Genomic DNA, 42,617 nt, shown 5'->3' on the forward strand with positions numbered 1-42,617 from the left:
GGACATCTCCGGCCTGATCTCGTCCTCGAACATGGAGGTCGGCGAGGGCGTCAAGCTGGTGCGCCAGGCCGGCGACCAGCTCGACCAGATCCTCAGCCACTCCAGGAAGGTCGCCGCCACCATCGCCGACATCTCGGCGGCTTCCGGCGAACAGGCCAACGGCATCGACGAGATGAGCCAGGCCGTCGCCCATCTCGACGAGATGACCCAGGCCAATGCGGCGCTGGCCGAACAGAGCGCCGCCTCCGCCGCCTCCCTCTCCTCCCGCATCGGACAGCTCAACGACCTCGTCGCCGCGTTCAGGACCGGGCAGGACGGGGGCAACGGCGCCGGCAGACTGGCCGCGCCGGCGGCCAGCGAGCCCGAACGCCTGCGCAAGCTCGCCGAGGCCGCCTTCGTCCAGACCCGGGCACCGGCGGCCACGCCGCGCGCCCCGGCCCCGGCGCCGATCCCGCGCGCCCCGGCCAAGAAGGTCGCCAACGGCCATAACGACACCGGCTGGGAAGAGTTCTGAGCGGCGTAACCGCCCAACCCGAGATCGACCGGGGCCTGGACCGCGACGCGGTTCAGGCCCCGGTCATGTCGAGGCCAGCGCTGCGGAGGCGCGCGGCATCCCGCAACGGCGGCGCGCCGAAGAGACGACGGTACTCCCGGCTGAACTGCGACGGGCTCTCATAGCCCACGCGGAAGCCGGCGGAAGCGGCATCGAGCGCCGCGCCGAGGATCAGGCGCCGGGCTTCCTGCAGGCGCAGCTGCTTCTGATATTGCAGCGGGCTCATCGCCGTCACCGTTTTGAAGTGCTGATGCAATGCGGAGGGACTCATGCGGGCCTCCTGCGCCAGCGTCTCGACGCTGAAGGCCTTGTCATAGTTGCGCTTGATCCAGCCGATCGCGCGGTTGACCTGCTGCAGCCTGCTTTCGCTGGTGGCAATCTGGCGCAGGCGCCCGGCCTGCTCACCCGTCATCAGGCGATACAGGATTTCGCGCTCGGCCAAAGGTGCCAGCATGGCGATGTCGCGAGGCGTTTCCAGCAGCCGCACCAGCCTCAGCGCAGCATCCAGCAACTCCGACGCCACCGGGCTCAGCGTCAGGCCGGACCCCGCGCCGCCGGCATCTGTATCCGCGACGCCCGCCTCCAGCATGATCGCGCCGATCATGACGGGATCGAGATCGAGCCGGATGCAAAGGTAGGGCGCCTCGTCCGTAGCGTCGACGACCTGGCCGATGACCGGCAGGTCCACCGATACGACCAGGTACTGGCTGCGGTCATAATGATAGACCCGCTCCCCCAGAATCACCTGCTTGCGGCCTTGCACGACGATGCAAAGCGCCGGCTCATGCAAAGCGTGCAAGGGCTCCGTCGGCTGGCTGGAGCGGATCAACACCAGACGCGGGATCGCCGTCTGGTGAATGCCATCACTCGTGCAGAGCCGCCCAATCAGCGCCGCGAGTTCGCCGACCTGCTGCATGTCCCGCCTCCGCTGTTTCCCAGACATGGCACCGACCAGCGCCGTGCCTGGATTTTCATACAATGATCGGGGCCTCCGGAGCGATGCAAAATGGGCATCTCTGGAGAATCAGGCAATCCTTGCGCTGCATTGGTCTACCGCGCGAAACCCTCGCCGCGGCATTGCTTCTCCACGCCGAAGCGCCTGGCGCGACCGGCAGCCAAGAGCCAACCACAGGAGAGCATGATGTCTGGAATCAAGGGCAAGGTTGTCGCCATCACCGGGGCGAGCAGCGGCATCGGCGAAGCCACGGCGCGACTGCTGGCAGCGCGCGGCGCCCATGTCGTGATCGGCGCACGTCGAACGGACCGGCTCGAAGCGCTGGCCCGGGAGATCGCGGCCGCGGGTGGCTCGGTTCGGGTTAAGGCCGTCGACGTCGCCAGAGCCGATGATGTCGAGGATTTCCTCGGCTACACCGAAGCGCAGTTCGACCGCGTCGACGTGGTCGTCAACAATGCCGGGCTGATGCCGCTGTCGAGGCTCGACGCCGGCAAGATCGACGAATGGGACCGGATGATCGACGTCAACATCCGCGGCGTCCTGCACGGCATCAAGGCGGGCCTGCCGATCATGAAGCGGCAGGGCTCCGGCCAGTTCGTCAACATCTCCTCGATCGGCGGACATCAGGTCTATCCAACCGCCGCGGTCTATTGCGCGACGAAATTCGCCGTGCTCGCGATCTCCGAGGGCTTGCGCCAGGAGCATGAAGACATACGTGTCACTGTGATCTCGCCCGGCGTCACCCGGTCCGAGCTCGCCTCCACCATCACCGACCCCGGCGCCCAGGCTGCCATGGCCGAGTTCCGTCAGATCGCGATCGAGCCCGACGCGATCGCGCGCGCCATCGCCTTTTCGATCGAACAGCCCGGTGATGTGGACGTCAGCGAGATCATCGTGCGGCCAACCGCCAGCCCATATTGAACCTGCTGCCTGCGTCGCGCGACAGCTGGTTCACGAATGGTCGACCCCGGAAGGCCGGGGTCGATGACCGATGACAGATCAGGAGACCCGACCATGCCACTCGCACAGATGCTTCACTCCCTCGGCCATTTCGCCGCCAACCTGGTCCCCTCCAGCCGCCCCGTCCGCTCGCTGGAGATCGCGGCCTTCGACGAGGCCGATGCCTTCGAGCGCGCTGCGATCGGTCGCTGGGCGACCGATGACGGCGCGATCGTCATCGAGCTACGGCCGGACGGCCGCTACAACAAGGCCAAGCAGGCCCTGTCCGCCTGGCATCACGGCCGCTATCAGGTCGATCGCTCCCAGCTCTATTTCGAGAGCGACAGCGGTCATCTCGCCAAGGGAGAGATGCGCCGCGGCGTGCTCAGCATCGGCGAGATGCAGTTCCGCCGCGCGCGCAATGCGGCAGAGCTCAGTATCCAACCGTGAAACGGCGGCGGCTGTGGGCGGGCTTCTCCAGCTCGTCGACCAGCGCGACCGCATAGTCTTCGGCCGAGATCCTGCTCTCGCCCTTGCCATCGACGAGGAGCTGGTCGAGGCCAAGGCGGAACGTGCCGGTGCGCTCACCCGGCGCAATCACCGCCGAAGGCGACAGGAAGGTCCAATCCAGCGTCTTCTCCTGCTTCAGCAGGTCGAGATAGACGCCGCCCTTCCTGGCCTCGTCGAGATAGGCCGCCGGGAATTCGGGCGTGTCGAAAAGCTTCACGCCGGGCGCGACTTCGAGGCTGCCGGCGCCGCCGACGACGAGGTAGCGCTTGACGCCGGACTGCTTCACCGCCCCGAGCAGCGTCTCGGGATCGCTTGCCAGGTAATGCACCGAGCTGATCACCGCCTCATGGCCGGTGAGAACCGCCGCGAGCCCGCCCTTGTCGAAGATGTCGCCCTTGGCAGCCTTGACGCCGGGGAGTGCAGGCACCTTTTCCGGGTTGCGGACGATCGCCGTGGCGGCGTGGCCGCGCGAAGCGAGCTCGGCGAGGAGGCGCGAGCCGATGAAACCGGTGGCGCCGACGAGTGCGATGGCCATGACAGGAGTTCCTCTTTCTGGTAACCAATGGATACCAACGATCCAATGGAACCCAGATGGCTCACGCCGTGCCGCCCGTAAAGAAGGCACTTTCGCGAGACATGGTCACTCCAAGGAAACCGCCATGCTGCAACGACCCGACCCTTTCAGCGCCCAATGCCCGACACGACAGGTGCTCGACCGCATCGGCGACAAATGGGCCGTGCTGATCCTGATCATGCTCGACCGCGAGACACTGCGCTTCAACGAGCTGCGTCGGCGCATCGAGAGCATCTCGCAGAAAATGCTGTCGCAGACGCTGAAGAGCCTCGAACGCGACGGGCTGGTGCGGCGCGAGGTGTTCGCCACCGTGCCGGTAACGGTCGAGTATTCGCTGACCGAGCTCGGCCGCACGCTGGCTGCAACGGTCCAGGCTCTGACCGACTGGGCCGAGAGCCATATCGGCGCGGTGCAGGAGGCACAGCGGCGCTATGATCACGGAGAGACGCTCCTGCTCTGAACAAGCGGGTCAACCGTTGCCGGTCAGCGGCCGGGGGCTATCGAGGAACCCGCTCCAGATGTCCGGAAGTGGGCCGCCAGCGCTGATGGCATCGGCCTTGAAGGCATCGGGCGCGGTTTCCGCGAGAGCCTCCCAGGCGATCGGCATGGCGACGGAAGCGCCGGGGCGGGCCCGCGTCGAATAGGGCGCGATCGCAGTCGAACCCCGGCCATTGCGCAGATAGTCGATGAAGATCTTGCCCTTGCGGGCCTTCTTCGACAGCGTCGCCGTGTAGAGCGCCGGCTCCGACTGCGCCATCGCCTGGGCAAAGTCGCGCGCGAAGCCCTTGACCCGGTCCCAACCGGCCCGGGGCTTCAACGGCATCACCACATGATAGCCCTTGCCGCCGGAGGTCTTGAGCAGGCTCTTGAATCCGAGCTCACCAAGCCTGTCGCGCACGGCCAAAGCGGCATCGCGCACGCGGTCGAGCGATAAGCCGCTGTCCGGGTCGAGATCGAAAATCACCTGGTCGGGGGTTTCGACGGCGTCGATGGTCGCGCCCCAGAGATGGATCTCGACCGTCCCGAGCTGCACCAGCGCCGCGAGCCCGTCGAAGTCGCGGATGAAGAGGAGCTCCTCGCCATCCTCGTCCTTCCGCCGCTGCACGGCCTCGTGCATGCCCGGCATGGCGTGTTTCTGGAAGAAAGAATGCCCCTCGATGCCGTTGGGCGCCCGGACGAGGCTGAGCGGGCGGTCGACGACATGGGGGCGCATGAGGGGCCAGACGGTCGAGTAATAGTCGAGCAGCCCCTGCTTGGTCAGTCCGATATCCGGCCAGAGCGGCTTGTCGGGGCTGGAGAGCTTGACCGTCGTCTCGGCACGCGGCGCGGGTTTGGCCGCCTTTCGCTGTGTCTTCGCCCTGCGTGGCTTAGGGGCCGCGGGTACCTTCCTCTCTTCCTGGGGACTCTCGGCAACGACCTCCTCTGCCGGCTTGTCCTCGCGCAGGCCGAGATAGCTGGCATGGCGCAGCGTCCTCGACTGGGTCCAGGCGCGAAATTCGACCTCGGCGACTAGCTCGGGCTCGACCCAGACGACACCGCGCTCGCGCCCGGGCGCTCCGGCGAAGGGCGAGGTCTTGCGCCTGACCGCATCGAGACGCGCCTTGAGCGTCGCAGCGGATTTCCGGGTGAAGCCCGTGCCGACGCGACCTGCGGGCTTCAGCACGCCATCCTCATGATAGCCGGTGAGGATCGAGCCCAGCTCTCGGCCCGAGCCTTTGGACGGCACATAGCCGGCGATGACGAACTCCTGTCGCTGCGTGCATTTCGACTTGATCCAGTCGCGGCCCCGCCCGCTGCGATAGGGCGCGTCGGCACGCTTGGAGATGACGCCTTCGAGGCCCATGAGGCAGGCATGGCGCAGCATGGTCTGGCCGGGCTCGACGAAATGCTCGCTGTAGCGCAGCGGCCCCATGTCGCCTGCCGCCCGGAGCAGGTCCTCCAGCCTTTCCTTGCGGGCGAGCAGCGGATCGCCACGCAGGTCCCGGCCGTCGAGATAGAGTAGGTCGAAGGCGAAGTAGACCAGATGCTTCGTCGCGCCCTCCGACAGTGCCTGCTGAAGTGCGCCGAAGGAGGAAATCCCGTTCTCGCCAAGCGCGACGACCTCGCCATCGATCAGCGCCGTTTCACAAGGCAAGGCCGCCAAAGCCTCCGTCAGCCCGTCGCCGAAACGCTCGGTCCAGTCGAGTCCCGAACGTGTGAGGAGCGTGGCCTTGCCGTTCTCGATGCGCGCCTGCAGGCGATAGCCGTCGAACTTGACCTCATGCAGCCAGTCGTCACCTGCGGGCGGCTTGTCCTGGAGGGTCGCGAGGCAAGGTTCGACGAAGCGCGAGAACGTGTCGCTATCTGCTTTCCGCCGCCGCGCCGGCTTCGCCCTGGCAGGTCGGTCCGGCTTGCTGCGCGGCCGCTTCGTCTTCGCCCAGACTTTCGGCTTCGCCTCCTTGCCGTTGCCGACATCCTCGACGCTCAGTCCCGAAACGACCGAATTCGGCGTGGATTCGAGGATGTCGTCGTCACGACGCGCCGCCGCGTCGTCGACCTTGATGAGAAGCCAGTTGTCGCGCTTTTCGCCTCGTCGCGGCTTCAGCCGAACCAGATGCCATTGGCCGGCGAGCTTGTGGCCCTCCAGCATGAAGGAGAGATGGCCCTTCTCCAGACCGAAGGCCGGATCGCCCTCCGGCACCCAGCGCCCTTCATCCCAGATGATCACCGAGCCCGCGCCATACTGGCCCTCGGGAATGGTGCCCTCGAAGCTGCCATATTCGAGCGGGTGATCCTCGACATGGACGGCGAGGCGCTTGTCGTCGGGGTCCAGGCTCGGCCCGCGCGTCACCGCCCAGGACCAGAGCACGCCGTCGTGTTCGAGCCGCAGATCGTAGTGCAGGCGCCTCGCGGCGTGCTTGTGAACGACGAAGGCGCCGCCCTGTGGCTGCTTCCTGGCCTTGGAATCACGGCGGGTAGCCGCGCCTGCCGGCTCGCGGGTCCGGCTGAAATCACGCTTGGCGCGGTAGAGGTCGAGACCGGGCATTCAGGCCTCCCAGCTCAGGCGCTCTTTCTCGGCTTCGGCGCGGGCTTTTTCGGCGCTGACCCGGCTCTTGGTTTCGCTGCGCTCTTGCGTGCTGCGGCCTTGGTCGCCGGAGGCTCGCCGCCATCATCCCCGGCCAGGCTTTTCTTCAGCGCGTCGAACAGGTTGACGACGTTGGCGGGACGCTCGGCGGACTGAACGACGGGCGGCTTGCGGCCCTTCTGCTTGGCCTGGATCAGGGTGAGAAGGGCGGCCTCATAGCGATCCTCGAAGCCCGAGGGATCGAATGCCGCCTGCTTCTTGTCGATGATGTGCGTCGCGAGATCGATCAGCTCAGGGTCGATCTTCGGATTCGCCATGCCGCGGAAGGTCTCTTCAGGCTTCCGCACCGTCTTGTCGTAGCGCAGCGTCGTCAGTAGCAGGCCCTTGTCGAAGGGCTCGATCATCACCGGCCGCTCGCGGCGATAGAGCACGATGCGGGCGATGCCGGCCTTCTTCTGGCGCGCCATGGCCTCGCGGATGACGGCGAAGGCCTCTTCCGAGACGTCATCCGCCGGGGTGACGTAGTAGGGTGTATCGAAATAGATCTGCGGGATGTCCGATCGATCGACGAACTGCTCGATCGAAAGCGTGTGCGACGAATCGATCTGGACCGCGTCAATCTCGTCCTCCTCGACGAGCAGGTATTCGTCGTCGCCGATCTCGTAACCCTTGACCTCGTCCTCATCAGCGACCGGCTTGCCGGTGACACCATCGACATATTGACGCCTGACCGTGTTGCCGGTCTTGCGATTGATGACGCGGAAGGAAACCTTCTCGCTATGGTCGGTCGCACCCGTCAGCTCTATCGCGCAGGACACCAGCGAGAGCTTGAGGTAGCCCTTCCAGGCGGGGCGGGGGGCCATCAGGCCGCCCTCGCGGGAGGCGTCCAGCGACGCGAGCCAAGTCTGTCCGCCTGAGCGAGATCCTCGTGCGACAGTGCCGGGACCGGATCCTCCAGAATGGCCAGCAGAACCTCACGGTCGAGCTGGCCGTTCCGGATAACCCCTGCAAGCGCCTCCCGGGTCTCGCGTTCCGCCCGCAGCTGTGCCGCCAGCGCGACGATGAGGCGATCCTTGTCCGACATACGCATGACGCAACACCTGCGATCCGACCCGTGAGGGCAGAACGGATATCGTGCCGAGAGGTTCCGCCGAGGCCGCTGGTCTTTCCGCCGATTTCGTGTATACCCCCGCCATCCGGCCTCAAAAACCGGCTGCGCGACCCCTCCCCGATGAGGCGGATCGCGGGCTTCGGACCCTGCTGGACGACATCCCGGCTATGGCCCGCCAGATCAACCCCAATACGAGGATCATACGATGTCGATCACTGCCGAGCGCAAGACCGCGCTCCTGAAAGAGTATGCCACCAAGCCGAACGACACCGGTTCGCCGGAAGTCCAGGTCGCGATCCTGACGGAGCGCATCAACAACCTGACCGGCCACTTCAAGTCCCACACCAAGGACAACCACTCGCGTCGCGGCCTCCTCAAGATGGTCTCGCAGCGCCGTTCGCTGCTCGACTACCTGAAGAGCAAGAGCGAGCCGCGCTATCGGACGCTGATCGAGAAGCTCGGCATCCGCCGCTGATCGACGCCTGACGCTAACGCCCGGTGCGACCTCGCTCCGGGCGCTTCGATTAAGGGACCTGCCGCAATGGTGCGGCATCGATCCCGCTACAACGCGGCGGCCGCATGGGCGGCCCGCCGCATGACCCGCCGGGCGCTTTCTTCGCCCATGGCAGGATCGCCAAGCGCTCGGGCGCGACTTCGCAGAACCGAGCGTTTCGCCGTCTTGTCCATGGGCCTGGGGCACCGGACGGGTCGCATCCGATCCGAAAGATAATCTCATGTTCGATGTACAGACCGAAGAACTGATCTGGGGCGGGCGCAAGCTCGTGCTCGAAACCGGCAAGATCGCCCGCCAGGCCGACGCCGCCGTGCTCGCCACCTATGGCGAGACCGTCGTGCTCGCGACCGTCGTCTCGGCCAAGTCGCCCAAGCCCGGGATCGATTTCTTCCCGCTGACCGTCAACTACCAGGAGAAGACCTTCGCGGCCGGCCGCATCCCCGGCGGCTATTTCAAGCGCGAAGGCCGCCCGAGCGAGAAGGAGACGCTGGTCTCGCGCCTGATCGACCGGCCGATCCGCCCGCTCTTCGTCGAGGGCTACCGCAATGAGACGCAGGTCGTCTGCACCGTGCTCCAGCACGATCTCGAGAATGATCCCGACATCGTCTCGATGGTCGCGACCTCGGCGGCGCTGACGCTCTCCGGCGTGCCCTTCATGGGCCCGGTCGGCGCAGCCCGCGTCGGCTATATCGACGGCGCCTACAAGCTCAATCCGCTGATCGAAGAGGTCAAGGAATCGGCGCTCGACCTCGTCGTCGCCGGCACCCAGGACGCGGTCCTGATGGTCGAATCCGAAGCCAAGCAGCTCTCGGAAGAGGTCATGCTCGGCGCCGTGATGTTCGGCCACAAGCACTTCCAGCCGGTGATCGACGCGATCATCCGCCTGGCCGAGAAGGCCGCCAAGGAGCCGCGCGACTTCACGCCTCCGGACGATGCCGTCGTGCTCGATGCGGTGCTCAAGCTCGTCGATGCGGATATCCGCGCCGCCTACAAGATCACCACCAAGGCCGAGCGCTACAAGGCTCTCGACGCCGCCAAGGCCAAGGTCGCCGTGCTCGTCTCGGACGAGCCGGACGGAAAGACCACCTTCACCAAGGAGCAGGTCGCCGGCCAGTTCAAGGAGGCGCAGGCCAAGGTCGTCCGCTGGACCATCCTCGATGACGGCGTCCGCATCGACGGCCGCGACCTCAAGACGGTCCGCAAGATCGTTTCCGAGGCCGGCGTCCTGCCGCGCACCCATGGCTCGGCGCTGTTCACCCGCGGCGAGACCCAGGCGCTGGTCGTGACCACGCTCGGCACCGGCGACGACGAGCAGTTCATCGACTCGCTGGAAGGCACCTACAAGGAGACCTTCCTGCTGCACTACAACTTCCCCCCCTATTCGGTGGGTGAAGCCGGCCGCATGGGCTCGCCCGGCCGCCGCGAGATCGGTCATGGAAAGCTCGCCTGGCGCGCGATCCGCCCGATGCTGCCGGCCAAGTCGGAGTTCCCCTACACGATCCGCGTCGTCTCGGAGATCACCGAGTCGAACGGCTCCTCCTCGATGGCCACCGTCTGCGGCACCTCGCTCGCCCTGATGGATGCCGGCGTGCCGCTGAAGGCGCCGGTCGCGGGCATCGCGATGGGTCTGATCCTGGAAGGCGAGCGCTTCGCCGTGCTCTCCGACATCCTGGGTGACGAGGACCATCTCGGCGACATGGACTTCAAGGTCGCCGGCACGGCCGAGGGCATCACCTCGCTGCAGATGGACATCAAGATCGCCGGCATCACCGAGGAGATCATGAAGGTCGCCCTCGAGCAGGCCAAGGGCGGTCGCGACCACATCCTCGGCGAGATGAACAAGGCGCTCGCGACCTCGCGCGGCCAGCTCGGCGAGTATGCCCCGCGCATCGAGACGATGAAGATCCCGGTCGACAAGATCCGCGAAGTCATCGGTTCGGGCGGCAAGGTTATCCGCGAGATCGTCGAGAAGACCGGCGCCAAGGTCAACATCGAGGACGACGGCACCATCAAGATCGCCTCGGCCGACGGCAAGTCGATCGAAGCCGCGATCAAGTGGATCAAGTCGATCGTCTCGGAAGCCGAGCCGGGCATGATCTATGACGGCACGGTCGTGAAGATCATGGAGTTCGGCGCTTTCGTGAACTTCTTCGGCGCCAAGGACGGCCTCGTTCACATCTCCGAACTGGCCGCCAACCGCGTCCAGAAGGTCTCGGACGTGGTCAAGGAAGGCGACAAGGTCAAGGTCAAGTTCCTCGGCCAGGACGACCGCGGCAAGATCCGCCTCTCAATGAAGGTCGTCGACCAGGAGACCGGCGAGGACATCACCGAGAAGCTGAAGGCCGCCCGCGAGGCCGAGAAGTCCCGCGAGAAGCAGCAGGCCGAGTAAGCTCCGGCTTCCTCGGATTCACGTGAAACGAGACGCCCCGCATCGCAGGATGCGGGGCGTTTTCGCTTTCGGAGCCGTCGCCGTGATCGTGATCGACTCGGGCATCTCGGAAATCAGCAGCTTGTCGGCGCGCGTTTCTCGAGTCGCGGCTGCCCGGCGCCTTGAGAATGGCGGCTGGCAAGGCCGCGCTTAATAGTCTAGACATATGCCGATCCACGGAGACTGGCATGACCGCGCACCGCATCACCTCGCTCGACCAGCTCGCGGCCCTCTACCCGAACCCGGTCGCCCCGGCCTCGATCGCCAAGGAGATCGACCATGTCGATGCGAACTATGCGGCATTGATCGCGGCCTCCCCCTTTTTCGTGCTCGCGACCAACGGTCCAGAGGGCCTGGATTGTTCACCGCGCGGGGATCTGCCGGGGTTTGTCACGGTCCGGGACGCGAAAACGCTCCTGATTCCGGACCGAAAAGGCAATAACCGTCTGGATTCATTGAAGAATATCCTGTTCGACCCGAGAATCGGAATGCTCTTCGTGGTGCCGGGTTACGGCGAGACGCTGCGCGTCAACGGAGTCGCCAGCCTTTCCAGCGACCCTGAGTTGTGCGGGCGCTTCGAGATGGCCGGAAAGCTCCCGGCCTGCGTGATCGTGGTCACCGTGGAGAGCATCTACTTCCAGTGCTCGCGCGCCATCGTACGGGCCGACCTCTGGAACCCGGCGAGGCATGTCGCGAAGGGCAGCGTGCCGAGCGCCGGCCAGATCCTCCGAGACATCACGGCGCGCGATGCGGCCATCGAGACCTTCGATGGCGAGGCTTACGACAAGGCATTGCCGGAACGGGTCAAGGCTACGCTGTACTGAAGCACGCAAGGGTCATGCTCACCCTTGTAGCGAGCATCCACGCCGTGGACACCGCCCTCGATCAGTGAAGACGTGGGTGGTCGGGCCAGGCCAGACCGTGACGCCGATCGGGCTTGCCCTCACCCCAAAGAAAAAGGGCCGCTCGCGCGGCCCGTAACTCATCCATCTGCTCCGGTGGCAGGCTCCCCCCGGGGAGAGCAGGCAGGGCTCAGAGCAGCCCTTCGTTCCCCGCCAGCGTCTTCAGGCTCACATCCGGCCGTGCGCCGACATGGCTGATGATCTCGGCCGCTGCGAGCGCTCCGAGGCGCAGGGAGTCGCGAACCTCCCGGCCCGAGGTCAGGCCGAAGAGGAAGCCGGCCGCGAAGAGGTCGCCCGCGCCGGTGGCATCGACCACACGCTCGATCGGGAACACCGGCTCCTCGACAATGCCCTCCGGGGTCACGGCGAGTGCGCCCTTCTCCGAGCGGGTGACGACGGCGAGGATGTTCTCCGAGCGCAGCCAGGACAAGGCCGTGTCGAAGTCGCCGGTCTCGTAGAGGCTCTTGAGCTCATGCTCGTTGGCGAAGACGATATCGACCATGCGGTTGCGGATCAGGCCGACGAACTCGTCGCGGTAACGATCGACGCAGAAGGAATCCGACAGCGTGATCGCGACCTTGCCGCCGGCCTTGTGGGCGATCTCGGAGGCCTTGCGGAAGGCATCCTTCGCCGCCGGCGGATCCCAGAGATAGCCCTCCAGATAGACGATGTCGGCGTTCTCGATCGCCTTCGCGTCGACATCGGCGACGGTCAGGCCCTGGCAGGCACCGAGATAGGTGTTCATCGTGCGCTCGCCATCAGGTGTGACGATGATGAAGGAGCGCGCCGTCGCCGGGCCGTCATTGGCCGCGGCGGAGTCGAAGGCCACGCCGAGCGAGGTCAGATCGTGCCGGTAGAGGCGGCCGAGCTCGTCGGCCTTGACCTTGCCGATGAAGGCGCCCTTGCCGCCGAAGGAGGCGAGGCCGGCGATGGTATTGGCAGCGGAGCCGCCCGAGATCACCTTGCCCGGCCCCATCGCGGCATAGAGCGCTTCCGCGCGGGCCTCGTCGATCAGGGCCATCGCGCCCTTGGTCAGGCCGTGCTTCGCCAGAAAATCTTCTTCGGCGGAAGCGATGACGTCTACGATGGCATTGCCGAGGGCAAGAACGTCGGTGCGCGTGCTGGACATCAGGAAAATCCGGGGGAAGGAGGGAATTGGGCGTGTCGCATCACGGGGCTGGCAGGTCAAGCAAGGCGGAGCCGCATGACCGGCTCTTCGTGATCTCGGGCTGCTCCGGCGGCGGCAAGTCGACGCTGCTCGAGGCACTGGCGCGAAAGGGCGTCGCCACCGTAGCGGAGCCCGGCCGGCGGATCGTCCGCGAGGAGCTCGCAGGGGACGGCGCAGCCTTGCCGTGGCGCGACCCGGCCGCTTTCGCGCGACGGGCACTGGCCATGGCCATCGCCGACAGGCAGCAGGCCCTGTCCGTCGGCGGCCTTGTCGTCTTCGACCGCAGCATCGTCGATGCCGCAGCAGCGCTGGAGCGGGCTACGGGCGAGCCAAGCCTCGCTACCTTGGCCGGAGCCTATCTCTACGCCTCGACGGTCTTTCTGGCGCCGCCCTGGCCGGAACTTCACGTCACCGATAGCGAGCGACCCCACAGCTTCACGGAAGCCGAGCGCGAATACGACCACCTGGTCACGGCTTATGGCGGGCTCGGCTACGATATCGTCCTGCTGCCGCGGCTCTCCGTCGAGGAGCGCATCGCTTTCCTGCTCGGTGAGCTCGCGGCAAGGGGTTAGCGCTCATCGCGTCGGGAGGCCTGGTCGAGCACCGCGGTCAACGCATCGAAATCGATGCGGGAGAGGTCGCCGATCTCGCGAGCCAGGCGGTTGGCGAAGAGCGTTGCCTCCGCGTCGAGGCCGGCCGTGTCGACGGTCACCCGTGGGTGCGAGAGGTCGGCCAGGCGAACCAGTTCGTCCGCCTCGTCCCAGATCACGCCGAGTACATGGATGACGCCCTGGATCAAAGTGAAGGTCGGGCGACCGCGCTTGCCGTGCTCCAGCGCTGACAGATAGGCCGGTGTCACCCCCAGCACCTGCGCCATCTCGGCCAGTGTGATGCCGCGTTGCGCCCTCAGCTCGCGCACGCGCCGGCCAAAGGGCGTCACTGTCCGGCCTCCCGGGCGCGCCGCAGCCTGACATAAAGCGCGCCGGAGCCGCCATGACGGGCCTGGGCCTCCTCGAAACCGACCACAAGCGGGCGCAGATCGGGAAGGCGCAGCCAGTGCGGTACGACCCGCCGCAAGACGCCACGCTCGTCGCCAAACAGGGCGGTGCCGGCCGCGCCTTTGCCGGTTACCACGAGGGCCAGCCGGGTGCCACGCCCCTGCTCGCGGCGTAGGAAGGCGCGCAGCGCCAGATGGGCCTCGTCCTGGCGCATGCCGTGGAGATCGATGACCGCATCGACGCCCTGCTGGCCGCGCCTGAGCTGCGTCCGCAGGCGCTGTTCCAAGGGGGCGAGCGGCGGCGGGGATGGGGCCGATTTCGACGGCTTGAGCGCCACGGCGAGGAGAACAGGCGCTGCCTCCGGCGCTGGCGCGGCCGGGGGCAGCGGTTCCGGTTCCACGGGCACCCGTCCCGCCAGCGGCTTCACCGAGCGCGCGACCTGGCGCCAGAGCGCAAGATCGGCCTCCGACAATGTCCGGCCCCGCCGCGAGCGCATCACGGTCGTCCGGGCTCGGTCGGCCAAAGCACGATGAAATCGACCGGATGCCGGATCAGCCCGGCACGGTGGCCGGCGCGGGCGCCGGAACCGACGAAGAGATCGAGCCTGGCAGGGCCGAGGATGGCCGAACCGGTATCCTGCGCGATCATCAGGCGCGCGAGCCGGCCCATGCCGCCATCGCCATCCGGCAGCGTCGCATCAATCCAGACCGGCAAACCATAGGGCCAGACTGTCCGGTCGATGGCGATGCTGCGCAGCGGCGTCAAAGGCAGGCCGGCGCCGCCGATCGGGCCGGAATCGGCAGGGAGATCGTCACGACGGGCAAAGAACACGAAAGAGCGGTTCAGCCGGATCAGGTCACGTGCGAAGCCGGCATCGGCCTTCAGCCGCGCGATCAGGCGGTCCATCGTCATCTCGGCGGGCGGGATGCCCTCGCGCTCGCTGAGCACGCGGCCGAGGGAGGTGTAGGCATGCCCATTGCGGCCGGAATAGACCAGTCGCGTCACCGAGCCGTCCGGCAGACGGATGCGGCCCGAGCCCTGAACCTGCAGCACGAAACGGTCGACGGGATCGCGCATCCAGAGAACCTCGAGGCCGCGCCCGTCGAGGGCCCCGGTCTCGATCGCGGTGCGGTCGTGGAATGGTTCGAGCCCCGTCGCCGTCCGTCGGGCCGCGGAAAGGGCTGCGTCCATGCCGGGCCAGTCATCGCCCGGCAGGCGCGTCACCAGCTCTGGCGGGCGGCCATAGAGCGGCGTCGGGTAGCTGTCCGAACGGGTGAGAGAGCCTTCGAACTCGGGCTCGAAATAGCCGGTCATGAAACCCGTCGGCGCCGCGGGTGGCCGGATGCGCCAGAACGAGAAGTGCCGCTCGAAGAACCGCCTGGCCGCATGGGGGCCGACCGGTCCGGCGGATGCCAGGCGCCCAGCCTGCCTGCAGACCGCGGCCAGCGCTGCGGGAACAGGAACGGAGGCTCTCAGTGGCGGCTCGGCCTGACAGCCGCGCGCGAAGATGGCGAAGGCGGCGCGATGGTCGTCTCTGGCCCAGCCGGAGACCCTGGCAGGCTCCAGGGGCTCGGCCGTCGCGCCGGCCGGCAATGGTGGGGAAGACGCAGCCATGGCGCTCACAGGCGCCCAACAGGCTGCCAGCAGCGCCAGTGCGACACCGGCGCCACGGATCACGCCGCGGATTCGGTGGCGACCAGGAGCCAGTTGGGGTCGCGGCTGCCGAGCTGGCGCGAGAAGGTCCAGATGTCGTTGACCTCGGAAACCGCCTCGGCGCTGCCGTCGACGACCGCGCCCTGGGCATCCCGGGTCACGCTGATCAGCTGCGAGACGAAGGCGATGGTGACCTGCGCGGTCTTGCCCTTGACGTCGACGGCCGTGATCTCGGCCTTGTCGATCGAGACGAAATTGGACTCGGCCTTCTCGCCGCGCTTCTCGCGATCGGTGATCGCCTGCTCGAAGCCTTCATAGACTTCCTTGGCGAGGAGGCTCTTGAGCATCTTGCGGTCGCCGCGTGCGAAGGCGGTGACGATCGTCTCGTAGGCTGCCTTGGCGCCGCCGAGGAAATCGCGCGGATCGAAAGCGGGCTCCTGCCGCACGATCGCGTCGATGCCGGCGATGATCGGCGAATCCGCGGGGGCGATGTCCTTCCAGCGGTCGGCGGCCGGCGGCGGAGCCGCGGCGGGATCATTGGCCGCGCCCGGCAGTCGGATGACATTGTCGCGCTTGGCCTCGGCAGGAGGTGTCTGGTCGGGCCGCATCGGCGGCGCCTCGCGGCGCGAGAACGGATCGGCCGGCGGCTGCTCGCTGCCGGTCTTCTGGCCGAGCACGGAGCGCAGCTTCCAGGCGACGAAAACGGCCAGAGCCAGGAAGACCAGAGTCGTCACATCGAAGGAATTTTGCATCGAAAGCTGACCCGAAGCTCCAGTCGCGATAATTCACCCGCGGCACCCTTCCGGGAAGGCCGCCATGCGTCATATGGTAAGCTAGGCTCGTAACATCCACCCCCCTGCTTGTGAAGGCGGCTTCTTGTGCCGCGCTGTCGTCCATGATAGCCGACGCCCGCGTCGAACCGGAGAGCGGAGCGCAGTCCCGAACGTCAGGATTGGCACGGGATTTCCCTAGACAGCCAGCCAGAAGCGATGGGTCCGATGGCCAACGAACTCCCCAACGGCAACGGTGCCGGCGACGCTGCGCCGAGCATGAGCGCCCTGATCCAGTACACCAAGGACTTTTCCTTCGAGAACCCGAAGGCACCGCGCGCGCTTGGCCAGCAAGCCGCCCAGGAAGGCCCGCAGATGTCGCTGCAGGTCAATGTCTCGAGCAGCGCCCTCGGCGAGAACGACTTCGAGACCGTCCTTCAGCTCGAAGGTAAGGCCGAGCTCAATGGCGAGACGCTGTTCGCCTTCGACCTGAGCTATGGTGGCGTGTTCCGCCTGCTCAACATCCCGCAGGAGCATATCCATCCGGTGCTGGTGATCGACTGCGCCCGGCTGCTCTTCCCCTTCGCCCGGCAGATCATCGCCGAGGCCGTCCAGAACGGCGGCTTTCCGCCCTTCTATGTTCCGCCGATCGACTTCGCGGCCCTGTTCCAGCAGCGCATGCAGGAATTCCAGGCCCAGCAGGGCGTGCCGAACGCCTGAGTCGCCTGCGACAATCCGACCGATCCAAAAGGGCCCTTCGGGGCCCTTTTTCACGCCGATCCCTTGAAAGTTCCTGCCGGCCTGCCCTTGCGGCTGAAGCCGGGGCTCTCCATCTCCGCGTCATCGCAAGGCGGACGGCCCATGGCCGCCCGCCATTTTCATGATGCCGGAGGACCGATGGACTACCTTATGACGCTCGCCGCCGACCCCGCAGTCTGGGCTGCGCTCGGTGCACTGATCGCCATGGAGGTCGTGCTCGGCATCGACAACCTGATCTTCATCTCGATCCTGACCAACAAGCTGCCCGAGCATCAGCGCTCGCGCGGCCGCAGGATCGGCATCGGACTGGCGCTGATCCTTCGCCTAGCGCTGCTGGGCACTGTCGCGATCATCGTGCAGCTGACAGCGCCGATCTTCACGGTTTTCGGCAAGGCCTTCTCCTGGCGCGACCTCATCCTGATCGGCGGCGGCCTGTTCCTGGTCTGGAAGGCGACGACGGAGATCCGCCACAAGGTCGACCCCAATCACGGTCCGGACGTCTTCGACGGCGGCCGGGCCGCGGCTGTCACCTTTGGCGGCGTGATCTTCCAGATCCTGCTGCTCGACCTCGTCTTCTCGATCGACTCGATCATTACGGCGGTCGGTATGACCGACCACATCCCCGTCATGGTCATCGCCGTCGTCGTCGCGGTTCTGGTGATGCTGCTCGCGGCCGATCCGCTCGCGCTGTTCATCGAGAAGAACCCGACCATCGTGATGCTGGCGCTGGGCTTCCTGCTGATGATCGGCGGTACGCTGATCGGCGAGGGTTTCGGCGCGCATGTGCCGAAGGGCTACATCTATGCCGCGATGGCCTTCTCTGCCGCCGTCGAGGGGCTGAACATGATGTCGCGGCGCGCCGACAGAAGGAGGGGCGGCTAGCCCCTCGTCAGGCTTCCTCGGCAATGCCGAGATAGCCGCGCCAGAGCTGGTTCTTGCCCAGCGAGCGGATGAAGGTCTCATGTGCTGCGGCCGAGGCCTCATCCAGCCGGGGCGCCAGCGGCCGCAGCCGCTGCGGACGCTCGACAACGATGCCGGCCAGGCCGCCACTTCCTGCCACCGCCGAGACCCCGAGACCGAGCGAGGCCTGCTTGCCGCCGAGCAGCTCGATATAGACTTCGGCCAGGATCTCGGAATCGAGCAGAGCGCCGTGCTTGGTGCGGCGGCTGTTGTCGATGCCGTAGCGCGAGCAGAGAGCATCGAGGCTGTTCGAGGCGCCGGGATGCTTGCGCCGCGCCATCGACAGGGTGTCGACGACGAAGGCCTGCTCGATCGGCGGCAGCCCGAGGCGCTTGAACTCCATATTGATGAAGCCGACGTCGAAGGCGGCGTTGTGGATCACCAGCTTCGCGCCGGCGATGAACGCGGCAAACTCCTGCGCGACGGCAGCGAAAAGCGGCTTGTCCGAGAGGAACTCTTCCGAGAGGCCGTGAACATTGAAGGCCTCGACCGGCATCGAGCGCTCGGGATTGATGTAGACGTGGAAGGTGCGGCCGCTCGGGCAATGATTGACCAGCTCGACGCAGCCGATCTCGACGATCCGGTCGCCATTGTTGGCTTCGACGCCGGTGGTTTCGGTATCGAGTACGATTTCACGCATCTGACAGTCTCCGCGCGGCCCTGCCCGGCCGGCCGGCGAGCACGCTCAGGATAGAGCCGACCTGCCGACGTGCGGCCAGCACGCCCCGCGACGTGTCCACAATGAAATGGGCACGGCGGCGCTTCTGTGCGTCGGGCATCTGCCGGGTCAGAATCGCGTCGAGTTTCTCTTCGGTCATTCCGGGCCGGGCCAGAACGCGCTCGCGCTGAATGGCGGCCGGGGCGCTGACGAGGAGAACCGCGTCGCAGCGGCCCTCGGCTCCTGTCTCGAGCAGAAGCGGCACGTCGAGCACGGCAAGTCCTGCACCAGCCGCCTGGCAACGATGAAGAAAGCTCTCCTCCTCCTCCCGCACCAGGGGGTGGATGATCGCTTCCAGCCGGCGCAGGGAATCCGGCTTGCCGAGCACCGCCGCCGACAGGCGCGGCCGATCGACCATTCCGTTGGCGACGACGCCGGGAAAGGCTTCGCCGATCGGCGCGACGGCGCGGCCGCGATAGAGATCATGCACTGTGGCGTCGGCGTCATGGACCGGGATACCCCGCTCCCGGAACAGGGCGGAGGTCGTGGACTTGCCCATGCCGATTGAGCCCGTGAGGCCGAGGATGAAGGTCATCGCGTGAAAGCGTCCGTCAGCTCTGCCATGGGCTGTCCCGTCGAATCAGTGTCCCAGAATATCGGCTTCGAGCTTCGCCCGCAGCGCGGGCGTGACGGCCGGCGTCACACCGAACCAGCGGGCGAAACCCGGCACGGCCTGATGCAGGAGCATGCCGAGTCCATCGACGATAACGCCGCCGCGGCGCTCCGCATCCACCAGCAGCGGAGTCATCAGTGGCACATAGACGATGTCGTCGACGATGGTGCCTGGCCGCAGATGCGTCAGGTCGAGGTCGAGCGGCGGCTGGCCATGCATGCCGAGCGCCGTGGTGTTGACGACCAGATCAGCCTGTCCGACGAGTGCATTCCGCTGCGCCCAGTCGGCGGCCTCGACGGGAGCACCGAGCGAGGCGGCAAGCTCGTCGGCGCGCGTGCGGCTGCGGTTGGCCAGAATGATCCGGCGGACGCCCCGCACCTTGAGACCGAAGCCGATGCCCCGGGCGGCGCCTCCGGCGCCCAGCACGAGAACCGTGCGCACCCGCTCGTCCCAGCCCGGGACCGTGGCATCGAGATGGGCCAGGAAGCCGGAGACGTCGGTGTTGTCGCCACAGATCCGCGTGCCCTCGCGCCAGAGCGTGTTGACCGCACCGATCGCGCGCGCGGCTTCGCTGACCTCGTCGATCAGCGGCAGCATCGCTTCCTTGTGCGGCACGGTGACGTTGCCACCGGTGAATTCGCCGGCGCGCAGGCGTTCGACGAATGCCGGAAGATCCTCCGGAGCGACATCGACCCGTTCATAGGATCCGCGGAGCCCGTGTTCCGCGAGCCAGGTTCCGTGGATCAGCGGCGAGCGTGAATGGGCGACAGGATGGCCGATGATGAAGCAGCGGGGAGGCATGGTCAGTCCATTAATCCAGCGAGCACAGATTCAGCGGGCGAGAACACCCAGATCGCGGAGGCCTGCGAGCACGGCAAAAAGCGGCAGGCCGAGAATGGTGAAATGGTCGCCCTCGATCGTCTCGAAAAGCTGGGCGCCGATGCCCTCGACCTGGTAACCGCCGACACTCGACAACGCTGCTTCTCCCACCGCGTCGAGATAGCTGATGATGAAGTCCGGTGAGAGGCTGCGCATGGTCAGGCGTGCGACGGCGATGCCATCGGCGACCGGTGCTCCGTCCTTTGCCAGCACGAAGGCGCTGTGCAGTTCATGCGTCCGGCCGGCCAATGCCGCGATCTGATCGGCAGCCTCCATCGCTGTTCGGGGTTTGTGGAACGCTTCGCCATCACAGACCAGGGTCTGGTCGGCTCCAAGCACGAGGCGTCCTGGATTCGCCTGCGAAACGACCAGGGCCTTCGCACAGGCGAGTGCCGCAGCCACAGCCTCGCGCGGTGAGCCGGCGGCCACGAGCGGTGCTTCGACCGCGCGCTCGTCGATATCGGGCTTTGCCACCTCGAGCGGGATGCCGGCAGCGATCAGCATATCGCGACGCGTCGTGCTGCCCGAGGCCAGGAGCAAGGGCTCGGCACCAAGCCAGAGAGTCGCGACCGCGCTCATGTCGCGATGAACTTCATGCGGTGGTCGCGCAGCAGATCGAGGATCGAAGCTGCCGTCTCCTCGATCGACCGTCTGGTGACATCGATCACAGGCCAGCCCTTGCGCGCACACAGGCGCCGCGACTGGGCGACCTCGTCGGCGACCGAAGCCGGGTCGACATAGGGCGTCTCGTCATCCGCCCGGAGCGAGAGCAACCGGTTCTGGCGGATCTGGACGATGCGGTCGGCGCTGGCGACGAGGCCGACGATCAGCGGCTTCTTGATCTGCTCCAGCTCCGCCGGCAACGGCACATTCGGGACCAGCGGAATGTTGGCCGTCTTGATGCCGCGATTGGCGAGGTAGATCGAGGTCGGGGTCTTCGATGTCCGGCTGATGCCGACGAGGATGATGTCGGCGCTTTCGAGATCGCCGCCGAGCTGACCGTCATCATGCAAGAGCGTGTAGTTCATTGCGTCGATGCGGCGGAAATACTCGGCGTTCAGAACGTGCTGGGCGCCAGGCCGCGGCGCCGAAGCCTGGCCGAGATAGGACTGGAACAGGGCCAGCACAGGGTTGAGGACCGAGAGGCAGGGGCAGCCGAGCTCGCGACAGAAATTCTCCAGACGTTCCGACCATTCCGGCTCGACGAGCGTATAGAGCACGACGCCAGGCGACGCCTCGATCTCGGCGAGAACGCGGGCGAGCTGCGCCTCCGAGCGGACGAGCGGATAGACATGCTCGATCGCCGAGACGGTCTCGTATTGCGCGGCAGCCGCGCGGCTGACCGCGATCAGGGTTTCGCCTGTCGCGTCCGAGACGAGGTGGAGGTGGAAGTAGTTGCGGGCCACGGTGGCTCCCGGGTCGGTGCGGCGTCTGCCACCTCTATCCCGCCGCGCCGTCAAAGCAAATTCGCCGCTCGGCGGAAATGCCGGGGCATTACCCGCAGAGATGACGTATGGGCATTTCCAGGCCTGGGGAGGACTGTGGATAAGGAGGCCGCACCGGGAGCCCGGGGAGCGACTCTGTATAACCTTAAGAATCCGTCAACAGCCCTGCCCCTGTGGGGATGGCCGAGAGTGTTTCACGTGAATCATTTTGACGGGCGAGTCGGGCGATCCGAATCTGGCCGAGTTAATAATGCATTAACAGCTGCGGTCGCCCATTCACTTGTCACCCCTTGCCACCCTGCGTCCTGTGGACCCGTTGTGGACAAAGCTGTGCCGGGCTATCTGCCCACCTCCAAGAGTCAAAGAAGAAGATTCTCTCTAAAAGAATCTTAATTGAGAGATCGGGATGGATCGCCGATGAGCACCGCGACACAGGACGAGCCGGCCTTTCTGCGTGCGCTCTCCGGCGAGACACTCGCGACCCCTCCGATCTGGATGATGCGGCAAGCGGGCCGCTACCTCCCGGAGTACCGCGACATTCGCGCCAAGGCCGGCAGCTTCCTGTCGCTATGCTATAATCCGGAATGGGCGGCCGAGGTTACACTGCAGCCGATCCGACGCTTCGGCTTCGATGCGGCGATCCTCTTCTCCGACATTCTCGTGGTGCCACAGGCACTCGGACAAAAGTTGTGGTTCGTCGAGGGCGAGGGTCCACGGCTCGAACCTGTCGCCGACCACAAGAGGCTTGGCGAGATCGCCACACAGGCCGATCCGGACCTGCTTGCGCCGGTCATCGAGACGGTTCGCCGCGTGAAGGCGTCCCTTCCTCGCGAGACCGCGTTCATTGGCTTCTGCGGGGCGCCGTGGACGGTTGCAACCTATATGGTGGCGGGGCGCGGCACGCCTGATCAGGGTCCCGCCAAGGCGTTGTTCGAGAGCGACCCGGCGCTGTTCCAGCAGATCATCGACCGGATCGTCGAAGCCTCGATCGGCTATCTGTGTGCGCAGATCGAGGCCGGCGTCGATGCAGTGCAGATCTTCGACAGCTGGGCGGGCTCACTGGGTCCGGAGGATTTCGAGCGCTGGTGCGTCCATCCGACGCGCCGGATCGTCGAGGGTGTGCGGGCGCGGCATCCGCTGGCACGGATCATCGGCTTCCCGCGTGGCGCCGGCCGGCTGGTGCCCGGCTATGTCAGGGCAACCGGCGTCGACGCGGTGGGTCTGGATTCGGACATGGATCGCAGCTTCGCGCGAGAGGAGATCCAGTCGCTGGTCCCGATCCAGGGCAATCTCGATCCGCTCGTGTTGCGGGCGGGCGGGCGCGAACTCGAACGCGACGTCGCTGCCGTGCGTGCGGCATTCGGCGACGGTCCCTTCGTCTTCAATCTCGGTCACGGTATCCTGCCGGATACCCCGATCAGCCATGTCGAGCGGCTCCTTGCCGCCGTGCGGGCCTGAGATGTCCTCACGGCAGATGGAGCGAGATTTCGATGTATGAGTGGCTCAAGGCCTTCCATGTCCTGGCAGTGATCTCCTGGATGGCCGGGATGCTCTATCTGCCGCGGCTGATGGTCTATCATGCCGAATCAGCGGTCGGGTCGATTCAGTCCGAGACCTTCAAGATCATGGAACGGCGGCTGCTGAAGGGGATCATCAACCCCGCGATGACCGTCGCCTGGCTGCTCGGCCTCTACCTCGCCTGGCAGGCCTTCGGCTTCAAGGGCGGCTGGCTTCATGCCAAGCTGCTACTGGTGCTGATCCTGTCGGGCATGCACGGCTATCTGGTCGGGCGCGTCCGTGACTTCGCCAATGATCGCAACACCAAGTCGGCCCGCTTCTACCGGATCCTCAACGAGGTCCCCGCCCTGCTGATGGTTGGCATCGTCATTCTCGTGATCGTCAAGCCATTCTGAGGATTCGCGGTTTCCCGCTTGAGCGGGACGATGATTCCGGTTATCAGGGATTTGCGCTTCTCCAGCGTTCTCCCTGTTGTCGATGGTTCCTGAGCCGACTGCCCTAGCAGCCGCTCGTGGCGCGCAACCTCCGCGCCGTCCGTCCGGGCCTGTCGATCATTCCATTACCGTCCTGGTCTCGGCCGTTCGCGCCGCGACATTTTCGATCCGGGTGCCCCATGCGGGAAATCAAGCTCCAAGACCTCAAGGTCAAATCGCCGACCGAATTGCTCGCCTTCTCCGAGGGGCTCGAGGTCGAGAACGCCAGCACGATGCGCAAGCAGGAGCTGATGTTCGCAATCCTGAAGCAGCTCGCGGCCAAGGAAACCGAGATCCTCGGCGAAGGCGTGGTCGAGGTTCTGCCCGACGGCTTCGGCTTCCTGCGCTCGTCTGATTCGAACTATCTCCCCGGCCCGGACGACATCTATGTCTCACCGACGCAGATCCGGAAGTTCGGCCTGCGGACCGGCGACACCGTCGAGGGCCCGATTCGTGGACCGAAGGATGGCGAACGCTATTTCGCGCTGCTCAAAGTCAACACGATCAATTTCGAGGATCCCGAGCGGATCAAGCACAAGATCAATTTCGACAACCTGACGCCGCTCTATCCCGACGAGCGCCTGCGCATGGAAGTCGCGGAGCCGGTCAAGAAGGACTTCTCCGCCCGCGTCATCGACATCGTCGCGCCGATCGGCAAGGGCCAGCGCGCCCTCATCGTGGCGCCGCCGCGCACCGGCAAGACGGTGCTGCTGCAGAACATCGCGCAGTCGATCACGACCAATCATCCGGAATGCTACCTGATCGTGCTGCTGATCGACGAGCGGCCCGAGGAAGTCACCGACATGCAGCGCTCGGTGAAGGGCGAGGTCGTGTCCTCGACCTTCGACGAGCCGGCGACGCGCCACGTCCAGGTCGCCGAGATGGTGATCGAGAAGGCCAAGCGTCTCGTCGAGCATGGCCGCGACGTGGTCATCCTGCTCGATTCGATCACCCGCCTTGGCCGCGCCTACAACACCGTCGTGCCGTCCTCCGGCAAGGTCCTGACCGGTGGCGTCGACGCGAACGCGCTACAGCGGCCGAAGCGCTTCTTCGGCGCGGCCCGCAACATCGAGGAAGGCGGTTCACTGACGATCGTCGCCACGGCGCTGATCGACACCGGCAGCCGCATGGACGAGGTGATTTTCGAGGAGTTCAAGGGCACCGGCAACTCCGAGATCATTCTCGACCGCAAGGTCTCGGACAAGCGCATCTTCCCGGCGATCGACATCCTCAAGTCGGGCACCCGCAAGGAAGAGCTCATCACGCCGAAGGATGTCCTGGCCAAAACCTATGTGCTGCGCCGCATCCTCAACCCGATGGGTCCGCAGGACGCGATCGAGTTCCTGATGGACAAGCTGCGCCAGACCAAACAGAACGCCGACTTCTTCGACTCGATGAACACCTGACGCACCGCAAGCATTTGAGGGAACGCGTCGGTCCGGCAGACCGGCGCGTCTACCTTGATCGGCTCCTCCCGCCGATTCGGTTCCGTGATGATCGAGCGGATCTGCACCCGACGATCACGCTGCCATTGCTGAGATCGCCGGGCCCGAGCGCGCAGAGTCTGACCCGGTAGTGCTCGTTCGCCAAGACGCTGGACCCGGGTTCGACATGGCCGAGCGCGTATCATGCGCCAACGTCGTCAGCAGATTTTCCAACTGCGAGTTCAGGTATGACCGGGCCTGACCCTCATCCCACGATCGTGGCCCTGTCTTCGGCTGTCGGCCGAGCCGGCGTCGCAGTCGTCAGAATCTCGGGTTCACGCGTCCGATTCGTTCTTGAAACGATTGCCGGCATTATCCCGATACCACGACAGGCGATGCTTCGAAGGCTGCGTGACGGGGCGGGCGAGGCCATCGACACCGCGCTGGTTCTGTACTTTCCCGCGCCAGCGAGCTTCACCGGCGAGGACGTCGCAGAGCTCCATGTCCACGGCGCGCGTGCTGTGCTGGCAAAGCTGCTGGTCGTACTTTGCGCCCTTCCGGGAGTACGCCTGGCGGAAGCCGGCGAATTCACGCGGCGCGCCTTCGAGGCCGGGAAGCTTGATCTTGCTGCCGTCGAGGGACTGGCGGACCTGATCGATTCGGAAACGGAATGGCAGCGGCGCCAAGCGCTGCGGCAAATGGAAGGGGCGCTCGGCGAGTCTGTATCGGGCTGGCGGCTGCGCCTGGTCGAGGCCATGGCGCTACTGGCGGCCGAGATCGATTTCTCCGATGAAGGCGACGTATCCGGCCCCCTCGCCGACCAAGCCATGGCCCTGGCGATGCAGGTTCTGGTCGATTTGCGCGCGGCGCTCGGCAGCTTCGACATGGGCGAGCGCGTGCGTGACGGCTTCGTCGTCGTCCTCGCCGGACCGCCCAATGCCGGCAAGTCGAGTCTGTTGAATGCGCTGGCGCGTCGGGACGTCGCGATCGTTTCTCCCATCGCCGGAACGACGCGGGATGCGATCGAAGTCAGGCTGGATCTCTCCGGTTTGCCGGTCATACTCGTCGATACCGCCGGGCTGCGCGACAGCGCCGATCCGATAGAATTGGAAGGCGTGCGCAGGGCGCGGGCACTGGTCGAGCGGGCAGACCTGGTCCTGAGCCTCCGAGCGATCGATTCGGCACCGGATCGAATTCACCAGGATTCCGATACACTCGCGATCGCGACCAAGGCCGATCTCGGAGGGGTTGCGGCGCCTGGCGAACTGGCGATCTCGGTCAAGACGGGGCAAGCCCTCGATGCGTTGCTGGCGATGATCGTCGAACGGATCGCCGCCCGATCGCCGCCGGAGCCGGCCCTATTGACGCGCGAGCGGCATCGCGTGGCGGTGAGCGAGGCGATCCGCGCATTGGACCGGGCGGTGACCGCGGATCATGGCCAGGCCGAGCTTCTGGCGGAGGATATCCGCCTGGCAGTACTCTCGCTCGAGAGGCTGATCGGGCGCATCGATGTCGAGGACGTGCTGGATCAACTCTTCGCCGGCTTCTGCATCGGCAAGTAGAGGCGCTTTCGCTGCCATCGCGAGGCTTGGAGGAGCCCAGAATCCGATAATCATTGACCCATGCAAGCGGCTTGGGTAGCGATCAGCCATGTCCCGTGAACCTGTCGAAACCCGTTACGACGTGATCGTCGTCGGAGGCGGCCATGCCGGCGTCGAAGCGGCTGCGGCTGCGGCGCGCTTTGGTGCGCGCACCGCTCTGGTAACGCATCGGATCGAGACGATCGGCGTGATGTCGTGCAACCCGGCCATTGGTGGTCTGGGCAAGGGTCATCTGGTGCGTGAGATCGATGCACTCGACGGCGTGATGGCGCGGGCGGCGGATCGGGCCGGCATCCAGTTTCGCATGCTGAACCGCCGCAAGGGCCCTGCGGTCCGGGGACCGCGCGCGCAGGCCGACCGAAAGCTGTACCGCCAGGCGGTGCAGGACCTCCTCGCCGATCAGGCCGGTCTCGACATCATCGCGGGAGAAGTCTTCGACCTCGACATTGCGGATGGTCGCGTGACGGCCGTCGTCATGGCAGATGGGCGTCGATTCGTAACCGGAACGGTCGTGCTGACGACGGGCACGTTCCTGCGCGGGCTCATCCATATCGGCGAGGCGAAGATCCCCGCGGGTCGCGTCGACGAGGCGCCTTCGCTCGGCCTGTCTGCAACGCTGGAGCGCCATCGCTTTCCTTTGGGGCGGCTCAAGACCGGCACCCCACCGCGGCTCGATGGGCGGACCATCGACTGGGCGGCGCTGGAGATGCAGGCGGGAGACGATCCTCCGGAGCCGTTCTCGGCCCTGACCAGCGCGATCACGACGCCGCAGATCTCATGCGGTATCACGCGCACCACGCTGGCGACGCATGACCTGATCCGCGCCAACCTGCACAGGGCGCCGATGTTCTCCGGGCAGATCGAGGGTCGAGGCCCGCGCTATTGCCCATCGATCGAAGACAAGGTCGGCCGGTTCGGAGATCGCGACGGCCATCAGATCTTCCTCGAACCCGAGGGCCTGGACGACGACACGGTCTATCCCAACGGGATCTCGACCTCATTGCCGGAGGACGTCCAGCTCGGCGTGTTGGCGACGATCCCGGGGTTGGAGCGGGCCACGATGCTCCGGCCGGGCTATGCGATCGAGTATGACTTCGTCGATCCGCGTTCGCTGCACAACACGTTGGAGACCCGTGCGGTCACGGGGTTGTTCCTGGCTGGGCAGATCAATGGCACGACAGGCTATGAGGAGGCTGGAGCCCAGGGACTGTTTGCCGGCCTCAATGCGGCACGCCGCGCTGGCGGTGCCGAGCCGGTCGTACTCGAGCGGACCTCGTCCTATATCGGCGTGCTGGTCGACGATCTCGTGACGCGAGGTGTTACGGAACCGTATCGAATGTTCACCTCGCGGGCTGAGTTTCGTCTCTCGCTGCGAGTGGACAACGCCGATGAGCGGCTGACTGCCCTGGGGACTGAACTCGGGATAGTCGGATCGCGGCGTCAGGCGGTGTTCGCCGAGCGAAGCGCCGCGATCGAAGGTCTACGGGCGCAGTTGCAGGAGCTTTGGCTGACCCCGCAGCAGGCCGAACAGGCCGGGCTGCAGCTCAACCGCGATGGCATCAAGCGCAGTGCCTACCAGATTCTCTCCTATCCCGATGTCGGCTTCGAGCGGCTCGTGGCGATCTGGCCTGATCTGGCTGCCTATTCCGCTGCTACGGTCGCGCGCGTCACGGCCGATGCGGTCTACGCGGTTTACCTCGACCGGCAGGCCGCCGAGATCGCGGCCTATCAGCGTGATCAGGCCTTGAAGGTGCCTGCCGACCTGAATCTGGACGCCATCTCGGGCCTGTCGAATGAGCTCAAGGCCAAGCTGATCAGTGAGAGGCCGGCCGATCTCGCTCAAGCGGGGCGCATCGAGGGCATGACGCCTGCGGCGCTCACATTGCTGGCGGCGCATGCACGGCGCAACCGTGAGAAGCCTGCGCTCCAAACCACGACCTGAGTCATGGCTGTTGATAATTCCGATCGCGCGCGTGCTTTGCGCTTGACGCCTGTTTCACGTGAAACAGAGGAGCGCCTGGCGCTACTGGTGTCAGAGCTGGCCCGTTGGCAGGCTGCCAAGAACCTCGTTTCTTCGACGACGCTGGCCGATGTCTGGATGCGGCACATCGCCGACTCGCTCCAGATCCATGGGCTGGCGCCCGAGGCGTTGCGCTGGCTCGACCTCGGTTCTGGCGGGGGCTTTCCTGGACTGGTCATCGGAATCTGCTTGGCAGAGAAGCCCGGCGGGCACATCCATCTGGTCGAGAGCAACAGCCGCAAATGCGCTTTCCTACGCCACGCGGCCCGTCTCACCGGGGCGCCGGTGACGGTTCACGCCGCTCGTATCGAGGATGTCGTCGACGATTTCGTCGGCAAAGTTGATGTCGTTACGGCCCGTGCGCTCGCGCCGTTGCCGCAGCTTCTCGGCTGGTGCAAAGAGCTGTTGAGAACCGGCACGCTCGGACTCTTTCCGAAGGGACAACATCTAGATACGGAATTGACGGACTCATCCAGATATTGGAAGATTCAGGCATCAACGGTTTCCTCCGTCACGGATGGTGCCGCCCGGATCCTGATGGTTCGCGCGGCCGAGAAGCGGGCCGATCAATGACCGATCTCACGCCTATTCCCACGCCGCGCCGTCCGCGCGTGCTGGCACTCGCGAATCAGAAGGGCGGTGTCGGCAAGACGACGACCGCCATCAATCTCGGCACGGCGCTTGCCGCCATTGGCGAGAAGGTGCTGATCGTCGATCTCGATCCGCAGGGCAACGCCTCGACCGGGCTCGGCGTCGACCGCCGCAGCCGCAAATCTTCGACCTATGACGTCCTCTGTGGCGATGTCGGCCTCGGACAGGCGCTGCAGGAAACGGCTGTTCCTGGCTTGTTCCTGGCGCCGTCGACGCTCGACCTGCTCGGCGTGGAGCTGGAGATCGCCGCGTCCAAGGACCGCGCGCATCGGCTGAAGAATGCGATCGACGAGCTGGTCTATGACCAGCGCTGTTCCGATCTGACCTATGTGCTGATCGATTGCCCGCCTTCGCTCAGCCTGATCACGATCAATGCGATGACTGCAGCCGATGCCGTGCTGGTGCCCCTGCAGTGCGAGTTCTTTGCCCTTGAGGGCTTGAGCCAGTTGCTCAAGACGGTCGAGCAGGTTCGGGCTGGGCTCAATCCGCGCCTGATCATCCAGGGCGTCGTGCTGACTATGTACGATCCGCGCAACAACCTGTCGGGGCAGGTCATGGCGGATGTGCGCGAGTTCCTTGGCGACAAGGTCTATGAGACGGTGATTCCGCGCAATGTCCGGGTTTCGGAGGCGCCTTCCTATGGCAAGCCGGCGCTGCTGTACGATCTGCGCTGCTCGGGCTCGCAGGCTTATCTAAAGCTGGCGTCGGAGGTGATCCGGCGCGAGCGGACGCTGCGTGCAGCGGCCTGATCACGATTTTGCGTAGAGGTTCATGAGGATGACGATGGCCGAAGAACAGGGGCGTTCACGCCTGGGCCGGGGTCTGGCAGCGCTGATCGGCGATGTCGGCGAGGAGATCGGCGCGCTCGAGCGGGCTCGGGGACAACGTCGCGTTCCCGTGGAGTTCCTGCGGCCGAGCGCGCGCAATCCGCGCCGCAATTTCGTCGAGGAGAACCTTGAGGAGCTCACGGCGTCGGTGCGCGAGCGCGGCATCCTGCAGCCGATCATCGTCAGGCCGATCGTCGGCATGATCGACGCCTATGAGATCATCGCGGGTGAGCGGCGCTGGCGGGCGGCGCAGCGCGCCGGCTTGCATGATGTGCCGGTCATTCTCGTCGAAGCCGATGATCGCGAGGCGCTCGAGATTGCGATCGTCGAGAACGTCCAGCGTACGGACCTGAACGCCATCGAAGAAGCGGCGGGCTATGAGCGGCTGATCGCTGAGTTCAACTACACCCAGAATGATCTCGCGCGCGTCATCGGCAAGAGCCGCAGCCATGTGGCCAATACGCTTCGGTTGTCGAAGCTGCCCGATTCCGTCCGCCAGATGGTGAGCGAAGGTGCCGTCTCCGCCGGGCACGCCAGGGCGTTGCTGTCTGTTTCGGAACCGGAACTTATGGCCCGCAAGATCGTCGATGAGGGGCTGAGCGTCCGCGACATCGAGCGCATCGTCCAGGACGAATCCCGCGGCGAGAGCAAGGGCATCACGGCCAAGCCGAAGCTCGACAAGGACCCCGATACGCGGGCCGTCGAAAAAGCGCTGGAAGAGGCACTGGGCCTGTCGGTGTCAATCTCCCATCGACCCAACGGCGGCGGCGAGATGAAGATCAGCTACAAGACGCTGGAGCAGCTCGACGCGCTCTGCCGTCGCTTGAAGGATTGATCAGGGCTGGTCGCCCCGCGTCGCGGCGCGGCCTAGCCTTGCCAGAGTCCAAAGGACGCGCGTCGCGCCGGCCTTGCCGAGGTCGCCATCCCGCCGGGCGGCCAGCGTCGCATTGCCGAGCAGATTGACGGCCTCCATCAGCTTCGCGCTTGTCCAGCTGGAGAGAGCCGCTTCCGTGGCCGCAATGCGCGGATAGGGCAGGCGCATCGCAGCCACCATGTCGCGGGCGCTGCGACCGGCATCCATTCCCTGTCGGGCCTTCAGAAGCGCCAGGGTGTGTCGCAGGACGGCTCCAAGCATCACGCCGGGATCGAGACCCTCACCGGCAAGCTTGGCCTGGGCGAGGTCGAGCGCGGGCAGCCTTCCGGAGAACACGGCATCGATCAGCATGGCCTGCTCGCGTTGTGCGGTGTCGCCGACCACAGCGTCGACATGCTCGACAGCGAGCGTCGTTTCGGTACCGGCATAAAGCAGCAACTTCTCGATTTCGCGACGCGAGGTCTGCCGATCACCGCCGAGCAGCCCGGCGAGATGATCGCGTGTGACGCGGTCGATGCTCTTTCCTGCGTTGCGAACCATTTCGTCGATGATCGTGCCGAGATCGCGGGCGGCGTCGCCATAGCAGGGCACGGCCAGTGCGGTGCGGGCCCGCTCGCAGGCGGTCCGCAGCGGGTTGCTCTTCTGGAGATCGCCCGCCTCAACAATAATGATGGCGTCCTTCGAGGGGGTCGCCAGCAAAGGTTCGACAGCCGCGAGCAGTGGCTTCGATGTCGGCGAAACGCGAATTGCCCGTCGCCCTCCAAACAGGCCGATCGTGTTGGCCTCGTCGACGAGCTTGAGCGGGTCCGAGGCGATGTCGTCACCACTCATTCGGACAAGCTGGAAGGCGTCGCCGGCGTCGTCGACATTGGCGCGCGCCAGCGCTGCCGCCCGCTCGGAAACGAGCCCGGCATCGGGTCCGTAGATCAGGACGAGCCGGCAGGCCGGATCGAGCCTCGCCAGCGCGCGGTCGGCTTCATGCGCCTTGATGGCGACCATGGCGGCGTTCCCGCCCGGTCAGCCGGCGACGAGATCGGCGGCCATCTGTCCGCGAATCAAGGTGGCGAGGTTCTTGGCAGCGCGAATCTGAGCGTCACGGGCGGCCCGCACCGTGGCGAAGCGCTGTGAGGAACGCTCATAGGGAGCGCGGACCGAATTGGTGCCCTTGGAGACGACCTTGCCGGATCCGATCTCCGTCACCGTCCAGGTCGCCGTCGCCACGAGAACCGCCGAATCGGCCCGGCCGTTCTGGTAGTCGACCGTCACGACCTCGACGGATTCGGCGATGCTGGTGTCGAACTTCAGCCGCTTGGTTCGATCCGGCTCGCCGCCGCCATCGAGCTCGAAAACGAGCTCATTGCGCAGATAATGGCCGATCAGCCCCTTGATCTCGGGAATCTCGACCTCTTTCATCGTGTCCTTGATGCTGCCGCCGGTCACGCTGCGCGTGTTTTCGGCATAGAGCGGCTGAAAACAGCCGCCAGCCAGCGCAGCAGCGCCCAGCGCGACGGCCAGCATGGCGCGGCGACTCGGTTGCGAGGCATCGCGCATAGCGGCTTCAGACGACGACATTCACGATTCTCCCGGGCACGACGATGATCTTCCGGATCTCGCGGCCGTCAAGCGCCTTGGTGACGATCTCGGATGCCCTGACGAGGGCCTCGACCGCAACCGTATCCGCATCGGCCGGCACCGTCACCTCCGCGCGCTTCTTGCCGTTGACCTGCACCGGCAGAACAATGCTGTCGTCCTTGAGCAGGGCTGCCTCGGCGTCGGGCCAGGCGGCCTCGCCGACGAGGCCCTGCTGGCCGAGCGCCTGCCAGCATTCCTCGGCGAGATGCGGCATCATCGGCGCGACGAGCTGGGTCGCGATCACGCCCGCCTCATGCAGCGCGAAGGCGATGTCCGGCGCCAGCGCCGCATTTTCGGCGGCGGCGTCGAGCGCCTTTCCGATGGCGTTGGTCAGCGTATAGACATGGGCGATGCAGCGGTTGAAGCCGAGGCGCTCGATGTCGTTGCCCACGGCGTCCAGGGCGCGGTGGCTGGCCTTGCGCAGGCTCTCGGCCGCCTCGCCGAAGCTGGCCGGCTGCGAAGTCGCGTTGCCGGTCCGCTCGGCGATCTCGCCCAGGAGACGCCACAGGCGCTGCACGAAACGCGCGGCGCCCTGCACACCCTCATCGGTCCAGATCACGTCGCGATCCGGCGGGGAATCCGACAACATGAACCAGCGGGCGGTATCGGCGCCGTAGGAGGCGATGATATCGTCGGGGTCGACGACGTTCTTCTTCGATTTCGACATCTTCTCGATCGCGCCGATCTCGATCGGCGCGCCGGTGTCGACATGAAAGCCCTTGCGCTCGGTGCCGGTGCCCTCGATGCGGACATCGCCGGGCTCGACCCAGCTGCCATCGGCGTCACGATAGGTCTCGTGAACGACCATGCCCTGCGTGAACATGCCGTCGAAGGGCTCATCGAGCCCGGCATGGCCGGTCGCCTTCATGGCGCGGGTGAAGAAGCGCGAGTACAGCAGGTGCAGAATCGCGTGCTCGACGCCGCCGATATACTGGTCGACCGGCAGGAAGCGGTCGACCACTGGCCGGTCGGTCGGGCTCTCCGTCCGCCACGGATCGGTGAAGCGGGCGAAGTACCAGGACGAATCGACGAAGGTGTCCATCGTGTCGGTCTCGCGCCGGGCGTCCTTGCCGCACTGCGGGCAGGCGACGTGCTTCCAGCTCGGATGGTGGTCGAGCGGGTTGCCTGGCTTGTCGAAGGAAACGTCGTCGGGCAGCTGAACCGGCAGATCGGCGTCGGGCACCGGCAAGGTGCCGCAATCGGCGCAGTGGATCACCGGGATCGGGCAACCCCAGTAGCGCTGGCGCGAAACGCCCCAGTCGCGCAGCCGGAAATTGACCTTGCGGGCGCCAACCGGCCGGTTGCCACGCGTCTCGCCTTCCAGGCGGCGGGCGACTTCTTCTTTCGCCTCCGGAATGGTCATGCCGTCGAGGAAGCGCGAATTGATCATCCGGCCGTCATCGACATAGGCCGTGTCGGTGATGATGAAGCTCGCCGGATCGACGCCTTCGGGCGCGACGACCGGAGTATTGCCCAAGCCGTACTTGTTGACGAAGTCGAGGTCGCGCTGGTCATGCGCCGGGCAGCCGAAGATCGCGCCGGTGCCGTATTCCATCAGGATGAAATTGGCGACGTAGACCGGCAGCGTCCATGACGGATCAAAGGGATGCGCGACGCGCAGGCCGGTGTCGAAGCCGAGCTTCTCGGCTTTGTCGATATTCTCCTGGGCCGTGCCGGTGCGCTTGCATTCCTCAATGAAGGCCTGCAAAGCCGGGTTCTTGGCGGCCGCCGCCTTGGCGAGCGGATGATCGGGCGCGATGCCGAGGAACTTCGCGCCGAACAGCGTGTCCGGCCGGGTCGTGTAGACCTCGATCTCATCCTGCCCGAAGGCATTCGATTCGAGAGCGAAACGAATCAGCAGCCCTTCCGAGCGGCCGATCCAGTTCTTCTGCATCAGGCGGACCTTGTCGGGCCAGCGGGTCAGACCCTCCAGCGCGTCGTGCAGCTCCTGACCATAGGCCGTGATCTTGAAGAACCACTGCGTCAGCTCGCGGATCTCGACCGGGGCGCCGGAGCGCCAGCCCTTGCCGTCGATGACCTGCTCATTGGCGAGCACGGTCTCGTCGACCGGATCCCAGTTGACCTTGGCGGTCTTGCGGTCGACCAGCCCGGCCTTGAGGAAGTCCAGGAACATCTTCTGCTGGTGGCGATAATAGGCGGGATCGCAGGTCGCGAGTTCGCGGCTCCAGTCGAGCGACAGGCCCATCGACTGCAGCTGCGTCCGCATCGCCGCGATATTGGCGTAGGTCCATTCGCGCGGGTGCACGCGCTTCTGCTTGGCGGCATTCTCCGCCGGCAGGCCGAAGGCATCCCAGCCCATCGGATGGAGCACCGCGAACCCCTTGGCCCGCTTGTAGCGCGCCACGACGTCGCCCATCGCGTAGTTGCGGACATGGCCCATATGGATGCGCCCCGACGGATAGGGGAACATCTCGAGGACATAGTAGCTTGGCCGCGGATCGTCGTTCCTGGTCTCGAAGAGCTTGCGCTCCTCCCAGACGGCACGCCATTTCGGCTCGGATTCCTTGGGATTGTAGCGTTCGACGGCCATGGTAACGGGCTATTCTTGCATGATCAAAGGTGCCCGGACTAGGACACCATTGCGTGCACGCGGTCAACGTCGGCCCAGGCATGAAGGGATACGAGATGAGCGATACGGTTACGCGATTGGCCGAGACGAAAGCTGCGATCGCACGCGCGGCGCGCGATTTCGAGCGCGAGCCCGCTTCAGTCACGTTGATCGCCGTCTCCAAGACGATGCCGGCCGACGCCATCCTGCCGGCGCTTGAGGCCGGCCAGCGTGTCTTCGGCGAGAACTATGTCCAGGAGGCCAAGGCCAAGTGGCCGGTGCTGAAAGTGCGCTTTCCCGATGTTGAACTGCACATGATCGGGCCGCTCCAGTCCAACAAGGCGAAAGAGGCGGTCGAACTGTTCGATGCGATCCATTCGCTCGACCGCGAGAGCCTGGCCAAGGAACTGGCACGGGAGATCGGCCGGACGGGCAAGGCGCCGAGGCTGTTCGTCCAGGTCAACACCGGCGACGAGCCGCAGAAGGGCGGTGTCAGCCCGAGCGAGATCGATGCGTTCCTGGAGCTTTGCCGGATGCATCACGGTCTGGTGATCGAGGGGCTGATGTGTATTCCCCCGGCCGAGGATCCGCCCTCGCCGCATTTCGCTCTGCTGGCGAAGATCGCGGCGCGGCACGGGCTGCGCGGCCTGTCCATGGGGATGAGCGCCGATTACGAGGCGGCCATCCAGCTCGGAGCGACGCATGTGCGCGTCGGAAGCGCGATTTTCGGCGCGCGTGGTTGAAGCTCCCGCGCGTCAGGCTGCTTCGGTCGCGATCGGCTCGCTCTGCGCCATCACCACGCGGTTGCGACCTGCCGATTTGGCCTGGTAGAGCGCGGCGTCGGCGCGCGCGATGACATCTTCGATGTCGCGGTCGCGCGGGCTCGCCATGGCGGCGCCGATGCTGATCGTAATCGAGAGATGGGCCAGGCCCTGCGTCACGACGGTATTCTCGACGGCCTCGCGAATCCGGTTGGCCAGCAGGGTCGCTCCGGCGTCGTCGGTCTCGCGCAGCAAGACGACGAACTCCTCGCCACCGAACCGGGCGACTTTGTCGGTCGCCCGGACCTGCCCGGCGATGATCTTGCCGACCGCGCGGATGACCTCGTCGCCCGCAGCGTGACCGAAGGTGTCGTTGACGCGCTTGAAGTGGTCGATGTCGAACATCAACACGCCGACATGGCGCTTGTAGCGCTTGAAGTAGTTCATCGCATCTTCCGCGAAGGGCAGGAAGGCGCGGCGGTTGAACAGGCCGGTGAGCGGGTCGGTATCGGCGAGCGCACGCAGGGTATGGATGTCGGAGCCGAGTCGGCGCGTCTTCTCGTCGGCGGCGCGGGCCTGTTCCTCGGCCCTCTGCTCGACCTCCCGAATCGTTTCCCTCGCCTCCTGGACACCCCTCTCGGCGGTTCCGAGGCGGCGCAGCAGCGAGCGCAAGGCTCCGGAGAGCTGCAGCAGGTCGCGCGAGCCATGCTGCCTTTCAACGCCGTGCGCCTGCGGATCGCGGCCGATCAGGTCGATCGCGCGGCACAGCCGTGTCAGCGGTCCCGTCACGGTGCCGGCCAGGAACCAGGCCAGTGCCGCGCCGAGCGCAGCGATCAGCGTCCCGAGAAGGCCGATGGCGAGCGCCAGGCGATTGGCGGGCGCGAGCGCGACATCGAGCGGGCGCCGTGAGGCGACGATCCAGCCGAGGCCGGGATAGTCGCCCTCGCCCCGGGTGGCGACGAGGGTGATCAGCATCGGTCGTTCGCCGCGCATGTCCCGGAAGATCGCGGGCCGGCCGGATCTCACGGCCTGAAGCCAGGCGGCCGGCACGGATGCGGCCGTCTGCGGCCCCAGCAGGACGTTGCCTTCGCGGCCCAAGACCCAGATGTCCGATTCGAGCGCGGAATCGTATCGCTGCAGGACTTTCGAACGGACTTCACTGGCCCAGTTCCAGCTCAGATGCGCGCCGAGAACGCCGGCGAGTGCGCCGTTGGCGCCGAAGACCGGCATGGCGACATCGACAAAGCGGAATGGTGCCTCATCCGGGCTGCGACGCAGGAGTTGGTCGAGCAGCTTGGCATCGTGCACGTCCTCGACGGTCGCGCCTTTCAGGCCGTTGCCGAACCAGGGGCGCTGGGCCACCGACACGCCCTCGAGCATGCCGCGCGTAGCGGCCCGTACGGTTCCATCGGGCGCAGCAAGCCCGAGCCAGGCATAGTCTTCCAGACCCGATTGGAGCTGGCCGAGCACGCCGCGTGCCTTCGCCGGATCGTCCGTCCAGGCCCCGCGCAGCGGCTCCAGATTGGCGATGTTCTTGATCTCGCGGTAGCGCTCGAACATGTTCTGGTCGAGCCGGCTCGACATGGTCTGAGCCATGGCGGCCAGCTCGAGATTGGCGTCGCTGATCGCCTGCCGGCGGGCCATCAGCGCGGCTCCCGCGGTGACGATGCCAACGGTTGCGATGCAGAGCAGGCCTGTCATCATCGCGGTCTGCTGCCGCACCGTCAGGCGATCGGCGAGCCGGCGAAAGTACCCGTTCCAGGACATGCTGGCCTCCAACATCACTGCGGAGGCCAGCTTTCCCGATCAGGCCCAAGCCGATCTTAACGGAAGGCGGCTTTCAACGGGCATGGTTCTCGAAGGATGACCGGGATGTTGCGGATGCCGCGCGCCTGATTGACCGGAAGGTGCGTCACGCCCCGGGCTGCCGGGCGCGGAGTGGTTCTCCGACATCGATGCGATTGCCGTCCGGATCCTCGAAGACGAAGGCGCGCAGACCGTAGTCCTTGTCACGAAGGCCCTTGACGATCCTCAGGCCGCGCGCCCGGATGATCGCGTGCACAGCGTCGATATCCTCGACCATCATGTGGGCGATGTTGAAGGGCGCCGCCTTGTGGCCCGGCTGCAGCGTCAGATGCAGTTCGGCGGCGTCGCGCTTCAGGATCATGAAGCCGACGGGCGTTCCGTTCTGGAAGGTCTTGGTGAAGCCCAGCGCGTTCGCATAGAAGTCGTGGGCGCGCGCCATGTCAGCAACCGGGAGCATGGCTGCGATCCGTCCGAAGCGGATGCCGTTGGAAGCCGAATCAGTCATCGCAGGTCTCGATTTGGGGCGGCCGCGACAGTGCAGGACGGTGCCTGCGAGGCCGACGGGCCGATCCGGGGGGAGGAGTCGAGACGGTGCTCGTCGAGCAATCTAGCCGGACTTCTCCTATCTGACCAGAATCCGGCAACGCCGCGCCAGCCGCGGCAGGACCTTGGCGAAGACGTGTCCTTCGACGGCGACGCAGCCTGCTGTCGGGGTGAAGCCGGGGCGGGCGAGGTGCCAGAAGATCGCGCTGCCGCGGCCGCGAATCACCGGGGCGTCATTCCAGCCGAGTTCGACGATGACATCGTAAAGGTTGTCCTCGCGGGTCAGGCGTTCCTCTGCCTCGCCCGGCGGGCGGTCGATCAGGCGGTTGTAGCGGCGATCGCCGGCATCGTCGCACCAGGCATCCCGTGGGGCGATCGCGCGCAGCCGCAGAAGCGTGCGTGGCCGCCCGATCCGGTCGGCCCGGAACAGCACGCTACGCAGCGGAAGCGCCGCGCGCGGCGTACGCCCATCTCCCTCGCGCTTCAGAGTCCCGATCCCGGAACGGCCGAGCGCACAAGGGAAGGCTACGCCACCGGCAACCAGAAAGCCTTTGCGGCGGTCCCGGACCGAGGCGAATACACGCAGGGTCGTCAGGTTGCGGGGGGCTCCAGGACGCAGGCAAAGTGCCTGCGGATCACGGTTTCTCACGGGAATTCCATTCAGCGTGACTTGCGGTCGCGATTCAGCGGGCTCATGGTGACATGACCGCTCTCTTCAGAACGATCCTTCATGCCCGCCGTCCATCATATCCTGCTGGTCGATGACGACCAGACCTTGCGAGAGGCGCTTGCGGAGCAGCTCGCGCTCTATGAGGAATTCAAGCTTTCGACCGTCGGAACCGCGACCGCAGCCGTCAAGGCGGTGCAGGCCGAGCGGATCGACCTCGCGATCATGGATGTCGGCTTGCCCGACATGGACGGGCGTGAAGCCGTCAAGCTGATGCGCAAGAACGGCTTCAAGAGCCCGGTGATCATGCTGACCGGGCAGGGCTCGGACGCGGACACCGTGCTCGGGCTGGAGGCCGGCGCCAACGACTACGTCGTCAAGCCGTTCAAATTCGCTGTCCTGCTGGCGCGCATCCGAGCGCATCTGCGGCAATACGAGGCGAGCGAGGACGCGGTCTTTCAGGTCGGCCCGTACACCTTCCACCCGGGGTCGAAGCTGCTCGTCAGCGAGAAGGGCTCCAAGACCAAGCTGACCGAGAAGGAGACGGCGATCCTGCGCTTTCTCTATCGCGCCGGCCGCAAGCCGATCGCGCGCGAGGTGCTGCTGCAGGAGGTCTGGGGCTACAACAGCCAGGTCACCACGCACACGCTCGAGACCCACATCTACCGGCTGCGCCAGAAGATAGAGCCCGATCCGGGCAATGCCCGGCTGCTCGTGACGGATGCCGGCGGCTACCGGCTCAATCCCTAGCCCGATGGCACTTGACGACGACATGACCCTGCTGGCCCGGCAGCCCTTGCTGAGCCTGATGGAACGCGATGCGTTGAGGCTGATCGCCTTTGCCGCCGAGACCCGGATCCTGCGTGCGGGCGACGTGCTGTTCCGCGTCGGAGAGCCGTCGGACGGGGCCGTCCTGATCATTTCGGGAGCGGTCGCGCTCAACAGCCGGGAGGATGGCGGACCCGCCGACGAGATCGTCGGGCCCGGTGCCTTGATCGGCGAGATGGCCCTGTTCACGTCGGTCGCCCGCTCGGTCACGGCGATCGCGCGCGAACCGACGCAAGTGATGCGGCTGTCGCGCAGTGTGATGCGCCGCGTTCTGGCGGAATCGCCGGCATCCGCGGAGGCGGTGGCGGCGGCGATCAGCGAAAGGCTGCGCGGCTTCGTCGGCCAGCTCGGCGCCGTGCAGGACGCACTGACGGCGATCGACCAAACGAGCTGAGGAGCCGTAGAGGCGAGGCCCGTCAGAGGTCCAGCGTGACCGTGACGGGCACGTGGTCGGAGGGGCGCTCCCAGCCACGGGCCTCGCGCAGGAAGGTGACGTCGCGCAGAGCCGGCTTGAGCCCGTCGGAGAGCCAGATGTGGTCGAGCCGGCGGCCGCGATTTGAGGCTTCCCAATCGGCCGCGCGATAGCTCCACCAGCTGTACAGCTTCTCGGGCTCGGGTCGCAGCGCGCGGGCGGCGTCGGTCCAGCCGAGTTCCGAGCGCAGCTTCTCCAGCGTCGTGGTCTCGATCGGCGTATGGCTGACGACATCGAGGAGCTGCTTGTGGCTCCAGACATCGTGCTCATAGGGAGCGATGTTGAGGTCGCCGAGCAGGATGGCGGGCCGGTCGGTTGGCCGCTTGGCGACGCCCCAGGCGCCGATCTCGTCGAGGAAGGCGAGCTTGTGGGCGAACTTGTCGTTCTTCGCGGGGTCGGGAATGTCGCCACCCGCGGGGATGTAGAAGTTATGGATCGCGACGCCGGCAGCGGGGCCTGCGCCCTTGTCGAGCGTCACCGTCATGTGGCGGGCGTCGTTGCGGCCGCACATCGCCATCGCGTCCCTCTCGCTGAAGGGCAGCCTGGAGACGATGGCGACGCCGTTGTAGCCCTTCTGTCCGATGAAGGCCTGGTGGACATAGCCGGCCTTTTCGAAGGCCTTGGCCGGAAACTGCTCGTCAGGCGTCTTGGTCTCCTGCAGGCAGAGGATGTCGGGCGCATGGCTCGCCAGGAAATCGGTGACCATGCCGATCCGGAGCCTGACCGAGTTGATGTTCCAGCTTGTGACGGTGAGTTGCACGTAGGGATTCCGGCGGGAGGGAGCCGGAAACTGGTTCGCCATGCGCAAAAAAGCAAGGCTCGCATCGGAGTCGGCGCAAGACGCCTATCCCGCCCTCCTACGCTTTGGCGCGCCGAGGCAGGGGTGGGGACTGAACGCTCGCCACCAGGGCGGGCAGGACGCGACCGTCAGAGCTTGCGCTGATAGTCGATCACGAAGTTCTTGGCGTCGGGACGGCGCTGGGTGTCGAGATTGTAGAGTGAGACGGCTGTCTCGTAGCCCTGCGGATCGACGACGACCCACTGCCTGAGGACATTGGCAGCCAGATCGAACTTCAGCGTGATCTTCGAGGTCCCACCCAGTGTGGTGCGATCCTCGAGGCGCAGGGTCAGGACATCGCCATCGACGGCGGCACCCGTGATCGTGCCTTCGCGCGCCAGATCCATGCGCTCGCGCACCAGAAACTTCAAAGGCGTCTGCCCGAGCGAGTAGATGTCCTGCGTCGCCAGCCTCTTGTCGCGCACGGCCACGGAACTCCCATCTGCGATCACCTCGATGGTCGCGGGCGGCTCGTATTCGAAGCGCATCTTGCCGGGGCGCTGGATATAGATCCGGCCCTCAAGGCGGCGGCCATCCGCCGCATGCTGGATGAAATTGCCCTGAAGCGAGCTGAAGCTGTTGAGATACGCGTTGAGCCGCTCGATCGCCTCCTCGCGGGTCGCCGGAGCGGCCACCTTGGCACGGGCCGGCGTGGCAGCAGGCCGCGTGGTGTCGGTCGCGGTGGCCGCTGCGTTGCCGCCGGACGTGGCTTGCGTGGCTGAGGCCTCTGCGAAGCGTGGCAGCCCAAGATTGGCCGGCCGCACGGGAGGAAGCGGCAAGGCGCGCGCAGCCGCAGGCTTGGCGGCAACGGGCTTCGGCGGCTGGATCTGCAGCGGTTGTGCGGCGAGCGGCGCGGCAAGGGCGACGCAGCCCGAGAGCGTCAGCATGGCAGCCTTGACCCGAAGGGTCGGGGTCGATGTCATGAGCAGGTCTGCTCCATTCAAGTGCCGCTTCGATCCGCGGTCGGACCGGGAACACGGTTCGCGCCAAATCCGCTGCAGGCAAGTCCGATGCCCGAAAGTTCGCGGATGCTCAACGCGTCGGATGCCACAGAGGTTGCAGCATCCTGATGGCAATTTGAGGACGGGGCAGCGCAACCGCAAGGCCCACCGTCCCCGCTCCTCACTCCTCGTCTTCCCGGGCGCGCCCGGTTTCGACGAGGATTTCGCGCTTGCCAGCGTGGTTGGCGGGGCCAACGATGCCTTCGTTCTCCATGCGCTCCATGATCGAGGCGGCGCGGTTGTAGCCGATCTGGAGCCGGCGCTGGATGTAGGAGGTCGAGGCCTTCTTGTCGCGCAGCACGACCGCCACCGCCTGCTCGTAAGGATCCTCGCTCTCGGCACCGGCCATGGCGCCCTTGTCGAAGACCGCCCCGTCCTCGCCCTCGGCCCCGCCTTCCTCCTCCTCGGAGGTGACCGCGTCGAGATATTGCGGCCGGCCCTGCGTCTTGAGATGGGCCACGACCTTCTCGACCTCGGCATCCGAGACGAAGGGGCCGTGGACGCGGGTGATGCGGCCGCCGCCGGCCATGTAGAGCATGTCGCCCTGGCCGAGCAGCTGCTCGGCGCCCATCTCGCCGAGGATCGTGCGCGAGTCGATC

45 protein-coding genes are annotated in these 42,617 nt (G+C 66.0%); 21 read left to right on the forward strand and 24 right to left on the reverse strand.

The genetic code is table 11. The features are described 5' to 3' along the window. Positions 1-514 (forward strand): methyl-accepting chemotaxis protein (locus tag VGN82_RS00710; protein ID WP_327525056.1); only part of this gene is annotated, 514 nt, incomplete at its 5' end. Positions 515-566: 52 nt separating this feature from the next. Here the strand turns inward: VGN82_RS00710 and VGN82_RS00715 are convergent. Further along, a complete protein-coding gene (locus VGN82_RS00715) occupies positions 567-1,469 on the reverse strand; it encodes an AraC family transcriptional regulator (RefSeq protein ID WP_327525057.1) in 903 nt (300 codons plus the stop codon). Positions 1,470-1,694: 225 nt separating this feature from the next. Here VGN82_RS00715 and VGN82_RS00720 point away from each other — a divergent pair, with 225 nt between their 5' ends. Further along, a complete protein-coding gene (locus VGN82_RS00720; RefSeq protein ID WP_327525058.1) occupies positions 1,695-2,429 on the forward strand; it encodes an SDR family oxidoreductase in 735 nt (244 codons plus the stop codon). A gap of 93 nt (positions 2,430-2,522) precedes the next feature. Then, the gene (locus tag VGN82_RS00725; protein ID WP_327525059.1) at positions 2,523-2,897 is read left to right on the forward strand and encodes an Atu4866 domain-containing protein; all 375 of its coding nucleotides are present in this window, start codon (positions 2,523-2,525) and stop codon (positions 2,895-2,897) included. Here the strand turns inward: VGN82_RS00725 and VGN82_RS00730 are convergent. Further along, positions 2,881-3,492, reverse strand: a complete 612-nt coding sequence (locus VGN82_RS00730; protein WP_327525060.1) for an NAD(P)-dependent oxidoreductase — start codon at positions 3,490-3,492, stop codon at positions 2,881-2,883. The two genes, VGN82_RS00725 and VGN82_RS00730, sit on opposite strands and share 17 nt — an antisense overlap. Before the next feature lie 124 nt (positions 3,493-3,616). Between VGN82_RS00730 and VGN82_RS00735 the strand changes: the two genes are divergently transcribed. Next, complete coding sequence (locus tag VGN82_RS00735) at positions 3,617-3,991, forward strand: winged helix-turn-helix transcriptional regulator (protein WP_414644167.1); 375 nt, start codon at positions 3,617-3,619, stop codon at positions 3,989-3,991. A gap of 9 nt (positions 3,992-4,000) precedes the next feature. Here VGN82_RS00735 and ligD read toward each other — a convergent pair whose 3' ends face one another. The 3 genes from ligD to VGN82_RS00750 are packed head-to-tail and all read right to left on the reverse strand — an operon-like array spanning position 4,001 to position 7,685. Next, the gene (gene ligD / locus VGN82_RS00740) at positions 4,001-6,556 is read right to left on the reverse strand and encodes a DNA ligase D (RefSeq protein WP_327525061.1); all 2,556 of its coding nucleotides are present in this window, start codon (positions 6,554-6,556) and stop codon (positions 4,001-4,003) included. Positions 6,557-6,570: 14 nt separating this feature from the next. Continuing rightward, positions 6,571-7,458, reverse strand: coding sequence for a non-homologous end joining protein Ku (gene ku, locus VGN82_RS00745; protein ID WP_327525062.1), 888 nt, complete (start codon positions 7,456-7,458; stop codon positions 6,571-6,573). Continuing rightward, positions 7,458-7,685 carry a hypothetical protein gene (locus tag VGN82_RS00750; protein WP_327525063.1) on the reverse strand — a complete coding sequence of 76 codons (228 nt, stop codon included), beginning with the start codon at positions 7,683-7,685 and terminating at the stop codon, positions 7,458-7,460. The genes ku and VGN82_RS00750 overlap by 1 nt, the downstream gene beginning before the upstream one ends. A gap of 226 nt (positions 7,686-7,911) precedes the next feature. Between VGN82_RS00750 and rpsO the strand changes: the two genes are divergently transcribed. From rpsO to VGN82_RS00765, 3 genes are all read left to right on the forward strand, one after another. Continuing rightward, positions 7,912-8,181 carry a 30S ribosomal protein S15 gene (gene rpsO, locus VGN82_RS00755; protein WP_327525064.1) on the forward strand — a complete coding sequence of 90 codons (270 nt, stop codon included), beginning with the start codon at positions 7,912-7,914 and terminating at the stop codon, positions 8,179-8,181. A 259-nt stretch (positions 8,182-8,440) separates the two neighbouring features. Then, positions 8,441-10,609, forward strand: a complete 2,169-nt coding sequence (gene pnp, locus VGN82_RS00760; RefSeq protein WP_327525065.1) for a polyribonucleotide nucleotidyltransferase — start codon at positions 8,441-8,443, stop codon at positions 10,607-10,609. Positions 10,610-10,836: 227 nt separating this feature from the next. Then, on the forward strand, positions 10,837-11,472 hold the full coding sequence (locus tag VGN82_RS00765) for a pyridoxamine 5'-phosphate oxidase family protein (protein WP_327525100.1): 636 nt from the start codon (positions 10,837-10,839) through the stop codon (positions 11,470-11,472). Between the two features lie 208 nt (positions 11,473-11,680). Here the strand turns inward: VGN82_RS00765 and VGN82_RS00770 are convergent, their stop codons facing one another. Then, positions 11,681-12,679 carry an adenosine kinase gene (locus VGN82_RS00770; protein WP_327525066.1) on the reverse strand — a complete coding sequence of 333 codons (999 nt, stop codon included), beginning with the start codon at positions 12,677-12,679 and terminating at the stop codon, positions 11,681-11,683. 32 nt (positions 12,680-12,711) lie between these two features. Between VGN82_RS00770 and VGN82_RS00775 the strand changes: the two genes are divergently transcribed. Beyond that, positions 12,712-13,290 (forward strand): AAA family ATPase, encoded by a 579-nt coding sequence (locus tag VGN82_RS00775; RefSeq protein WP_327525067.1) that lies wholly within the window; start codon positions 12,712-12,714, stop codon positions 13,288-13,290. Here VGN82_RS00775 and VGN82_RS00780 read toward each other — a convergent pair. From VGN82_RS00780 to VGN82_RS00795, 4 genes are read right to left on the reverse strand one after another with little or no spacing between them, the layout of a single operon-like run. Then, the gene (locus VGN82_RS00780; protein WP_327525068.1) at positions 13,287-13,658 is read right to left on the reverse strand and encodes a helix-turn-helix domain-containing protein; all 372 of its coding nucleotides are present in this window, start codon (positions 13,656-13,658) and stop codon (positions 13,287-13,289) included. The two genes, VGN82_RS00775 and VGN82_RS00780, sit on opposite strands and share 4 nt — an antisense overlap. Further along, positions 13,655-14,212 carry a Smr/MutS family protein gene (locus tag VGN82_RS00785; protein WP_327525069.1) on the reverse strand — a complete coding sequence of 186 codons (558 nt, stop codon included), beginning with the start codon at positions 14,210-14,212 and terminating at the stop codon, positions 13,655-13,657. The genes VGN82_RS00780 and VGN82_RS00785 overlap by 4 nt, the downstream gene beginning before the upstream one ends. Further along, complete coding sequence (gene mltA / locus VGN82_RS00790) at positions 14,212-15,330, reverse strand: murein transglycosylase A (protein WP_327525070.1); 1,119 nt, start codon at positions 15,328-15,330, stop codon at positions 14,212-14,214. The genes VGN82_RS00785 and mltA overlap by 1 nt, the downstream gene beginning before the upstream one ends. A 59-nt stretch (positions 15,331-15,389) precedes the next feature. Further along, entirely contained in the window at positions 15,390-16,121 is a 732-nt protein-coding gene (locus VGN82_RS00795) for a Tim44/TimA family putative adaptor protein (protein WP_327525071.1), read from the reverse strand. A 246-nt stretch (positions 16,122-16,367) separates the two neighbouring features. Here VGN82_RS00795 and secB point away from each other — a divergent pair, with 246 nt between their 5' ends. Continuing rightward, complete coding sequence (gene secB, locus VGN82_RS00800) at positions 16,368-16,859, forward strand: protein-export chaperone SecB (RefSeq protein WP_327525072.1); 492 nt, start codon at positions 16,368-16,370, stop codon at positions 16,857-16,859. Between the two features lie 177 nt (positions 16,860-17,036). Then, positions 17,037-17,780, forward strand: a complete 744-nt coding sequence (locus VGN82_RS00805) for a TerC family protein (protein WP_327525073.1) — start codon at positions 17,037-17,039, stop codon at positions 17,778-17,780. Between the two features lie 7 nt (positions 17,781-17,787). Here the strand turns inward: VGN82_RS00805 and dnaQ are convergent, their stop codons facing one another. Genes dnaQ through VGN82_RS00830 form a run of 5 tightly spaced genes read right to left on the reverse strand, consistent with a single transcriptional unit; the run spans position 17,788 to position 21,474 of the window. Then, a complete protein-coding gene (gene dnaQ / locus VGN82_RS00810) occupies positions 17,788-18,498 on the reverse strand; it encodes a DNA polymerase III subunit epsilon (protein ID WP_327525074.1) in 711 nt (236 codons plus the stop codon). Then, positions 18,491-19,111, reverse strand: coding sequence for a dephospho-CoA kinase (gene coaE, locus VGN82_RS00815; protein WP_327525075.1), 621 nt, complete (start codon positions 19,109-19,111; stop codon positions 18,491-18,493). The genes dnaQ and coaE overlap by 8 nt, the downstream gene beginning before the upstream one ends. A 45-nt stretch (positions 19,112-19,156) precedes the next feature. After that, positions 19,157-19,990 carry a shikimate dehydrogenase gene (locus VGN82_RS00820; protein WP_327525076.1) on the reverse strand — a complete coding sequence of 278 codons (834 nt, stop codon included), beginning with the start codon at positions 19,988-19,990 and terminating at the stop codon, positions 19,157-19,159. 30 nt (positions 19,991-20,020) lie between these two features. Further along, positions 20,021-20,647: a Maf family protein gene (locus VGN82_RS00825; protein ID WP_327525077.1), complete on the reverse strand. Its 627-nt coding sequence runs from the start codon at positions 20,645-20,647 to the stop codon at positions 20,021-20,023. Continuing rightward, on the reverse strand, positions 20,644-21,474 hold the full coding sequence (locus VGN82_RS00830; RefSeq protein ID WP_327525078.1) for a pyruvate, water dikinase regulatory protein: 831 nt from the start codon (positions 21,472-21,474) through the stop codon (positions 20,644-20,646). Before VGN82_RS00830 ends, VGN82_RS00825 begins: the two co-directional genes overlap by 4 nt. Positions 21,475-21,930: 456 nt before the next feature. On the opposite strand from VGN82_RS00830, the gene hemE reads away from it, so the two are divergent. The 8 genes from hemE to VGN82_RS00870 all read left to right on the forward strand — a co-directional run bounded on the left by hemE (position 21,931) and on the right by VGN82_RS00870 (position 30,862). Further along, entirely contained in the window at positions 21,931-22,971 is a 1,041-nt protein-coding gene (gene hemE / locus VGN82_RS00835; RefSeq protein ID WP_327525079.1) for a uroporphyrinogen decarboxylase, read from the forward strand. Between the two features lie 32 nt (positions 22,972-23,003). Continuing rightward, a complete protein-coding gene (gene hemJ, locus VGN82_RS00840; RefSeq protein ID WP_327525080.1) occupies positions 23,004-23,426 on the forward strand; it encodes a protoporphyrinogen oxidase HemJ in 423 nt (140 codons plus the stop codon). Between the two features lie 218 nt (positions 23,427-23,644). Then, positions 23,645-24,910, forward strand: a complete 1,266-nt coding sequence (gene rho / locus VGN82_RS00845) for a transcription termination factor Rho (protein WP_327525081.1) — start codon at positions 23,645-23,647, stop codon at positions 24,908-24,910. Positions 24,911-25,176: 266 nt separating this feature from the next. After that, on the forward strand, positions 25,177-26,490 hold the full coding sequence (gene mnmE, locus VGN82_RS00850; protein ID WP_327525082.1) for a tRNA uridine-5-carboxymethylaminomethyl(34) synthesis GTPase MnmE: 1,314 nt from the start codon (positions 25,177-25,179) through the stop codon (positions 26,488-26,490). An 88-nt stretch (positions 26,491-26,578) separates the two neighbouring features. Beyond that, on the forward strand, positions 26,579-28,471 hold the full coding sequence (gene mnmG, locus VGN82_RS00855) for a tRNA uridine-5-carboxymethylaminomethyl(34) synthesis enzyme MnmG (protein WP_327525083.1): 1,893 nt from the start codon (positions 26,579-26,581) through the stop codon (positions 28,469-28,471). 3 nt (positions 28,472-28,474) lie between these two features. Then, complete coding sequence (gene rsmG, locus VGN82_RS00860; RefSeq protein WP_327525084.1) at positions 28,475-29,122, forward strand: 16S rRNA (guanine(527)-N(7))-methyltransferase RsmG; 648 nt, start codon at positions 28,475-28,477, stop codon at positions 29,120-29,122. Next, positions 29,119-29,949 carry a ParA family protein gene (locus VGN82_RS00865; protein WP_327525085.1) on the forward strand — a complete coding sequence of 277 codons (831 nt, stop codon included), beginning with the start codon at positions 29,119-29,121 and terminating at the stop codon, positions 29,947-29,949. The genes rsmG and VGN82_RS00865 overlap by 4 nt, the downstream gene beginning before the upstream one ends. A 34-nt stretch (positions 29,950-29,983) precedes the next feature. Beyond that, positions 29,984-30,862: a ParB/RepB/Spo0J family partition protein gene (locus VGN82_RS00870; protein ID WP_327525086.1), complete on the forward strand. Its 879-nt coding sequence runs from the start codon at positions 29,984-29,986 to the stop codon at positions 30,860-30,862. Here VGN82_RS00870 and holA read toward each other — a convergent pair whose 3' ends face one another. The 3 genes from holA to leuS are packed head-to-tail and all read right to left on the reverse strand — an operon-like array spanning position 30,863 to position 35,084. Beyond that, on the reverse strand, positions 30,863-31,900 hold the full coding sequence (gene holA, locus VGN82_RS00875; protein WP_327525087.1) for a DNA polymerase III subunit delta: 1,038 nt from the start codon (positions 31,898-31,900) through the stop codon (positions 30,863-30,865). It abuts the gene before it with no gap. A gap of 18 nt (positions 31,901-31,918) precedes the next feature. Beyond that, positions 31,919-32,473: an LPS assembly lipoprotein LptE gene (locus tag VGN82_RS00880; RefSeq protein ID WP_327525088.1), complete on the reverse strand. Its 555-nt coding sequence runs from the start codon at positions 32,471-32,473 to the stop codon at positions 31,919-31,921. Continuing rightward, entirely contained in the window at positions 32,460-35,084 is a 2,625-nt protein-coding gene (leuS, locus tag VGN82_RS00885) for a leucine--tRNA ligase (RefSeq protein ID WP_327525089.1), read from the reverse strand. The genes VGN82_RS00880 and leuS overlap by 14 nt, the downstream gene beginning before the upstream one ends. 95 nt (positions 35,085-35,179) lie before the next feature. On the opposite strand from leuS, the gene VGN82_RS00890 reads away from it, so the two are divergent. Further along, entirely contained in the window at positions 35,180-35,845 is a 666-nt protein-coding gene (locus VGN82_RS00890; RefSeq protein ID WP_327525090.1) for a YggS family pyridoxal phosphate-dependent enzyme, read from the forward strand. Between the two features lie 12 nt (positions 35,846-35,857). Here VGN82_RS00890 and VGN82_RS00895 read toward each other — a convergent pair whose 3' ends face one another. From VGN82_RS00895 to VGN82_RS00905, 3 genes are all read right to left on the reverse strand, one after another. Further along, positions 35,858-37,630 (reverse strand): sensor domain-containing diguanylate cyclase, encoded by a 1,773-nt coding sequence (locus VGN82_RS00895; protein ID WP_327525091.1) that lies wholly within the window; start codon positions 37,628-37,630, stop codon positions 35,858-35,860. A 145-nt stretch (positions 37,631-37,775) separates the two neighbouring features. Beyond that, on the reverse strand, positions 37,776-38,174 hold the full coding sequence (locus VGN82_RS00900; protein WP_327525092.1) for a glyoxalase superfamily protein: 399 nt from the start codon (positions 38,172-38,174) through the stop codon (positions 37,776-37,778). 117 nt (positions 38,175-38,291) lie between these two features. Continuing rightward, positions 38,292-38,861 (reverse strand): L,D-transpeptidase family protein, encoded by a 570-nt coding sequence (locus VGN82_RS00905; RefSeq protein ID WP_327525093.1) that lies wholly within the window; start codon positions 38,859-38,861, stop codon positions 38,292-38,294. Between the two features lie 81 nt (positions 38,862-38,942). Here VGN82_RS00905 and VGN82_RS00910 point away from each other — a divergent pair, with 81 nt between their 5' ends. Together VGN82_RS00910 and VGN82_RS00915 are read left to right on the forward strand one after the other, a co-directional pair. Then, on the forward strand, positions 38,943-39,629 hold the full coding sequence (locus tag VGN82_RS00910) for a response regulator transcription factor (RefSeq protein ID WP_327525094.1): 687 nt from the start codon (positions 38,943-38,945) through the stop codon (positions 39,627-39,629). 22 nt (positions 39,630-39,651) lie between these two features. Then, entirely contained in the window at positions 39,652-40,101 is a 450-nt protein-coding gene (locus tag VGN82_RS00915; protein WP_327525095.1) for a cyclic nucleotide-binding domain-containing protein, read from the forward strand. A gap of 22 nt (positions 40,102-40,123) precedes the next feature. Here the strand turns inward: VGN82_RS00915 and xth are convergent, their stop codons facing one another. The 3 genes from xth to VGN82_RS00930 form a co-directional block, all read right to left on the reverse strand. Next, a complete protein-coding gene (xth, locus tag VGN82_RS00920; RefSeq protein ID WP_327525096.1) occupies positions 40,124-40,939 on the reverse strand; it encodes an exodeoxyribonuclease III in 816 nt (271 codons plus the stop codon). Positions 40,940-41,106: 167 nt separating this feature from the next. After that, positions 41,107-41,940, reverse strand: a complete 834-nt coding sequence (locus VGN82_RS00925; protein ID WP_327525097.1) for a LolA family protein — start codon at positions 41,938-41,940, stop codon at positions 41,107-41,109. A 199-nt stretch (positions 41,941-42,139) separates the two neighbouring features. Continuing rightward, positions 42,140-42,617: DNA translocase FtsK (locus VGN82_RS00930; RefSeq protein ID WP_327525098.1), on the reverse strand; the 478-nt coding region annotated here is incomplete at its 5' end.

Source organism: Allobosea sp. (assembly GCF_035999205.1).
GTDB lineage: Bacteria > Pseudomonadota > Alphaproteobacteria > Rhizobiales > Beijerinckiaceae > Allobosea.

Bases quoted from the DNA above. Each gene is read 5' to 3' on its own strand.
- VGN82_RS00890 (WP_327525090.1), top strand. From the start codon at position 35,180: ATGAGCGATACGGTTACGCGATTGGCCGAGACGAAAGCTGCGATCGCA.
- mltA (WP_327525070.1), bottom strand. From the start codon at position 15,330: ATGGCTGCGTCTTCCCCACCATTGCCGGCCGGCGCGACGGCCGAGCCC.
- leuS (WP_327525089.1), bottom strand. From the start codon at position 35,084: ATGGCCGTCGAACGCTACAATCCCAAGGAATCCGAGCCGAAATGGCGT.
- VGN82_RS00870 (WP_327525086.1), top strand. From the start codon at position 29,984: ATGGCCGAAGAACAGGGGCGTTCACGCCTGGGCCGGGGTCTGGCAGCG.
- VGN82_RS00865 (WP_327525085.1), top strand. From the start codon at position 29,119: ATGACCGATCTCACGCCTATTCCCACGCCGCGCCGTCCGCGCGTGCTG.
- VGN82_RS00765 (WP_327525100.1), top strand. From the start codon at position 10,837: ATGACCGCGCACCGCATCACCTCGCTCGACCAGCTCGCGGCCCTCTAC.
- VGN82_RS00820 (WP_327525076.1), bottom strand. From the start codon at position 19,990: ATGCCTCCCCGCTGCTTCATCATCGGCCATCCTGTCGCCCATTCACGC.
- VGN82_RS00900 (WP_327525092.1), bottom strand. From the start codon at position 38,174: ATGACTGATTCGGCTTCCAACGGCATCCGCTTCGGACGGATCGCAGCC.
- VGN82_RS00915 (WP_327525095.1), top strand. From the start codon at position 39,652: ATGACCCTGCTGGCCCGGCAGCCCTTGCTGAGCCTGATGGAACGCGAT.
- rho (WP_327525081.1), top strand. From the start codon at position 23,645: ATGCGGGAAATCAAGCTCCAAGACCTCAAGGTCAAATCGCCGACCGAA.
- ku (WP_327525062.1), bottom strand. From the start codon at position 7,458: ATGGCCCCCCGCCCCGCCTGGAAGGGCTACCTCAAGCTCTCGCTGGTG.
- VGN82_RS00750 (WP_327525063.1), bottom strand. From the start codon at position 7,685: ATGCGTATGTCGGACAAGGATCGCCTCATCGTCGCGCTGGCGGCACAG.
- rsmG (WP_327525084.1), top strand. From the start codon at position 28,475: ATGGCTGTTGATAATTCCGATCGCGCGCGTGCTTTGCGCTTGACGCCT.
- VGN82_RS00785 (WP_327525069.1), bottom strand. From the start codon at position 14,212: ATGCGCTCGCGGCGGGGCCGGACATTGTCGGAGGCCGATCTTGCGCTC.
- secB (WP_327525072.1), top strand. From the start codon at position 16,368: ATGGCCAACGAACTCCCCAACGGCAACGGTGCCGGCGACGCTGCGCCG.
- VGN82_RS00715 (WP_327525057.1), bottom strand. From the start codon at position 1,469: ATGCAGCAGGTCGGCGAACTCGCGGCGCTGATTGGGCGGCTCTGCACG.
- VGN82_RS00795 (WP_327525071.1), bottom strand. From the start codon at position 16,121: ATGCAAAATTCCTTCGATGTGACGACTCTGGTCTTCCTGGCTCTGGCC.
- hemJ (WP_327525080.1), top strand. From the start codon at position 23,004: ATGTATGAGTGGCTCAAGGCCTTCCATGTCCTGGCAGTGATCTCCTGG.
- holA (WP_327525087.1), bottom strand. From the start codon at position 31,900: ATGGTCGCCATCAAGGCGCATGAAGCCGACCGCGCGCTGGCGAGGCTC.
- VGN82_RS00895 (WP_327525091.1), bottom strand. From the start codon at position 37,630: ATGTCCTGGAACGGGTACTTTCGCCGGCTCGCCGATCGCCTGACGGTG.
- VGN82_RS00735 (WP_414644167.1), top strand. From the start codon at position 3,617: ATGCTGCAACGACCCGACCCTTTCAGCGCCCAATGCCCGACACGACAG.
- ligD (WP_327525061.1), bottom strand. From the start codon at position 6,556: ATGCCCGGTCTCGACCTCTACCGCGCCAAGCGTGATTTCAGCCGGACC.
- mnmG (WP_327525083.1), top strand. From the start codon at position 26,579: ATGTCCCGTGAACCTGTCGAAACCCGTTACGACGTGATCGTCGTCGGA.
- VGN82_RS00880 (WP_327525088.1), bottom strand. From the start codon at position 32,473: ATGTCGTCGTCTGAAGCCGCTATGCGCGATGCCTCGCAACCGAGTCGC.
- VGN82_RS00725 (WP_327525059.1), top strand. From the start codon at position 2,523: ATGCCACTCGCACAGATGCTTCACTCCCTCGGCCATTTCGCCGCCAAC.
- hemE (WP_327525079.1), top strand. From the start codon at position 21,931: ATGAGCACCGCGACACAGGACGAGCCGGCCTTTCTGCGTGCGCTCTCC.
- VGN82_RS00805 (WP_327525073.1), top strand. From the start codon at position 17,037: ATGGACTACCTTATGACGCTCGCCGCCGACCCCGCAGTCTGGGCTGCG.
- VGN82_RS00825 (WP_327525077.1), bottom strand. From the start codon at position 20,647: ATGAGCGCGGTCGCGACTCTCTGGCTTGGTGCCGAGCCCTTGCTCCTG.
- VGN82_RS00720 (WP_327525058.1), top strand. From the start codon at position 1,695: ATGTCTGGAATCAAGGGCAAGGTTGTCGCCATCACCGGGGCGAGCAGC.
- pnp (WP_327525065.1), top strand. From the start codon at position 8,441: ATGTTCGATGTACAGACCGAAGAACTGATCTGGGGCGGGCGCAAGCTC.
- coaE (WP_327525075.1), bottom strand. From the start codon at position 19,111: ATGACCTTCATCCTCGGCCTCACGGGCTCAATCGGCATGGGCAAGTCC.
- dnaQ (WP_327525074.1), bottom strand. From the start codon at position 18,498: ATGCGTGAAATCGTACTCGATACCGAAACCACCGGCGTCGAAGCCAAC.
- VGN82_RS00925 (WP_327525097.1), bottom strand. From the start codon at position 41,940: ATGACATCGACCCCGACCCTTCGGGTCAAGGCTGCCATGCTGACGCTC.
- VGN82_RS00910 (WP_327525094.1), top strand. From the start codon at position 38,943: ATGCCCGCCGTCCATCATATCCTGCTGGTCGATGACGACCAGACCTTG.
- rpsO (WP_327525064.1), top strand. From the start codon at position 7,912: ATGTCGATCACTGCCGAGCGCAAGACCGCGCTCCTGAAAGAGTATGCC.
- VGN82_RS00730 (WP_327525060.1), bottom strand. From the start codon at position 3,492: ATGGCCATCGCACTCGTCGGCGCCACCGGTTTCATCGGCTCGCGCCTC.
- VGN82_RS00770 (WP_327525066.1), bottom strand. From the start codon at position 12,679: ATGTCCAGCACGCGCACCGACGTTCTTGCCCTCGGCAATGCCATCGTA.
- mnmE (WP_327525082.1), top strand. From the start codon at position 25,177: ATGACCGGGCCTGACCCTCATCCCACGATCGTGGCCCTGTCTTCGGCT.